At 68.6% G+C, this 55,903-nt stretch carries 54 protein-coding genes and 1 pseudogene (1 of these 55 cut by a window edge); 29 read left to right on the top strand and 26 right to left on the bottom strand.

From position 1 onward, the window contains the following. The 5 genes from M1L36_RS10020 to pyrH form a co-directional block, all read right to left on the bottom strand. Positions 1-935: the 5' portion of a heme-binding protein gene (locus tag M1L36_RS10020; protein WP_250873603.1), read on the bottom strand. Its footprint begins 802 nt before the window's first position; only the first 935 of its 1,737 coding nucleotides appear in the window; it begins with the start codon at positions 933-935; its stop codon lies beyond the left edge, outside the window. Between the two features lie 84 nt (positions 936-1,019). Continuing rightward, complete coding sequence (locus tag M1L36_RS10015; RefSeq protein ID WP_250873602.1) at positions 1,020-1,847, bottom strand: formate/nitrite transporter family protein; 828 nt, start codon at positions 1,845-1,847, stop codon at positions 1,020-1,022. Positions 1,848-1,921: 74 nt separating this feature from the next. Beyond that, entirely contained in the window at positions 1,922-3,709 is a 1,788-nt protein-coding gene (locus M1L36_RS10010) for a site-2 protease family protein (RefSeq protein ID WP_250873601.1), read from the bottom strand. Between the two features lie 206 nt (positions 3,710-3,915). After that, positions 3,916-5,514 carry a lysine--tRNA ligase gene (gene lysS / locus M1L36_RS10005; protein WP_250874047.1) on the bottom strand — a complete coding sequence of 533 codons (1,599 nt, stop codon included), beginning with the start codon at positions 5,512-5,514 and terminating at the stop codon, positions 3,916-3,918. A gap of 101 nt (positions 5,515-5,615) precedes the next feature. Beyond that, positions 5,616-6,296: a UMP kinase gene (gene pyrH / locus M1L36_RS10000; protein ID WP_250873600.1), complete on the bottom strand. Its 681-nt coding sequence runs from the start codon at positions 6,294-6,296 to the stop codon at positions 5,616-5,618. Between the two features lie 141 nt (positions 6,297-6,437). Here pyrH and M1L36_RS09995 point away from each other — a divergent pair, with 141 nt between their 5' ends. From M1L36_RS09995 to M1L36_RS09985, 3 genes are all read left to right on the top strand, one after another. Further along, the gene (locus M1L36_RS09995) at positions 6,438-7,247 is read left to right on the top strand and encodes a molybdopterin synthase (RefSeq protein ID WP_250873599.1); all 810 of its coding nucleotides are present in this window, start codon (positions 6,438-6,440) and stop codon (positions 7,245-7,247) included. 272 nt (positions 7,248-7,519) lie between these two features. Then, the gene (locus tag M1L36_RS09990; RefSeq protein WP_250873598.1) at positions 7,520-7,762 is read left to right on the top strand and encodes a DUF7123 family protein; all 243 of its coding nucleotides are present in this window, start codon (positions 7,520-7,522) and stop codon (positions 7,760-7,762) included. A gap of 173 nt (positions 7,763-7,935) precedes the next feature. Further along, positions 7,936-9,039, top strand: a complete 1,104-nt coding sequence (locus M1L36_RS09985) for a site-2 protease family protein (RefSeq protein ID WP_250873597.1) — start codon at positions 7,936-7,938, stop codon at positions 9,037-9,039. 37 nt (positions 9,040-9,076) lie between these two features. Here M1L36_RS09985 and thiL read toward each other — a convergent pair whose 3' ends face one another. Next, a complete protein-coding gene (thiL, locus tag M1L36_RS09980; protein WP_250873596.1) occupies positions 9,077-9,937 on the bottom strand; it encodes a thiamine-phosphate kinase in 861 nt (286 codons plus the stop codon). A gap of 114 nt (positions 9,938-10,051) precedes the next feature. On the opposite strand from thiL, the gene M1L36_RS09975 reads away from it, so the two are divergent. The 6 genes from M1L36_RS09975 (at position 10,052) to truA (ending at position 15,193) form a co-directional block, all read left to right on the top strand. Further along, on the top strand, positions 10,052-11,068 hold the full coding sequence (locus M1L36_RS09975) for a lysylphosphatidylglycerol synthase transmembrane domain-containing protein (RefSeq protein WP_250873595.1): 1,017 nt from the start codon (positions 10,052-10,054) through the stop codon (positions 11,066-11,068). Positions 11,069-11,109: 41 nt separating this feature from the next. Then, complete coding sequence (locus M1L36_RS09970) at positions 11,110-11,778, top strand: LysE family translocator (protein WP_250873594.1); 669 nt, start codon at positions 11,110-11,112, stop codon at positions 11,776-11,778. A gap of 116 nt (positions 11,779-11,894) precedes the next feature. Next, positions 11,895-12,344, top strand: coding sequence for a 30S ribosomal protein S19e (locus M1L36_RS09965; RefSeq protein WP_250873593.1), 450 nt, complete (start codon positions 11,895-11,897; stop codon positions 12,342-12,344). Positions 12,345-12,489: 145 nt separating this feature from the next. After that, positions 12,490-12,834: a DNA-binding protein gene (locus tag M1L36_RS09960; protein ID WP_250873592.1), complete on the top strand. Its 345-nt coding sequence runs from the start codon at positions 12,490-12,492 to the stop codon at positions 12,832-12,834. A 217-nt stretch (positions 12,835-13,051) separates the two neighbouring features. Further along, a complete protein-coding gene (gene hisS, locus M1L36_RS09955) occupies positions 13,052-14,356 on the top strand; it encodes a histidine--tRNA ligase (RefSeq protein ID WP_250873591.1) in 1,305 nt (434 codons plus the stop codon). A gap of 15 nt (positions 14,357-14,371) precedes the next feature. Continuing rightward, positions 14,372-15,193: a tRNA pseudouridine(38-40) synthase TruA gene (gene truA, locus M1L36_RS09950; protein ID WP_250873590.1), complete on the top strand. Its 822-nt coding sequence runs from the start codon at positions 14,372-14,374 to the stop codon at positions 15,191-15,193. Positions 15,194-15,202: 9 nt separating this feature from the next. Here the strand turns inward: truA and M1L36_RS09945 are convergent, their stop codons facing one another. Further along, a complete protein-coding gene (locus tag M1L36_RS09945) occupies positions 15,203-16,555 on the bottom strand; it encodes a M28 family metallopeptidase (protein ID WP_250873589.1) in 1,353 nt (450 codons plus the stop codon). A 138-nt stretch (positions 16,556-16,693) separates the two neighbouring features. On the opposite strand from M1L36_RS09945, the gene pepF reads away from it, so the two are divergent. The 4 genes from pepF (at position 16,694) to M1L36_RS09925 (ending at position 20,878) form a co-directional block, all read left to right on the top strand. Further along, positions 16,694-18,490, top strand: a complete 1,797-nt coding sequence (gene pepF / locus M1L36_RS09940) for an oligoendopeptidase F (protein ID WP_250873588.1) — start codon at positions 16,694-16,696, stop codon at positions 18,488-18,490. 81 nt (positions 18,491-18,571) lie between these two features. Continuing rightward, positions 18,572-19,795 carry a proteasome-activating nucleotidase Pan2 gene (gene pan2, locus M1L36_RS09935; protein WP_250873587.1) on the top strand — a complete coding sequence of 408 codons (1,224 nt, stop codon included), beginning with the start codon at positions 18,572-18,574 and terminating at the stop codon, positions 19,793-19,795. A gap of 224 nt (positions 19,796-20,019) precedes the next feature. Next, a complete protein-coding gene (locus M1L36_RS09930; RefSeq protein WP_250873586.1) occupies positions 20,020-20,487 on the top strand; it encodes a pyruvoyl-dependent arginine decarboxylase in 468 nt (155 codons plus the stop codon). Between the two features lie 52 nt (positions 20,488-20,539). Continuing rightward, the gene (locus tag M1L36_RS09925) at positions 20,540-20,878 is read left to right on the top strand and encodes a DUF5811 family protein (protein ID WP_250873585.1); all 339 of its coding nucleotides are present in this window, start codon (positions 20,540-20,542) and stop codon (positions 20,876-20,878) included. 91 nt (positions 20,879-20,969) lie between these two features. Here the strand turns inward: M1L36_RS09925 and M1L36_RS09920 are convergent, their stop codons facing one another. From M1L36_RS09920 to M1L36_RS09905, 4 genes are all read right to left on the bottom strand, one after another. After that, entirely contained in the window at positions 20,970-21,914 is a 945-nt protein-coding gene (locus M1L36_RS09920; RefSeq protein WP_250873584.1) for an AEC family transporter, read from the bottom strand. Positions 21,915-22,097: 183 nt separating this feature from the next. After that, complete coding sequence (locus M1L36_RS09915) at positions 22,098-22,328, bottom strand: DUF8015 family protein (RefSeq protein ID WP_250873583.1); 231 nt, start codon at positions 22,326-22,328, stop codon at positions 22,098-22,100. A 102-nt stretch (positions 22,329-22,430) separates the two neighbouring features. Then, positions 22,431-24,236 carry a translation initiation factor IF-2 gene (gene infB, locus M1L36_RS09910; protein WP_250873582.1) on the bottom strand — a complete coding sequence of 602 codons (1,806 nt, stop codon included), beginning with the start codon at positions 24,234-24,236 and terminating at the stop codon, positions 22,431-22,433. Between the two features lie 130 nt (positions 24,237-24,366). Next, on the bottom strand, positions 24,367-24,978 hold the full coding sequence (locus M1L36_RS09905) for a plastocyanin/azurin family copper-binding protein (RefSeq protein WP_250873581.1): 612 nt from the start codon (positions 24,976-24,978) through the stop codon (positions 24,367-24,369). Positions 24,979-25,105: 127 nt separating this feature from the next. On the opposite strand from M1L36_RS09905, the gene M1L36_RS09900 reads away from it, so the two are divergent. Further along, on the top strand, positions 25,106-25,345 hold the full coding sequence (locus M1L36_RS09900; RefSeq protein WP_250873580.1) for a PRC-barrel domain-containing protein: 240 nt from the start codon (positions 25,106-25,108) through the stop codon (positions 25,343-25,345). Further along, positions 25,346-25,798 (top strand): NOB1 family endonuclease, encoded by a 453-nt coding sequence (locus M1L36_RS09895; protein ID WP_250873579.1) that lies wholly within the window; start codon positions 25,346-25,348, stop codon positions 25,796-25,798. Here the strand turns inward: M1L36_RS09895 and M1L36_RS09890 are convergent. The 3 genes from M1L36_RS09890 to M1L36_RS09880 form a co-directional block, all read right to left on the bottom strand. Next, positions 25,795-25,935 carry a CopG family transcriptional regulator gene (locus tag M1L36_RS09890; RefSeq protein ID WP_250873578.1) on the bottom strand — a complete coding sequence of 47 codons (141 nt, stop codon included), beginning with the start codon at positions 25,933-25,935 and terminating at the stop codon, positions 25,795-25,797. The genes M1L36_RS09895 and M1L36_RS09890 overlap by 4 nt on opposite strands. Before the next feature lie 112 nt (positions 25,936-26,047). Further along, a complete protein-coding gene (locus M1L36_RS21575) occupies positions 26,048-26,812 on the bottom strand; it encodes a CPBP family intramembrane glutamic endopeptidase (protein WP_250873577.1) in 765 nt (254 codons plus the stop codon). A gap of 106 nt (positions 26,813-26,918) precedes the next feature. Beyond that, the gene (locus M1L36_RS09880; RefSeq protein ID WP_250873576.1) at positions 26,919-28,220 is read right to left on the bottom strand and encodes a phosphoglucose isomerase-related protein; all 1,302 of its coding nucleotides are present in this window, start codon (positions 28,218-28,220) and stop codon (positions 26,919-26,921) included. A gap of 68 nt (positions 28,221-28,288) precedes the next feature. Here M1L36_RS09880 and M1L36_RS09875 point away from each other — a divergent pair, with 68 nt between their 5' ends. Together M1L36_RS09875 and M1L36_RS09870 are read left to right on the top strand one after the other, a co-directional pair. Further along, positions 28,289-28,855: a DUF8056 family protein gene (locus M1L36_RS09875; RefSeq protein ID WP_250873575.1), complete on the top strand. Its 567-nt coding sequence runs from the start codon at positions 28,289-28,291 to the stop codon at positions 28,853-28,855. A 72-nt stretch (positions 28,856-28,927) separates the two neighbouring features. Beyond that, a complete protein-coding gene (locus M1L36_RS09870; RefSeq protein WP_250873574.1) occupies positions 28,928-29,410 on the top strand; it encodes a DUF5812 family protein in 483 nt (160 codons plus the stop codon). A 183-nt stretch (positions 29,411-29,593) separates the two neighbouring features. Here the strand turns inward: M1L36_RS09870 and M1L36_RS09865 are convergent, their stop codons facing one another. Further along, positions 29,594-30,595: a hypothetical protein gene (locus tag M1L36_RS09865; protein ID WP_250873573.1), complete on the bottom strand. Its 1,002-nt coding sequence runs from the start codon at positions 30,593-30,595 to the stop codon at positions 29,594-29,596. 181 nt (positions 30,596-30,776) lie between these two features. Between M1L36_RS09865 and M1L36_RS09860 the strand changes: the two genes are divergently transcribed. The 4 genes from M1L36_RS09860 to M1L36_RS09845 all read left to right on the top strand — a co-directional run bounded on the left by M1L36_RS09860 (position 30,777) and on the right by M1L36_RS09845 (position 36,663). Further along, on the top strand, positions 30,777-33,659 hold the full coding sequence (locus M1L36_RS09860; RefSeq protein ID WP_250873572.1) for a bacterio-opsin activator domain-containing protein: 2,883 nt from the start codon (positions 30,777-30,779) through the stop codon (positions 33,657-33,659). A gap of 84 nt (positions 33,660-33,743) precedes the next feature. Continuing rightward, complete coding sequence (ddfA, locus tag M1L36_RS09855) at positions 33,744-34,016, top strand: DdfA family disk-determining factor (protein WP_250873571.1); 273 nt, start codon at positions 33,744-33,746, stop codon at positions 34,014-34,016. A 39-nt stretch (positions 34,017-34,055) separates the two neighbouring features. Next, positions 34,056-34,940, top strand: coding sequence for a protein translocase subunit SecF (secF, locus tag M1L36_RS09850; RefSeq protein WP_250873570.1), 885 nt, complete (start codon positions 34,056-34,058; stop codon positions 34,938-34,940). A gap of 61 nt (positions 34,941-35,001) precedes the next feature. After that, positions 35,002-36,663, top strand: coding sequence for a preprotein translocase subunit SecD family protein (locus M1L36_RS09845; RefSeq protein ID WP_250873569.1), 1,662 nt, complete (start codon positions 35,002-35,004; stop codon positions 36,661-36,663). Positions 36,664-36,825: 162 nt separating this feature from the next. On the opposite strand, the gene M1L36_RS09840 is transcribed toward M1L36_RS09845, so the two are convergent. Next, the gene (locus M1L36_RS09840) at positions 36,826-37,734 is read right to left on the bottom strand and encodes an ArsR/SmtB family transcription factor (RefSeq protein WP_250873568.1); all 909 of its coding nucleotides are present in this window, start codon (positions 37,732-37,734) and stop codon (positions 36,826-36,828) included. Next, entirely contained in the window at positions 37,731-38,597 is an 867-nt protein-coding gene (locus M1L36_RS09835; RefSeq protein WP_250873567.1) for a winged helix-turn-helix domain-containing protein, read from the bottom strand. Before M1L36_RS09835 ends, M1L36_RS09840 begins: the two co-directional genes overlap by 4 nt. Before the next feature lie 91 nt (positions 38,598-38,688). Between M1L36_RS09835 and M1L36_RS09830 the strand changes: the two genes are divergently transcribed. After that, the gene (locus tag M1L36_RS09830) at positions 38,689-39,102 is read left to right on the top strand and encodes a GNAT family N-acetyltransferase (RefSeq protein ID WP_250873566.1); all 414 of its coding nucleotides are present in this window, start codon (positions 38,689-38,691) and stop codon (positions 39,100-39,102) included. 295 nt (positions 39,103-39,397) lie between these two features. Here the strand turns inward: M1L36_RS09830 and rnhB are convergent, their stop codons facing one another. Beyond that, positions 39,398-40,027: a ribonuclease HII gene (rnhB, locus tag M1L36_RS09825; RefSeq protein ID WP_250873565.1), complete on the bottom strand. Its 630-nt coding sequence runs from the start codon at positions 40,025-40,027 to the stop codon at positions 39,398-39,400. Between the two features lie 194 nt (positions 40,028-40,221). Between rnhB and M1L36_RS09820 the strand changes: the two genes are divergently transcribed. Then, positions 40,222-40,932, top strand: a complete 711-nt coding sequence (locus M1L36_RS09820) for a helix-turn-helix domain-containing protein (RefSeq protein ID WP_250873564.1) — start codon at positions 40,222-40,224, stop codon at positions 40,930-40,932. 60 nt (positions 40,933-40,992) lie between these two features. Here the strand turns inward: M1L36_RS09820 and M1L36_RS09815 are convergent, their stop codons facing one another. Then, entirely contained in the window at positions 40,993-42,357 is a 1,365-nt protein-coding gene (locus tag M1L36_RS09815) for a cytochrome P450 (RefSeq protein ID WP_250873563.1), read from the bottom strand. Between the two features lie 84 nt (positions 42,358-42,441). On the opposite strand from M1L36_RS09815, the gene M1L36_RS21570 reads away from it, so the two are divergent. After that, entirely contained in the window at positions 42,442-43,089 is a 648-nt protein-coding gene (locus M1L36_RS21570; RefSeq protein ID WP_250873562.1) for a helix-turn-helix domain-containing protein, read from the top strand. Here M1L36_RS21570 and M1L36_RS21365 read toward each other — a convergent pair. The 3 genes from M1L36_RS21365 to M1L36_RS09800 all read right to left on the bottom strand — a co-directional run bounded on the left by M1L36_RS21365 (position 43,086) and on the right by M1L36_RS09800 (position 45,537). Next, positions 43,086-43,220: a hypothetical protein gene (locus tag M1L36_RS21365; RefSeq protein ID WP_305794457.1), complete on the bottom strand. Its 135-nt coding sequence runs from the start codon at positions 43,218-43,220 to the stop codon at positions 43,086-43,088. The two genes, M1L36_RS21570 and M1L36_RS21365, sit on opposite strands and share 4 nt — an antisense overlap. A gap of 141 nt (positions 43,221-43,361) precedes the next feature. Next, entirely contained in the window at positions 43,362-44,669 is a 1,308-nt protein-coding gene (locus tag M1L36_RS09805; protein ID WP_250873561.1) for a tRNA pseudouridine(54/55) synthase Pus10, read from the bottom strand. 37 nt (positions 44,670-44,706) lie between these two features. Then, entirely contained in the window at positions 44,707-45,537 is an 831-nt protein-coding gene (locus M1L36_RS09800) for a hypothetical protein (protein ID WP_250873560.1), read from the bottom strand. Positions 45,538-45,689: 152 nt separating this feature from the next. Between M1L36_RS09800 and M1L36_RS09795 the strand changes: the two genes are divergently transcribed. Continuing rightward, complete coding sequence (locus M1L36_RS09795) at positions 45,690-47,018, top strand: DUF389 domain-containing protein (RefSeq protein WP_250873559.1); 1,329 nt, start codon at positions 45,690-45,692, stop codon at positions 47,016-47,018. Between the two features lie 16 nt (positions 47,019-47,034). On the opposite strand, the gene M1L36_RS09790 is transcribed toward M1L36_RS09795, so the two are convergent. Next, entirely contained in the window at positions 47,035-47,229 is a 195-nt protein-coding gene (locus tag M1L36_RS09790; protein WP_250873558.1) for a DUF1328 family protein, read from the bottom strand. A gap of 212 nt (positions 47,230-47,441) precedes the next feature. On the opposite strand from M1L36_RS09790, the pseudogene M1L36_RS09785 reads away from it, so the two are divergent. Beyond that, a pseudogene (locus tag M1L36_RS09785) lies at positions 47,442-48,272 on the top strand (formate/nitrite transporter family protein). A 16-nt stretch (positions 48,273-48,288) separates the two neighbouring features. On the opposite strand, the gene M1L36_RS09775 reads toward M1L36_RS09785, so the two are convergent. Both M1L36_RS09775 and M1L36_RS09770 read right to left on the bottom strand, forming a co-directional pair. After that, positions 48,289-49,812 (bottom strand): carotenoid oxygenase family protein, encoded by a 1,524-nt coding sequence (locus M1L36_RS09775; RefSeq protein ID WP_250873555.1) that lies wholly within the window; start codon positions 49,810-49,812, stop codon positions 48,289-48,291. 344 nt (positions 49,813-50,156) lie between these two features. Beyond that, entirely contained in the window at positions 50,157-50,795 is a 639-nt protein-coding gene (locus M1L36_RS09770) for a hypothetical protein (RefSeq protein WP_250873554.1), read from the bottom strand. A gap of 309 nt (positions 50,796-51,104) precedes the next feature. Between M1L36_RS09770 and M1L36_RS09765 the strand changes: the two genes are divergently transcribed. The 3 genes from M1L36_RS09765 to M1L36_RS09755 all read left to right on the top strand — a co-directional run bounded on the left by M1L36_RS09765 (position 51,105) and on the right by M1L36_RS09755 (position 55,042). Beyond that, entirely contained in the window at positions 51,105-52,292 is a 1,188-nt protein-coding gene (locus M1L36_RS09765) for a sugar phosphate nucleotidyltransferase (RefSeq protein WP_250873553.1), read from the top strand. Continuing rightward, positions 52,292-54,070: a glutamine--fructose-6-phosphate transaminase (isomerizing) gene (gene glmS / locus M1L36_RS09760; RefSeq protein ID WP_250873552.1), complete on the top strand. Its 1,779-nt coding sequence runs from the start codon at positions 52,292-52,294 to the stop codon at positions 54,068-54,070. Before M1L36_RS09765 ends, glmS begins: the two co-directional genes overlap by 1 nt. A 132-nt stretch (positions 54,071-54,202) precedes the next feature. Further along, the gene (locus tag M1L36_RS09755) at positions 54,203-55,042 is read left to right on the top strand and encodes a VOC family protein (protein WP_250873551.1); all 840 of its coding nucleotides are present in this window, start codon (positions 54,203-54,205) and stop codon (positions 55,040-55,042) included. Between the two features lie 24 nt (positions 55,043-55,066). Here the strand turns inward: M1L36_RS09755 and M1L36_RS09750 are convergent. Beyond that, on the bottom strand, positions 55,067-55,903 hold an 837-nt coding region (locus tag M1L36_RS09750), incomplete at its 5' end, for a site-2 protease family protein (protein ID WP_250873550.1).

Raw genomic sequence — 55,903 nt, 5'->3', positions numbered from 1 at the left:
AGGCCGTCGACGGCGTCCGTCACCGCCTCGGCCTCGCCCTCGGAACGGACGATGACGCCGTGTGCACCGGACGGGGCCTCGACGTCGACGCCGAGCGCTTCGATGTCCTCGCGGAGACCGCTCTCGGTGGCCGCCTCGCCGCCGGTGGACTCGTCGCCGGTCGGAATCGCCTCGCCCGCGAGCAGTGCGGGGAGGTCGCTGGCGGGGAACCGCCGGCCGAAGTAGAACTCGCCGAAGTCGGCGTACCGCGAGGAGGAGTGGTCGAACCGCATCTCGTAGAGGAGGTCTTTGATGTCGGTCGGGTCGTCGGCGAACAGCGTCACGCCCCACTCGTAGTCGTCCATCCCGAGACTCCCCGAGATGATCTGTTTGACCTTCCCCGCGTACCCCCGGCCGATGTCGCCGTGGCCGGCCATCAGGTCGGCGCGCTCCTCGAACGAGAGGTCGTACCAGTTGTACTCGGGGTCGCGGCGCTTGTCCATCGGGTAGAAACAGACGTGCTCGGCGTCGGGGAGGTCGGGGTAGATGCGCGACTCGATGTAGCGTTTCAGCCCCTCGTTCTCGACCTCGCCCTCCTCGAAGTAGTCCCGTGCGGACTCGGAGTACGCCGACGCTTCGGTCACCGAGACGTACGACGAACTCTGAGTCGCGTAGTCGGCGAGCGTCGTCTGCTGGAACTGCCGTTCGAGCGTGTCCAACTCCTGGGTCGTCGGCCGGAGGTGGAGCACCATGAAGTCGGCCTTGTGGCCCAGCACGGAGAAGACGGCCGTCCAGCCCTCGCCGTCGTGGGCCTCGTTGGCCGTGAGGTACTCGATTCCTTCCGCCAGGGCGCGCTGGCGTTTCTCCTCGGGGGCCGCACGCCACGCCGCCCAGTTGACCCGGCGGAAGTCGTGGAGTACGTACCAACCCTCGTCGGTCTGCGGTGGTTCGGGCATACGTGGGTTTGGGACGGGCCGCTCAAGGGGTTTGTGAGTCCGCGGCGGGTGGCGGCCGGTGTCGAGGGACGACCGACCGCGGCGTCAGTCCTCGGTCGGGTTGATGTCGACGCTCTGGTCGCCGGCGGTCCGGACCGTGTGGCCGTACATGAACAGCGCGACGAAGACGACGCCGCCGACGATGTTCCCGAGGATGGCGAGCACCTCGAAGACGAGGAAGTCCGCGACGGTGTAGTCCGCCCCGGCGAGCAGGCCGGTCAGCACCTCGATGTTCCCCGCGACGCAGTGGGGCAGGTGGGCGAACCCGATGGTGAACGTCACGATGAAGATGGTGAACATCCGGCTGATGGTGTCCTGAGCGGAGGTGAGAATCCACGACAGCAGCCCCATCAGCCAGCCGGCGAACACCGCGCCGGTGAACGTCGCCAGCGGCGTCAGTTCGACGAACGTCTTCCCGATGTCGACGAACGCCTTCGGTTCGATGACGCCGAGCGCCGGCCCGGCGTAGACGGCCACGACGGAGAACAGCGCGCCGCCGATGAGGTTCGCGACCAGCACGACGACCCACAGCGAGCCGAGTTCGTTCAGCGACGACCGGTCGGTCAACACCGGCAACACCGCGAGCGTCGTGTGCTCGGTGAACAGTTCGAGTCGTCCGAGGATGACGAAGATGAACCCGAACGTGTAGACGCTCGACGTGATGAACTTCATCGTCGGCTCGTCGTAGTAGCCGGTGACGGCCGTGTGAACGGCGTACAGCATGAACATCCCGATACCGAGGTCGAGGCCACACGAGAGCGCCGAGAGGAACTGGCCGCTCACGGGCCGCCGGAGCGCCATCAACCCCTCCTCGACCTGCTGTTCGAGGATGGTCGTGTAGTCCCGTTGCGTGTCGGGGGTCTGGTTGGTCATGGAGGCGTGTGTCGTTCCGTGCTACGACCGACCCTGAGATACCTGTTGTGCCCGTCCGTGCCGGACCGGCGAGCCTACGCCAACAGCTGCGGACCGAACACCATCAGGAAGACGCTGGCGAGCATCGTGATGCTCACGACCGTTGTGATGGTGTTGGTGAGCCGTCGCCCACCGGAGATGGGGAGTCGCGAGACGACCGCCTCCGTCGACGTCCGGAGGATGTGCCCGCCGTCGAGCGGGAACGCCGGGATGCAGTTGAAGAACGCGAGGTTGACGTTTATCCACCCGGTCCAGAACAGCGCGTTGGCGAGCAGGAACACACCACCACCGAGCGCCGCCAGCGGCCCCTCCACGACGAAGAAGTTGGTGTAGGGAGTGACGAACCCGGCGAAGTTGAACGGCAGTTGGCCGACGGTCCCCGCCAGCGGGAGGAACAGCGCGGCCCCGATGCGGTAGAAGAACGCCTGGATGCCACCGCCCGAGGCTCCGAGGATGTTCAGGTACTGCTGGGCCGGGTAGGTGGTGACGCCGAAGTCGTCGACCGCTAAGCCGCCCGCACCGGTGCGCGGCACGCTGACGCCGATGAGACCGGCGTCGCTGTTGGCGTCCTCACCGAGCGTCACCTGCAGATCGTGGGGCTGGCCGTCGACGTACACCTGTACGTCGACCGTCTGACCGGCGCTGGTCCCCTCACGCGCCTCCTGAAGCTGTTCGGTCGTCACGGTCCGCTGGCCGTCGAACTCGGTGACGACGACCGGACCGTCCGTCGAGACACCGGCGTCCTCCAGCGCGGCTTCCAGGCCGCCGCCGTCGGTCACCTGCACGTAGTACGCGCCACCGACGATCTCGGTCGACCCTTTGTCGGTCTGGACGGTCGCGACGGGGTTCTCCGCGAGCACGCCGTAGAACTGGGCACTGGAGGAGACGTTCTCCCCGGCGACGGTCTGGATACGCGGCGGGTCACCGCTCGTGTTCAACCCGCCGAGGACGCTCTCGGTCGCCCGCGTCACGATGAGTTCGCGCTCGACGGTCACCTGCCGTTCTCCCGACCCGTTGTCGACGGTGACGGTGATGGCTCGGTCGGGCGTGTCCGCGAGGACGCCGTCCAACTGCTCGGCGTCGGCTATCTGCTGCCCGGCGACGCTCACGATGCGGTCGCCGCTCTCGATACCCGCGTTCGCGGCGGGGGAGTCGGGGACGACGGTTCCGACGGGTGCGCCCGCCGCGACGCCGATAGCGCCGACGACGGGACCGAACAACAGCGCGAACGCGACGACCGTCACCGCGAAGTTGTTCGTCACCCCCGCGGCGAACATCCGGGTCTGGTCGCCCCGGTTGGCCTTCGCCCGGTCCTCCTCGTCGGGTTCGACGAACGCGCCGATGGGGAGGAGTGCGAGCAACGCGACGCCCATCGAGGCGATCTTGATGTCGCCGACGCGGCAGAACAGCCCGTGGCCGCCCTCGTGGACGACGAGACCGATGAGCAGTCCGAGGACGATCTCCGGAGCCACCGACAGCGGGAGGAACTCGTTGACGCCGGGGATGACGAGCACGTTCTGCGGTTCGGTGACGGCGCTCGGCTGGGGGTTCGTGAGCGAACTGTACCCCGAGAACAGCACGGCGAAGAAGACGCCGAACATCACGACGAGGACGAGACCGATGCCGAAGTTCCCCCACGCCCGCCAGAACCGTTTGGGACGGGCGAGCTTGTCGAGCAGGACCTTCCCGCGCATCGTCCGGATGGTCATGATCGGTCCGGAGACGTTGACGGAGTCGGGGAGGAGGCCGCGGGCGGACGCGGCCATCGCGAGGAGGGTGTAGAGGCCGATGCCCGCCAGCACCAGCCAGAGCGTATCCACCATTAGCGTATCCGAAGCGGGTGACGGCTATGAGGCTTGTCCCTCGCGGCTAGGAGACCGTGTGTGTTCAGCCCCGGCGAAACTGACGACCCCCGAAAGCCCGAGGCGCACGACTCGCCCCACTCAGTCCACTCGCGTCGATTGCTAAGCGACCAGTGTGGGACGAGCGTTCGAGGAGGGCCGGTGGCGGTTCGAACGACTATGCTGAGTCAGCCTTCCCGGCGAAGCCGTTCGACCACGAACGTCCGGTCGAGCGCGGCGAGGAACGGGCCGAGTCGCGGTCCCTGGTCCTCGTCCAGGAACAGGCGATAGCCGAGGGTGAAGAAGTCGCCCACCTCGACGTCGTTGGAACGGGCGGACTCGTACACCTGCTCCTGGACGGCCTCCTCGTCGGGTCGTTCGGACTCGACGAAGTCGGCGAGCGCGTCCAGCGCGGCGGCTTCGTCGGCGGTCACCTCGACGTCCGGCAGGTCCTCGGCGAGGCGGTAGTTGTACTCGTTGTCCGTCTCGACGGCCCACGTCCGGGCCTTCTCGACGCGAGCGAGTGCCTGTTCGACGGCCCACGCGGGCGCGTCGTCGGTGAGATGCCCGCTTCGGCGAGCCATCGTCTCGCGCAGGTCCTCGTCGTCGGTCATCCCGAGGACGGCGGCGAAGGTGTAGGGGATACGCTCGACACCCTCCCGAGTGTCGTCCACACACATCGGGTACGCCCGCTGGGCGAGCGCTCGTTCGCGTTCCTCGACGCTCACGTCGCCGAAGTAGACACCCTCGAAGCGGTCGAACTCGTCGACGAGCTGGTCGAGCCGGGAGACGTCGAAGTCGCGGGCGCGCTTTGGCTGTTTGGTGAAGAAGTAGCGGAACACCTCGACTTCGAGCATCGAGAGCACGTCGTCGACGGTGATGACGTGGCCCGACGACGAGGAGAGCGCCTCGCCGTTGTAGGTGAACCACTCGTAGACCATCGGGACGGGCGGTTCGGCCTCGAACACCTCGCGGACGACGTGCTCGCTGGAGGGCCACGACCCCTCGGCGTGGTCCTTCCCGAACGGCTCGAAGTCCACGTCGAGCACCTGCCACTGGGCGGGCCACTCCAGTCGCCAGGGGAGCTTCCCCTCGCGGAACGTCGCGGTCCCCTCGTGGTTGCAGCCCTCGATGGTGCGGTTGCCGGCCTCGATGTCGGAACAGCGGTAGTCGACGGTGCCGGCGTCGAGGTCGACTCCCGTGACGTCCTCGGTTATCTTCCCACACTCCGCACAGACGGGGTTGAACGGGACGTACTCCGAGTCGACCTTGTCCTGGTACTCCGCGAGCACCTCGCGGACGGTGTCGGCCTTCGAGAGCACGGTCCGGACGGCGTCGTCGAACGCGCCCTCCTCGTACAGTTCGGTGTTCGATTTGACCTCGATGGGGACGCCCATCGCCTCGGCCATCTGTTCCAGCAAGCGCGTCTGGTGGGCACCGAACGAGTCACAGCAGCCGAACGGGTCGGGGACGTTCGTCAGCGGGTGGCCGAGGTTCTTCCCGAGCGCGCCGGGGTTCTCGGTGTCGCCGAGACCGACGACCTCCCAGTCGAGCGTCGCGAGCGTGCGCGGGACCTTCCGGAGCGGGTCCTTGTCGTCGGAGGTGAACACCTGGCGGACCTCGTGGCCGCGGTCCCGGAGCGCCTCGGCGACGAAGTAGCCGCGCATGATCTCGTTGAGGTGGCCGATGTGGGGGACGCCCGACGGCGAGACGCCGCCCTTGACGATGATGGGGTCCGTGGGGTCGCGCGCCTCGACCTCGTCGGCGACGGCGTCCGCCCAGAACACGCGGTGGCCCTCGCTCGGCTCCTCGCGCTCGTCGCGCCCCGAGGTGAGCGGGTCGGCGTCGAACGCGTCGGCCTGCTCTGCTGACTCGTCGGCCCCGGAGCTCACGGCACGACCTCCGTCCCGTCGTGCTCGCCCTCGGCGATAGCGCGGTAGACGGTCCGGGGGTCCTCGCCGTCGAGGACGAGCGTGCGGGTGTTCGAGCGCTGGACGATCTTCGCGCCGAGCAGGTCGATGGGCGCGTTCGACCCGGCGGTCATCTCGATGTCGCCGATGATGTCGACCAGTTCCTCGGTCGCGATTTCGTCGTACTTCTCGGCGTCGGGGTTCTCGCTGGGGTCCGCGGAGTAGACGCCGTCGACGCTGGTCGCGAACACGAGCAGGTCCGCCCCGACCGTCTCGGCGAGTGCGGCGCTGACCGCGTCGGTCGTCTGGCCCGGAATCATCCCGCCCATGACGGGGACGTCGCCGCGGTGGAACGCGACGTGGGCGTCCTCGTACGCCTCGGGGGGCGTCGGGGCGGCCTGCTCACCGAGCGCGGCGATGAGGAGACGCGCGTTCAGTCGCGTGACGCCGATACCCAGTTGGTCGAGCGCCATCTCGTTGGCCCCGAGTTCGCGGGCCGTCTCGATGTAGTCGCGGGCGACACCGCCGCCGCCGACGACGAGTCCCAGTTCGACCCCTTCGTCGAGGAGCGATTCGATGACGTCCGCGTACGCCGCGACCCGCCCGCTGTCGAGCCCCGGCGCGAGGACGCTCCCGCCCACAGAAACCACTGCTCTCATTGACTCCGGGTAACTCTGTGCGGCGTTTAAGAGTTGCCAAGGGCGGACGGACGAGTGGGTCGGTGACACGTCGCTGCACTTCGCGGTGCTCCGCGGCGCTCCGCAGCAAACCTCATACCGACGCGCGAGCGTGTTCAAACCATGTACGCTATCTCCGTCGTCGGGCCCGACTCGACGGCGCTCGTCGAACGACTCGTCGGTCGCCTCGCCGTCGAGGGTCGCGTCGCCACCGTCTCGAACCTCCCGCTCGCACCCGCCCCCGGGTTCGAGGAGAGCGTCACGTTCGGCGGTGAAGGTGCGGACGTCACCTACGGCCTCGGCGACGGGTGGACCGCCCTCGGCCACGAACGCACGCTGGGGGAGGTGGTCGACGACTGCGCACCCGACTACGACTACCTGCTGGCAGACGGCTTCCCGGACGCCCGACTCCCGACCGTCGTCGCGGGAGACGCCCCTGCGACGACCGACCGCGTGGTGGCGACCGTCGACGCCGAGACGGCCGACCTCGACGACCTCGCCGCTGCCGTCGACGCGACCGAACCCCACGAGACCCTGGCGTCGCTCGTCGCGGCGGTCAAACGCTCGCCCGACGCCGACCGGTCGGGGGCAATCGCGACGTTCACCGGTCGCGTCCGGGCGAAAGACGCCGCCGACGACGCGCGCACCGAACTGCTGGAGTTCGAGATGTACGAGGGCGTCGCCGAAGAACGGATGGCGACCATCTCCCGCGAACTGGAGGAGCGAGACGGCGTCCTCGAGGTCCGGATGCACCACCGCTCGGGCGTCATCCCCGACGGGGAGGACATCGTCTTCGTGGTCGTGCTCGCGGGCCACCGAGGGGAGGCGTTCCGCACGGTGTCGGACGGCATCGACCGCCTCAAGGCCGAAGTGCCCATCTTCAAGAAGGAGGTCACCACCGACGAGGAGTTCTGGGTCCACGACCGGTCCTGATGGAGATTCGGTCGATTATCGGCGAAAATAACCGGTCCATTACGGCGACAAGCGGCAATTAACGCCTCGGGACGGTCGATAGCCGACCCAATAATTCCTATACCCAAGATAAGAAAAGAAAATCTTGGAGAGCCTTTTAAAACGTCTAAGACTCTTTCAGGCACTCGTGAAAGGTCTTCGAATCACGTTTTAGGCGCAAAATGAAGTGAATACGTGCTAAGGTTCTCGCCGTTATATGCTCCCTGCAGAGCAAGCGATGGGTGAGGTCAGACATGAGCGCAACAGCACCCTCCCCCCAGACCGAAAGCAAAGAAGACCGACTCCGCTCGTACCTGCGTGCACAGGCCGAGCAAGGAGAGATGTACTTCAAAGGGAAGTTCATCTCCGAGGACGTCGGTCTCTCGCCGAAGGAGATCGGCGCGCTGATGGTCAAACTCCGTGACAGCGCGACGGACCTCGAGATCGAGAAGTGGTCGTACACGAGCGCGACGACGTGGCGCGTCGCCGTCGCGTGAGCGACTGACTCCGTCCCCCTCCCCTCACAGGTTCCGGTTCCGACACGTCCCCCCTGGACGACGGCCCCCTGGTCCCCGCTCGCCCTCCTCGCACACGCTCGACGACACCGTCGACCCCCGATTTTCGCGGGCGGCAGGAAGTTTATCCCGACAGCCACCGTTAGTGACCAGCGATGGAGGAGCACCAGGGACCACCGGACGGTCCCCCCGTCTACGCACTCCGGTCGGTCTTTCGGGTCTACGAGATGCGTCGCGAAGGCGACCGCCTCCTCTACTTCGGCGACCCCATCGTCTCCCCGGACGTCCTCGAACGGCACGTCTGGCCGCTGTTCCGCGAAGCGGGCTACGAGGTCACCCTCGAAGTGCGGACCGGCGAGCACGTGCTGGTCGCCGAACCTCACACGACGGGCGTCGACGGTATTCCGTGGACGAACGTCGTCTTCGCCCTGCTGACGGTGCTGACGACGCTGTTCGCGGGTATCGAGTGGTACGGCGCGACGGTGAGCCTCGACGACCCGCTCTCGTTGCTCCAGACCTGGCCGTTCGCCGCCGCCGTTCTGGGCGTGCTCGGCATCCACGAACTCGGTCACTACGTGATGAGCCGCTACCACGACGTGAACGCGACGCTACCGTACTTCATCCCCGTCCCGACCATCTTCGGGACGATGGGCGCGGTCATCAAGATGAAAGGCCGTATCCCCGACCGCAAGGCGCTGTTCGACATCGGCGTCGCCGGTCCGCTCGCGGGGTTGCTCGCCGCGATGGTCGTCACGGCCGTCGGTCTGCAGCTCGAACCGGTCGCCGCCGGACCGGTGTACTCGATAGAGACGCTGAACTACCCGCCGCTCATCCAGTTCATCGCGGCGCTGACGGGCGCGGACCTGAACCCCCCCGGCGCGCGCGTCAACCCCGTCGTCGTCGGTGGCTGGGTCGGGATGTTCGTGACGTTCCTCAACCTGCTGCCCGTCGGACAGCTCGACGGCGGCCACCTCGTCCGGGCGATGCTGGGCGAACGCCAGGAGACCGTCGGCGCGCTCGTCCCGGCGGGACTGTTCGGTCTCGGTGGCTACCTGTTCTTCGTCCAGGAGGAAGCGCTCCAGGCCATCACGCTCTGGTTCTTCTGGGGGATGGTCGCCATCGCGCTCGCGTACGCCGGCCCGGCGTCGCCGGTCGTCGACGACGAACTCGGACGCGGGCGGATGCTCGTCGGCGTGTTCACGTTCGTCCTCGGTCTGCTCTGTTTCACCCCCGTACCGTTCACGTTCGTCGCGATGTGACTCGCTGGACCGTCGCTCGCGGACGTCGGTAACCGACTCAGTGGGTGTAGCCGCGGTCGGCGAGCGGTTCGCCGTCCATCTCCACGCCCGACTCCGTCACCTCGCCGAGCACCGTCACGGGCGTGGGGGAGGCAGCACGGGCGGCCGCGGGGTCGTCCGTGGTGAACACGAGTTCGAAGTCCTCGCCGTAGTGGACGGCGAGTTCGCGACGGTCGGCGGCGTCCGCGGCGACGTCGTCGACGGCGACGTCGACGGGGAGGGTCTCGGCGTCGACGGCGAACCCGCAGTCGCTCGCCTCGGCCAGTTGGTGGAGCGAGCGCGCGAGACCGTCGCTGGAGTCCATCATCGCGCCCGCGTGGGCCGCGAGTGCACGCCCGGCGGCGACGCGTGGTTCGAACCGGAACAGGTCGTTCGCACGGTCGGGGGCCTCGGGGAACAGGCGGACGGCGGCCGCGGAGCGACCGAGCGTCCCCGTCACGCAGACCGCCTCGCCGGGGGTCGCCCCCGAGCGCGGCACGGGGTCGTCGGTGCGGCCGATGGCCGTCGTCGCGACGGTGAACTCCTCGTGGTCGTCGAGGTCGCCACCGACGTACTCCGCGCCGACGGTCTCACAGACTTCGCGCGCACCGTCGAGGAACGCCCGGAGGTCGGCTTCTTCGAAGCGCGGCGCGGCGTACACCGCGACCGCACAGCGTGCGTCCGCGCCCATCGCGGCCACGTCCGACAGCGACGCCCCGACCGCGCGCCACCCGGCGGTACGGCGGGTCGTTCCGTCGGGGAAGTCGGTCGTCTCGTGGAGCATGTCCGTCGTCACGACGAGGTCGTCCACGACGGCGGCGTCGTCGCCCGCCGTGGGGAGTGACCCACCGATGAGCGCGAGCGCGGCCCGTTCGTCCATACCCCCGTGTCGGCCAGTGGGTGAAAACCGGTTGTGGTTCGATACGGCTCCGCGCAGTCGGGCGTTTCGACTCGCTTCGGTGGTTTGATGCTATCCACGCTCACGAACCGAGGTATGGACGTCAACGTACGCGCCACGGTCGCCGGCTTCCTCGCGGCGCTGGGCGTCCTCGCCGTCCTCCTGGTCTTCGTCGGCGTCGACGAGACGCTCGCCGCCGTCCAGATGGCGGACCCGGCCATCCTCGCCTTGCTCCCCGTGGTCTCGCTGGCTTGGCTGACGGCGTGGGGACTGTCGCTACGGGTCGTCCTCGGCGTCATCGGGATACCCATCTCGACGCTGAAGGCCATCTCCATCTACACCACGGCCGTCTTCGCGAACAACGTCACCCCGTTCGGGCAGGCCGGCGGCGAACCGATAACCGCCTTTCTCATCTCCGATGCGACCGAGAGTCGCTACGAGACGGGCCTGGCGGCCATCGCCAGCGTCGACGCGCTCAACCTGTTCCCCTCGCTGTCGCTCGCTGCGGTCGGCCTGGGGTACTACGCCGCGACCGCGACGCTCGGCCGGCAGTTACAGGTCGCGGGGGTGGCCGTCGCCGCGCTCGCCGTCCTCATCCCACTGGTCGGCTACGCCGTCTGGCGGCGTCGAGACGTCGTCGAAGACACGCTCGCACGGTCGCTCACGACGCTCGCCAGCGGCGTCTATCGTCTCCTCCCGAACCGACAGGCCCCAACCGAGCAGTCGATTCGCGTGCGCGTCGACGGGTTCTTCCACGCTATCGAGCGCGTCGCGACCGACCGTCGCCAACTCGTGCTCGCGCTGGGGTTCGCCACCATCGGGTGGCTGGCGCTGTCGACGTCGCTCTGGCTGTCGCTGTACGCCCTCGACGCCCGCGTCCCGCTGGCCGCGGCGTTGCTCATCGTCCCCATCGCCTCTATCGCGTCGGTGACGCCACTTCCGGGCGGTCTGGGCGGTATCGAGGCCGTCCTCATCACGCTGCTCGTCCCGACGACGAGCGTCACCGCGCCGACGGCCGCCGCCGCCGTCATCATCCACCGTTCGGTCACCTACTGGCTGCCCACGGTGCTCGGAGGGGTGGGAGCCATCGCCTTCGGGCTGAACCGCAAGTGACCCCCGAGCGTTTTTGACCGTTCCCTGCCGACTCGTGGTCGATGGTCGCCGTCGAGACGCTCGTCGCGTTCGTGCCGGCCGCGCTCGCACTGATACTCGCGCCGGGCCCCGACACGGTCTACGTCCTCTCCCGTGGCGTCGGCGACGGTCGCGCGACGGGGTTCCGGGCCGCCTGCGGAGTCGCGACGGGCGTCCTCGTCCACACGGCGGTCGTGGTCCTCGGTCTCGCGGCGCTGTTGCGGACCGTCCCGACGGCGTACCTGGTGGTGAAGTACCTCGGCGCGGCCTACCTGCTCGTCCTCGGCGTGCGTGCGCTGACGGGCGGCGACGACGGTGGGTTCGGTGCGGCCACCGACGCCACCGACTCGACCGACACGTCCGGCGCGACCGACTCGACCGCCACGGGAGGCTACGGTCGCGGTCTGCTCGTCAACGTCCTCAACCCGAAGGTTGCGCTGTTCTTCCTGGCGTTCCTCCCGCAGTTCGTCCCGAGCGGCGACCCGGTCGGACTGGCCGCGCTCGGGGGGACCTACGCGCTGCTCACGGTGGTGTATCTCGGCGTGGTCGCCGTCGGCGCGGACTCGGTTGCCGACCGACTCGTCGGCCACGAACGAGCGCTCGAACGCGCCAGTGGGGTCGTTCTCGTCGCGTTCGGTCTGCTGACGCTGTCCGAGGACGCGTTGGGCGGGTCCTCGACGCCACCGAACTGAGTCACGGGCACCGGGCCACACCGGAACGTCCACCTCGTGGCACCCTCCACGCCATCGTCTACCACGCCCGCGAACCATCGATGCCCTTAAACGGCGCGCGAGGGAGTGTTGGGGTAATGACGACGTTCTACGACGTCCCGGTCGACGCCCTCATCGAGGCCGTCGCCGCGGAACTCGACCTGGAGGAGCCGGAATGGGCCGCGTACTCGAAGACTGGCGTCTCGCGAGAGCTTCCCCCCGAGCAGGAGGACTTCTGGAACGTTCGCGCCGCGAGCGTCCTCCGAACCATCGCCAAGGACCAGCCCGTCGGCGTCGAGCGCCTCCGCACCCGCTACGGCGGCTCGAAGAAGGGGTCGACGCGCTACCGCGTCCGCCCGGACCGGAAGACCGACGCCTCGGGGAAGATCATCCGCACCATCCTCCAGCAGCTCGAGGACGCGGGCTACGTCGAGGTCGCCGAGGGCGAGGGCCGTCGTGTCTCCGGCGAGGGTCGTGCACTGCTCGACAGCACCGCGAGCGAGGTCCTCGAGGACCTCGACCGTCCGGAACTCGAACGCTACGCGTAAGCGTTCCACTCCACGACATCCTTCGATTTTCGCCGCCGCCCAGCGACCGCGCCGCCCTCGACTCGCCACGTCCGGGTCGCGGACGCCCCCGTGAACCGTCCGGGATGGCGTCACGGTTTTGTTTCGGACTCCCCAACGGGTGGGTATGCCCGACGAGGAAGACCTGGAGGAGCTTCGACGCAAGAAGATGGAACAGCTCAAAGAGCAACAGGGCGGCGGCGAGGCCGACGAGGAGGCCATGCAGGCCCAGCGCGAGCAGGCCGAGGCTCAGAAGAAGGCCGTCCTGCGCCAGTACCTCACCGACGGGGCGCGCAAACGGCTCAACACAGTGAAGATGTCGAAACCCGAACGCGGCGAGCAGATCGAACAGCAACTCGTCGCGCTCGCCCAGTCCGGCCGCGTCCAGAACCAGATCGACGAGGAGCAGATGAAGGAGCTGCTCCGCGAGATGACGCCCGACAAGCAGAGCTTCAACATCTCGCGGCGCTGAACGAGCGCACTCGTTCTCTCTCGTCTCTCGACCTCCGACTCGACACCACCCACGACGACCGTGAGGTCAGTGCCTCACGGGTCGCGGTGCCCCCCGCGTCTCCGTGGTTCTCACTCGCTATCGCTCGTTCGAACCACGCATTCGAACCACACACTCTGACCACGCACACGAACCACGCTATCAGTCCCTTCAAGTACGTCTCGCCTGAGATGCGAGTATGTACGAGCGCATCAAGGGGTTCCGTGACTTCTACCCCGCCGAGATGTCGCCACACCGCGAGACCATCGACACGGTCGAGTCGGTGGCCGCGCGCTACGGCTTTCGCGAGATAGCGACGCCGGCACTCGAACACGCCGAGCTGTGGACCGACAAGAGCGGCGACGACATCGTCGACGAACTGTACGCCTTCGAGGACAAGGGCGGCCGCCACGTCACGATGACCCCCGAGTTGACGCCGACGGTCGCTCGGATGGTCGTCGCGAAGGGTCAGGAGCTGTCGAAACCCATCAAGTGGCGCTCGACGCGCCCGTTCTGGCGCTACGAGCAGGTCCAGCAGGGCCGATTCCGCGAGTTCTACCAGACGAACGTCGACGTCTTCGGCTCCTCGGCCCCCGAAGCCGACGCCGAGGTGCTGGCGTTCGCCGCCGACGCGCTCGTCGAACTCGGGCTCACGAGCGAGGACTTCGACTTCAAGGTCTCCCACCGCGACATCCTCGGCGGCCTCCTGGAGTCGTTCGACCGCGACGTCGACACCGAGGCCGCCATCCGAGCGGTCGACAAACGCGAGAAGGTCGAACCGGCGGAGTACTACGGACTCCTGGAGGACGCCGGCCTGACCTACGACGAGGCCCGGCAGTTCGACGACCTGCTCGACGCCGACGACAGGCAAGAACTCGTCGAGTTCGCGGGCACCGACCGCGTCCGCGAGGCCGTCGGGAACCTCGACGCGGTCCTGGAGGCGGCCGAGGACTTCGGCGCGCGCGAGTACTGCACCGTCGCGCTCGACACCGCGCGCGGCCTGGACTACTACACGGGTGTCGTCTTCGAGTGCTTCGACACGACCGGCGAGGTCGGCCGGTCTGTGTTCGGCGGCGGGCGCTACGACGACCTCATCGAGGACTTCGGCGGGCAGCCGACGCCCGCCGTCGGCGTCGCCCTCGGCGTCATGAACTCGACGCTCCCGCTCTTGCTCCAGCGTGCGGGCGTCTGGCCCGAGGAGGCGCTGTCGACGGACTACTACGTCCTGACGGTCGGCGACACCCGCAGCGAGGCCGGGACGGTCGTTCGCGAACTCCGCTCGCGTGGGTACGTCGTGGAGACGGACGTCGCCGACCGCGGGTTCGGCTCGCAGTTGGGCTACGCCGACGGCGTCAACGCCGAGACGGTTATCGTCGTCGGCGAGCGCGACCTGGAGAACGGCGAGGTGACGGTCAAGGAGATGGACAGCGGCGAGGAGACGACCGCCCCCTTCGACTCGTTCCTCGACGCGGCCGACCGCCCGACCTACGACGACTTCGCCTGAGTCGCCTCGTCAGCGATGAAACGCGCCTTCCGACTCGCCTACGACGGCACCGCGTTCTACGGCTTCCAGCGTCAGCCGACCGCACCGACCGTGGAGGGGACGCTGTTCGACGCGCTGGCGCGCCTCGACGTCTACGACCGCGACCGCTGGCGACCGGAGGGGTACGCCGCCGCCGGGCGGACCGACCGCGGCGTCTCGGCGCTCGCCCAGACCGTCGCCCTCGACTGTCCCGACTGGCTCACGCCGCGGGCGCTCAACAGCGAACTCCCGGCGGACGTACGGGCGTGGGCGAGCGCGCCCGTTCCCGACGCGTTCCACGCGACCCACGACGCCGTCGCCCGCGAGTACACCTACCACCTCTACGCTCCCGACGCGGACGCCGACCACGCACGCGAAGCGCTCGGCACGCTCGCCGGGAGTCACGACTTCCACAACCTCACGCCGGACACCGACGGCACCGAACGGACGCTCGACGCCTCGCTGGCAGTCGACGGCCCGTTCCTCGTCGTCACCGCACGTTCCGACGGGTTCCCTCGGTCGTTCGTCAGGCGACTGGCGACGCTCCTGGGCGAACTGGCACGGGGCGACCGGGACCTCGCGTTCGTCGAGCGCGTCCTCTCCACCGAAGAACTGGGCGGCGGCGATGGCATCGGCGCGGCCGCTCCCGAACCGCTGGTTCTGACCGACGTCGAGTACCCTGACGTCACATTCGAGCGCGACGACCGGGCCGCCGAGAGCGCACGCGAGGTGTTCGAGACGAGACGCGTCGAGCGCGAGACGAGCGCACGGGTCGCGCGGTCGGTTCGTGACGGCGTCGGGGACAGCGATTCGGACTGATCGCGCGCGTCAGTCCCAGTCTGCGGGCCACAGCTCCGCGGCGCGCATCCCGCGTTCGAAGTCCGCGTCTCTGAGTTGGTCGGCCAGCGTCTCGGGAGCGATGCGCTCCAGCGGGTCGCTGGCGGCGAGGTCCGTCACCAGCAACGCGGTCAGCATCGCGTGTTCGCGGACGTCTCTCACCTCCACCTTGTCGCGCGTGTCGGCGTGGGTGTGGCCCCACCCGCGACCGCGTTCCGCACCCTCGGGTGGTTGGCTGTGGAGTTGCAGTGCGGGGACGCCCGACCGGACGAACGGCCAGTGGTCGCTGTAGGGGTGCGGTTCGTCGGTCACGGCGAGCGGTTGGCCCGCCTCCTCCTCGACGACGCGTCGAGCGAGCGCTCGAATCCCGTCGTGGCCGTGGACGTACGCCCTGAGGTTCCGGGCGCGGCCCGCGCCGTCGACGTTGACGACGGCCTTCACCCGGTCGAGGTCGAGCGAGTCCGCGAGCGCCTCCGCGCCCATCAACCCGAGTTCCTCACAGCCCACGCCGGCGAGTCGGACCCGGCAGTCGAGCTCCATATCGGCCATCAGACGAGCGGCCGTGACCACCGCCGTGATGCCACAGCCGTTGTCCGTCGCGCCCTCGGCGATGTCGTGGGCGTCGAGGTGGGCGACCACTACGACCTCCTCGTCGGTGTCGGGACCGAGCGTCCCGACGACGTTGTGGCTCTCGGCCCGGTCGGTCTCGGCACTGACGCGGACGGTCGCCTCCGCGCCCATCGCGGCGTACTCCCGAAGCCAGTCGCCGGTCTCCGTCGAGACGCCGACGCCGGGCATCGCGGCCTGGGCGTCGAATCTGAGGGAACCGGTCGGCGGGAGCTGTCCGGGGACGTGGTTGGCGAAGACGAACGCCTGTGCGCCCGCAGCGGCGGCGTGGCCGAACTTCTCCATCCGGTGGACGAACCGACCCTTCTCCGGGGGCGTGTCGGTGCTCGCGAGCGCGATACCACCGGCCAACTCCTCGCCCACGTCGTCTATCTCGTCGGGGGTGCCGTAGCCCACGTCGACGAGCGGTCCCGTCACGTCGCCGGCAGCCGAGTACGGTAGCGCGATGGTCTCGAACGACCGCTCGACGGGGTCGCCGTCGCGTTCGGTTCGAATCGCGAGTTCGGCGTCGCCGCGCGTCCACCGGGTCATCTCGAACGATTCGATAGCGGGGTCTGCACCGACGGTCTCGAACGCCTCGGCGACGAGGTCCGCGGCCCGACGCTCGCCGGTGTGGCCGCCCATCCGGTCGCCGAGTTCGGTGAGTCTGGTGAGGAACTGCCAGGGGGTGTCGTCGCGCCACGCCCGTCCGAGCGCGGCGGCGGTGTCGTCGTCCATGGCTCGCGTTCACGGGTGGAGGAGAAAACTCTGTGCGCCCGCGTCGAGCGGAGCGCGGTGTCCTCCCAGGACGGTCGAAAAGCGAGTGACAGCGCGGTGAACCGACGGCGTTAACACCCGTGCCAGCAAGCCTCAGCCATGAGTTCGGTTCCCGAACGGGGAGATATCGAGGAGGAGTACAAGTGGAACCTCGCGGACCTCTACGACGACGACGAGTCCTGGGAGGCCGCCTACGAAGCCGCCGAGGAGGAGGTCGAGGCGCTCGCGGCCTACGAAGGGGAGGCGACGGCGGACGCGGCGACGCTGCTCGCGACGCTCGAACAGTACGAAGAGACGATGCGACTCGTCTCGAACGTCTACTCCTACGCCAGCATGCGGAGCGACGAGGACACGCGCGACCAGGAGTACCAGGCGTTCCAGGCGCGCGCCCAGTCGCTGTACGCCAGTGCGTCTTCGGCGGGCAGTTTCCTCGAACCGGAACTCCAGAGCGTCTCGCGTGACACCATCGACGAGTTCGTCGCCGAGGAGTCCGCGCTGGAGAAGTACGACCACTACTTCGACGACGTGCTACGGATGAAACCCCACACGCGCTCGGCGGAGGTCGAGAACCTACTCGCCGAACTGAGCGAGGTCACGGGGGCGGCCGGCGAAGTGTACTCGATGCTGTCGAACGCCGACATGGAGTTCCCGAGCGTCGAGGGACCGGACGGCGAGGAGGTCGAGGTCACCCAGTCGAACTTCACGAAGCACCTGAAGAGCCAGGACCGCGAGTTCCGCCAGCGCGTCCACGAGTCGTTCTACGAGGAGTGGGCGTCGGTGCGCAACGCGGTCGGGTCGTCGTTCAAGAACAGCGTCAAAGCCGACATCAAACTCGCCGAGGCGCGGAACTACGAGACCGCCCGCGAGGCGGCGCTCGACGGCCCGAACATCCCCGTCGAGGTGTACGACACGCTCGTCGACACGGTCAACGAGAACCTCGACGTGCTCCACGACCACGCCGAGTTGAAGCGCGAGGCGCTGGGCGTCGACGAACTGCAGATGTGGGACCTCTACGCGCCCATCGTCGAGAGCGAGAGCCCCGACGTGAGCTACGAGGAGGCCAAGGAGTACATCGTCGAGGCCGTCGCGCCGCTGGGCGAGGAGTACCAGCGTCGCCTCGAAGAGGGTCTCGAATCGCGCTGGGTCGACGTCTACGAGAACACCGGCAAGCGCGCCGGGGCGTACTCGGGTGGCACCTACGACAGCCAGCCGTTCATCCTGATGAACTACCAGGACGACATCGCCTCGATGTTCACGCTGGCCCACGAACTCGGTCACTCGCTGCACTCCGACCGCTCCAGTGACGAACAGCCCTACATCTACTCCAGCTACGAGATATTCGTGGCGGAGGTCGCCAGCACGGTCAACGAGACGCTGTTGACCCACCACCTACTGGAGACCGTCGAGGACGAGCAGTTCCGCCGCCACGTCCTCGACGAGTACCTCGAACGGTTCCGCTCGACGCTGTTCCGCCAGACGATGTTCGCCGAGTTCGAACACCGCGCCCACGAGATGGCGGAGGAGGGGCAGGCGCTCACGCCGGACGTGCTCGACGAACTGTACGGTGACCTCAAGGAGACGTACTACGAACCCGCCGAGGTCGACGACGCCATCGCCCGCGAGTGGATGCGTATCCCGCACTTCTACCGCGCGTTCTACGTCTACCAGTACTCGACGGGTATCTCCGCGGCCGTCGCCGTCGTCGACCGCATCCGCGAGGACGGGGAGGTCGCCGCCGAGGAGTACCGCAACTTCCTCGCTTCGGGGTCCCGCGAGTACCCCCTCGACCTGCTCCGCATCGCGGGGGTCGACATGGCGACGCCCCACCCCGTCGAGTCCGCCATCGACACCTACCGCGAGTTCGTCGACGAGATGCGAGACCTCGTGCTCGACTGATAGCTCTCGGCGCGGCTGACGGCTGAAACCGTCGGCTACCCAAAGTCACTTTTAGCTCAGACTCGTATCGTGGGTACCCACATGTCACGCAGCCCCTCGTTGCCGGATCGGCCAACGCTCGAACTCGATCCGGAGATGTCGCCGTCCGAGCGGCTGGACGCGCTGCGCGAACACTACGCTCGCCTCGTCGACGTCAACGAGAAACTCACCGATCAGATCGACGCCGCCCGCGCGAAACAGGAGTCCCTCGGCGAGGACGTCGACTCGCTCCAGCGCGAGAACGAGACGCTGAAGAGCGCCGCTCGGTACATCGCGACGGTCGAGGAGGTCACCGACGACGAGGTCGTCCTCAAACAGCACGGCAACAACCAGGAGGTCCTCACCGAGACCGTCCCGCGCATCCAGGAGGAGGTCGAAGCCGGCGACCGCGTCGCCATCAACGACTCCTTCGCCATCCAGTCGGTGCTCAGCACGGAGACCGACGCCCGCGCCCAGGCGATGGAGGTCGACGCCAGCCCCGAGGTGACCTACGAGGACATCGGTGGTCTCGACGAGCAGATCCTCGAGGTCCGTGAGGCCGTCGAACAACCGCTGCTCGACCCCGAGCAGTTCGAGACCGTCGGCGTCGAACCGCCCGCGGGCGTCCTGCTGTACGGGCCGCCCGGCACGGGGAAGACGATGCTCGCGAAGGCCGTCGCCAACGAGACCGACGCGACGTTCATCAAGATGGCCGGCTCCGAACTCGTCCAGAAGTTCATCGGCGAGGGCGCACGCCTCGTCCGCGACCTGTTCGAACTCGCGAGCGAGCGCGAACCCGCCGTCATCTTCATCGACGAGATCGACGCCATCGCCTCGAAGCGCACGGACTCGAAGACCTCCGGCGACGCCGAGGTCCAGCGCACCATGATGCAGCTCCTCTCGGAGATGGACGGCTTCGACGAGCGCGGCGAGATTCGAATCATCGCCGCCACCAACCGCTTCGACATGCTCGACCGCGCCATCCTCCGGCCCGGTCGTTTCGACCGTCTCATCGAGGTGCCCGTCCCCGAACTGGAGGGGCGCAAGCGCATCCTCGACATCCACACCGAGTCGATGCCACTGGCGGACGACCTCGACCTCGAAGCCGTCGCCGAGTTGGCCGACGGGTTCAGCGGCGCGGAGATCGCCAGTCTGGCGACCGAAGCCGGGATGTTCGCCATCCGCGACGACCGCACGACCGTCGAGATGGCGGACTTCGAGGCCGCCCACGAGAAGATCGACGTCGGTGGCGACGACGGGAGCGGCCCCTCTATCGCGTTCCAATAGCACCCACCGTTTTCCGCCTCGGGCGCGCTTCGCGCACCGTTCGACGCAAAACCCTGGACGAAAAAGGCCGCTCGCTCTCTCGCTACGCTCAGTCGCTCGCGGTACAGTGTACTGTCTTCTTCCGCACCGCACAGCGACGGCTCCACTCCCGCCAACCGTGTGCCTCAATCGCGTAGCTCTCGCGATGCGAAAGGCGTTACCTCGCGCTCGCGCTAGCACGGCCGATGGGAACGATTCGGGTCGTCTGGGGCACCGCGAGCGCACCGACGGAGATGTCGTCGTACGACGCGGCGCTCGCCGACGCTGGCGTCGAGAACTACAACCTCGTGTCGGTGTCGTCGGTCATCCCGAGCGACGCACACGTCGAGCGCGTCGGGACCGCCCCCGACCTCGGCCCGGTCGGCGAGCGTCTCACCGTCGTCGAGGGCCGGGCGACGGTCGAAGAGGGGCCGGCGGCGGCGGGACTCGCGTGGGCGACGACGGCCGACGGCAAGGGCCTGTTCTACGAGGCGTCGGGTCGCGACCGAGACGCGGTCCGCGAGGAGGTCCGGGCGGGACTGCACACCGGCATGGAGCTTCGGGACTGGGCGTTCGTCGACGAGGGCTGTGAGGTCGTCGGGGCGGCCCCCGAGTCGGGACACACGACGGCGCTCGTGTTGGCGGTGTACGGTCGGAGTTCGCCGTTGCTCTGAGCGGACCCAACCCCACACGCTTTAATACCCCGCTCCGCGTCTTCCCTTGCGAATGTACGGAAACGCACCGTACGCGAACCAGCAGCCAGACACAGCGGACGCGCCGGACCCGGAGACCATCGAGCGACTCCGGACGGAGACCGAAGGGGTGGCCGCCCGGACCCGCGCGCTCCTCACCGACGAGTTCGTCGTCGGGTCGAACCTCCAGGCCGGTCTCGAAGGCCCGCAAGGGACCGTCTCCGTCCAACCGCCCATCGGCGACCCGATTCGAGCGGGCATCGCCGCCGACGCGACGGACGAGGAACGCGACGGTCTCGCGACCGAACTCGCGGCGGGTGCCGCGATGCAGGTGAAACTGGCCGTCAACGACGTCTCCCCGACCGCCGGCTGACTCGCGCACACACCACCCGACCGACTCGACTCGTCCCGTCGTGACTCGTCCCAACTCGACCCGTTCCGACGTCGACCGCACAGCACCGTCTTCAGAGTACGACGCCGTTCTGCAGCAGCGAGACGAGGACGGTCACCGTCACGACGCTCAGTAGCGTCGAGACGAGGACGACCGAACTGGCGAACTCCCCCGCGACGTCGGCGTCGACGTCACCGAACTCCACGAGCAAGATGAGCGGCGTCACCGCCGCCGGGGTCGCACACTCCAGGACGAACACCGCGCCGACGGTACCCGAGACGCCGAGTGCCAGCGCGATGCCGAGAGCGACCAGTGGCGCGACGAGCAGTTTCAACCCCGTCGCCAGCGACAGCACGCCGAGCGCCCCCCGGACGTCCGTCCCGACGAGTTCACTCCCCAGGATGACGAGCATCAGCGGGATGGCGGCGCTCCCGACGAGGTCGAGCGTCTGCAGGAGCGTCCCACCCTCGGGCGGGCCGACCCCGAGTGCGCGGACGAGGAGTGCCAGGACGACGGCGTACACCAGCGGGATGGTGAACACGCGTTCGAGCGCGCCTCGCCCCGCGTTGCCGCCGCTGCGTGCGGCGACGTAGACGCCGTGCGTGTAGACGAGGACGCTCTGGACGGCGAGGTAGAGCACCGCCGTCGACTGTCCGACGCCGCCGAAGGCGAACGTCGACAGCGGGATGCCGTAGTTTCCGGAGTTGGGGTAGACCCCCGTCAGCACCGTCGCGCTCGCGAGCGGTTCGTCGACGCCGCCCGCGCGAACCGCGAGCTCCGCGAGGACGGTCATCACGCCGACGAACGCGACGACGGCGAGTCCGAGACGGGCGACCGTCTCGGGGTCGATGTCGGCGGTGAGCAGGCTGTGGAAGACGAGTGCGGGCGCGAACACGTAGACGACGACGGTGTTCAGCGCGCCGACGTCCAACCCCCGAGTCCGCCCGAGTAGGTAGCCGACGGCCGCGATGGCGACGACCGGGGCGATGGCCGACACGAAGATCGACACCAGCGACACGACTCACCCGACGGGGGTCTGCGTTAGAAACGTTCCGTCATCCGCGTCGGGACCCGGCTACGTCCCTCGCGGGCGTCGGGAGTCGCCGTCGCTCGCCGGGTGAGTACGGGAGGCACCGTGTCGGCGCGCTCCCTGCGGGTCGCGTCGTCGCTCGCTCGCGGGCGTGTGACGGACTGTGGTTCGTCACCGGTCGCCAGCAGTGTCGCCGACTGCGGGCGACTCCGACGCCCCTCCCTCGGGCGGGTCGACGAACAGCGCGTACCCGACCATCCCGCTCGCCGGCAGTCCGCCGCCGGCGAGACCGAAGATAAGCGACAACGACGTGGCGACCGCTGCGCCCGCCCCGAGGACGAGCATCAGTGGAATCGCTGTGAGCACGAGATCGTGCCGCATCGACGCTTCGCTCTCTGGCATGGTGTGTCCGCGCTACACCGGCCACCTAATTAAGAGTAATTACCGGCAGTGGCAAGCCGGTGGGGTGGCCACCGTCGGGAAACCGGTGCTCGTCGCCGGGAGCTACTTGCCCCAGAAGGGGTCGACCTTCCGGCGCTTGTCGAGGTACATCGACAGCGCCTCGCGTTCGTCGCCGGGGATGTCCTCTTTCAGTTCCTGTTCGAGAATCTTCGCGTGTTTCTCGGGGAGTTCGGTCCACAGTTCGTCGCCTTCGTCTATCTGCCGGCCGACCGTCGGGCCGTCGATGGAGACGGAGACGCGTTCGCCGGCTCGGGCCTCGTCGACGTCCTCGCCCTGACTCTGGATGGCTTTGAGGTTCCCGACGCGCTTCGGGTCGTTGCCCTGGAACTTCACGATGGGCGTGTTCCGCCGCAGTGTTCCCGAGGCCACTTCGACGCCGACGACGGCGGGACTCGACTGGCGGAAGACGTGGTCTTCGAGGATACGGAACCGGCAGGGGCGACGGATGTTGTCCATGATGGCCGACTGCTGTTCGCGCTCTATCTCGTCGACGAACTCCTCGTACTCGTCGATGAGCTGATAGATGACGTCGTCCTCGAACAGGCGGATGTTCCGGTCGCCGGCCTCCTGGCGGGCGTCCGGGAGCACGTCGACGTTGAACGCCAGGATGACCTCCTCGGTCACCTCCTCGGCGGTCGAGGCGACGGCGACGTCGCGCGGGGCGACGTCCCCGACCTCGGCGCGGACGATGGGAATCTCGGCTTCCTCCAGCGCGTTGGCGATGGCTTCGAGCGACCCGAGCGTGTCGGCCTTGACCACGACGCCGTTCTCGGCGGTGTCGACCGAGATGTCCGCGAGTTCCTGTCTGACCTCCTCGACGACCTCCTCTTCGGGGCGGTCGCGGACGACCCGGACCGGCGCGCCCGCGAGCGCCTCGTCGAGGTCGGGGGCGGCGATCTTCACCCCGGCCGCGGCCGTCACCTCGTCGACCTTCTCGAAGCGCTTCTCGGTGCGGATCTCCTCGAGCGGCCGCGGTTGGAGCAGCGCTCGAACGTCGGTGACGATGGGGTCGTTCTTCCCACCGACGACGATGGTGTCGTCGGTGCGAATCGACCCGTCGTACAGCACGACGTCCAGCGTCGTCCCGAACCCGCGCTCCTCTTTCACTTCGAGGACCGTCCCGGCACCCGCACCCGCCGTGTCGATGGACATGTCCTCTTTCATGTAGCGCTGGGAGAGACCCATCAACACGGCGAGCAGGTCGGGGACGCCCTCGCCGGTCTCTGCGGAGACGGGGACGACGCCGATGTTACCCCGGAAGTTCTGGACGCGCCAGTACATGTCCGCGGAGAAGCCGTTGTCCGACAGTTCGCCGATGATCTCGTAGAGGCTCTCGTTGAGACGCTGTTCGGCGCGGTCGGACTGCTCGGCGAGCGTCTGCTGGACGGGCGTGTCGGGGTTGGGGTTCCACCCCGGCGTCGTGTCGATCTTGTTCGCGGCGACGATGAACGGCGTCTGCGTGCGTTTCAGGATGTCGATGGCCTCGAGCGTCTGGGGCTGGAACCCGTCGTTGACGTCGACGACGAGGACGGCGATGTCCGCGAGCGCGCCACCGCGAGAGCGGAGCGTGGAGAACGAGTGGTGGCCCGGCGTGTCGATGAACAGCAGTCCCGGCAGGTCGAAGTCGTCGGGGTCGACGAGTCGCCCGGCGATGTCCGAGATGGTCTCCAGCGGGACGGCGGTCGCCCCGATGTGCTGTGTGATGGCTCCGGCCTCCCCCGAGGTGACCGCGGAGCCACGTACCTTGTCCAGGAGACTGGTCTTCCCGTGGTCGACGTGTCCGAGGACGGCGACGATGGGGGTCCGCAACCCGCCACCCGCGTCCATGGTGGTGTCCGAATCTGACATGGCGAAGAACTCTTAGTGGAAAACTGCCGGTCGTTCCGGTTAAGTCTTTCAGAAGCGAGGTGGGCCGCGTCCACACGGGACACACCCGAACGAGGCCGTCCGTGGGGTCGGCGACACCGACCCGGGACGGTCACTCGACGGTGAACGACCCGACCATCCCGAACTCCTCGTGGACGCTACAGACGTACTCGTACTCGCCGGCGGTGTCGAACGTCTCCTCGTGGCTGTAGTCCGGGCCGTAGGTCTCCGACTCGCCGCCGGGTGTGCCCTCGAACGACGCCCCGCTGGGCTGGCTGTCGGGGACGACGTTGTGTCCGGGCTGGTTCCACTCCCAGGTGACCGTCCCGCCCTGTGCGAGCGTGAACGTCTCGGGGCCGAAGCGGGACCTCCCGTCGACGCCGACGGCGACGGTCACCGACTCCTGGGGTTCGCTCTCGGTGGGTGCGGTCGTCGCCTCGTCGGTCTGCTCCGCGGTCGGTTCCGCCGTCGCTTCCGAGGTCTCGGTTCCGTCGTCCATCGACTCGGTCGCGGTCCCGTCGGTCGTCGGTTCGGTCGTCCCGGTTCCTTCGGTCCCCATCTCGCTCGTCGTGGTGGGGTCGTCCATCGTCCCGTCGCCCTCGGTCGTCCCTTGGGCTCCGCCGTCGCCGGGGGTGTCGGTCGTCTCGTCGTCGTCGCTCGCACAGCCGGCGAGACCGACCGCGCCGAGCACCGCCGCGCGTCGGAGGAACACTCGTCTGTCCATACGCCTCCGACTCCCGGCTCTCGTTTCAACGTTCGCCCAAATCCGACCAGAAACGGGCCACTGGACGGCGGACGCTCGTCGGACGACGACACGACCGTTTATGTGGGGGCGCTTCGGAAGGGGTGGTATGGCCGAGCTACTCGCCGAGAACCTCTCCGGGAAGGACGTCATCGGCTCGGACGGTGCCACGCTGGGACAGCTCTACAACATCACGATGGACCTGAAGACGGGCGAACTCCACGACCTCGTCGTCGACCCCGAGGAGGGCGTCCGGGACGTGAACTTCACGACCAACGAGTTCGGGCGCTACCTCGTCCCGGTCAGCAACGTCCAGGCCGTCAAGGACCACATCGTCATCCGCCGGTAGATGCGCGTCCTCGATTCGTCGGCGTTCATCCGGAGCCACGACGTCGAGGGGCCGACCGCCTCGGTCCCCCGCGTCCGCGAGGAACTGAACGAGGAGTCGAGCCTCCGGTTCGACGCCGAGGAGGGTGCCGGGATGGCGGTCCACGCGCCGAGTCCCGAGTCCGTCCGGACCGTCACGAACGCCGCCGAACAGTCCGGCGACGCACGGGAACTCTCCGAGACCGACACCCACCTCGTCGCCGCCGCGTTCGAACTGGACGCGACGCTCGTCACCGACGACTACGCGATGCAGAACGTCGCGAGTCGTCTCGACGTGCCGACAGAGACCGTCGGCCGCGACGGCATCAGCGAAGAATGCGAGTGGCGCTGGCAGTGTGTCGGCTGTGGTCGGACGTTCGACGACGACCGCGACCGCTGCCCGGTGTGTGGCAGCGAACTGACACGGAAGCGTTAGTCCAACCCGTCGAGACTGTCGAGTCCGGCGCTCACCAGTTGGCGGAGGACGGCCTCCTGTGTCAGCCCGTACTCGCGGGCGAGACGGTCGATGTCTCTCGCCAGGCCGTCTTCACAGAGGAGGGTGTACTCCTGCATATGCTATCATTCGACACACTCTCTCATAAAGACTGGTCAGACGACTGTCGGTCACGGGTCGGACCTGGTCGACCCTCTGTCGGAGGCGAGTGCCGGCACCGAGCGGTGAGGTTCAGGCCCCGCCGGTCGCCTGGACGTACGCCAGAGCGAACTGGGTCGCGTTGTACAACCCGTGGACGAGCGCGGGGACGACGAGGTTCCCGGTGTACTCGTACAGCGCACCGAGGTACAGCGCGAGGAAGCCGATGATGGCGAGCGTCGCGAGGACCGCGAGTCCCGACGAGCCGACCAGGCCGGGGACGTGGATGGAGGCGAACAGGACGCTCGCCGCCACGATGGCACCGACCGGACCGAACGACTCGCGGAGCCAGCCCTGGACGACCCCTCGGTAGAACAGTTCCTCGCCGGGACCGACCAGCAGCACCGACAGCGGGATGAGGACCAACAGGAGCGTCGGGTTCTCGCGACCGGCGGCGATGACGCCGCTCTCGGCGAGCGAGACGTCGAAGTAGCCGTAGACGACGGTGAACGCGTAGAACGACCCCATCAGGAGGAGGTAGCCGACGACGACGAGACCGAGGTCGCGCGCCGACGGCACCCGGACCCTGAGGAGGTCCCAGCGCTCGGCGGCCGCGAGGAACGCCAGCGACCCGCCGAGGAAGGCGACCCCCTGGATGGCGATGGTGCCGACGATCTGGGCACGGAGCGGGTTGCCGAACACGGAGACGCCGACGGCCTCGACCAGGCTGGCGATGAGGATGAGCGCGAGGTTCCCCATCGCGTACCCCCCGAACGCGAGGGCGGCGGCGGCGACCAGCGTGTCGAGGGTCGCACGCGTCCCGCCCGCCGAGCGTTCGTTGGCCGACCGCTCGCTCACCGTATCGCCCCTGACGGTGCTCCGAACATGCCCGATAGTTCGGCGACCGGCCGGTTAGGTGTTGCGCGACCGGTCCCCCCGCCGGTCGGCCGCCCGATGACCGTCGTCACTCGACGAGGAGTCGCTCCTTCTCGGCGACGGCGTCGGCCTCCTCGAACTCGCCGCCACCGAGCAGGCCGCGGGCCGCGCGTTTGCCCCACTCGACGGCCGGTTGGGTGAACGTCTCGACGCCCATCAGTTCGCCGACGAGGACGCACGCGGCTTCGAACCCGTACAACAGTTCGCCGACGCTCTCGGCGTCGAGCGCGTCGAGTTCGACCCGGACGTTCGGGAGTCCGGCGGCGGCGAGACTCGCCTCGGTCGCCTCGAACTCCGCGTCGAGCAGGTCGCCCAGCGACGAGCCACCGAGGTACGACAGCCCCTCGACGTCGGTGTCGGGGATGGGGACGTCCGGCCGGTCGCGCGGGCGGACGAAGGTGACCTGCTTGTCGTGGCGGCCGGCGCGGTACAGTTGGAGTTGGGAGTGCTGGTCGGTCGCGCCGAGCGCCCGGACGGGCGTCTGGCCGAGACCGTCCTTCCCGAGGGACTCGGCCCACAGTTGGGCGAACCACTCCGCGAAGTACTCCAGGTCCTCGGCGTAGGGCATACACACCTGCTGGGTCGCGCCGCGCTGTTCGAGCGCGTACGAGACCGCGCCGTAGGCGTACGCGGGACAGTCGAACAGGCTCCCGGCGAGCGATTCGCGACCGGCCCGACCCCCGGCGAGGAGCCCCGCGACGTCGTGGCCCTGGATGGCCGCCGGGACGAGACCGACCGTCGAGAGCGCCGAGAACCGGCCGGGGACGCCCTCGGGCACGTCGAGCGCCGGGAGGCCCTCCTGTTCGGAGAGCGCGCGCAGCGGCCCGTCGGGACCGGTCGTGACGACGGTGCGCTCGGTCCAGTCGACGCCCTCCCGTTCGTAGGCCTCGCGGACGACGAGGAAGTTCGAGAGCGTCTCCGCCGTGGTCCCCGACCGGGAGACGACGTGGACGGCGGTGTCGGCCAGCGGCAGGTCGTCGAGCAGACGGGCGGTCCGCTGCGGGTCGACGTTGTCGAGGTGGAACGTGCCGGCGCGACCGGGACCGAGCGCGCCCGAGACGGTGGCCGCGCCCAGTGCGCTCCCCCCGATACCGACCGTGAGGACGGCGTCGACGTCGAGTTCGACGAGCGGTTCGACCGCCGACTCGATGGCGTCGGCGTCGGTGTCCTCCGGGAGCGCGAGCGCGGCGTAGCCGAACTCGCGGTCCTCGATGCCTCGCTCGATGCGCTCGTGGGCCGCGGCGACCCGCTCGTCCAGTCGCTCCAGCGACGCGCGCGAGACGCCCGGTGTCGCGACGGACGACAGCGCGTTCCCGATGTCGACGTACATGGGTTGAGCGTCACCGGCCCGGCATATAAATCCGGCATCGTTAATCGCGGGCCGCTCGTCGGTCCCGTATGAGCGAGACGGCGCGAGAGCAGTCCGACGACGGCGAGGCGGCGACGTACTCGGGGCTGCTGAGTGCGTTCCCTTACGCCTATCGGCAGAGCGAGTCGCGACTGTTCCGCGTCTACGTCGTCGTCGGGGGACTGTTGGCGCTCCTCCTCGGCGTCTTCTTCGGTCTGGCGGTCGTCACTCTCGTCGGCCGAACCGCGGGTGCGGGGGCGGGGACGTTCTCGTTCTCCCGCTCGCTGTTCGTGCTCGTCGGCTTCTTCGCCGTCGCGCCACTGGTCGCACCCGTCCTGTTCGTCGCGCGCCAGCACCGCCACGGGAAGGGTGACGTCCGGTACGACCGGACGATGGCGATGCTCGGCGTCATCTTCGTCCTCTCGCTGTACGTCGCGTCGGTCGTCTCAATCCCCGAGACGTTCGAACTCGACGGCGAGACGGTCCAACGCGAGGAGCCGACCGGACCGCTCGCTCCCGTCGTGAGCGTCCTCTACGCCCTGCCGGGCGTCGCGAGTCCCGTCCCACCGGCGCTCGTCGCGCTGTCGATGTACCTCGCCCACCGACGACTGCGCTGACGCGGCCGCCGCGGCGACCGCCCACGAGACCGGAACGACACGACGAAAAGGTACGAGGCGCTATCCGACGCCATGAGCGACCGTGACGCCGACGAGAAGACCGGGCGATTCCTCGTCACTCACGCCGAGGACGACAGCGCGGTGTTGAAGAACGTCGACGACGGGCAGGTCCACACACTGGGCGAGAACCCCGGTGTCGAACCCGGCGACGTGCTCGATGCGCGACTCGCGCCCGAACCACCGATGGAACTGACGTGGGTCGTCGTCGAGGTCGAGTCGCGACGTTCACTCAGCGTCGAACGCAGCACGGAACCTCCGACCGCTCGGGAACGCGACATCGGCGAGACACAGGACGAAGGTGAGATCACTCGCGAGGAGCGCGCCGGCAAGGGCGAGATTCACGTCATCACCGTCCCCGACGACCGGACAGACGAGGCAGTGGACGACGTCCTCGACGACGAGGGGACGCTGGTGCGGGCGGCCCGGATGGACGAGGTCGTCCGGGTCGAAGTCCGGGCAGAGTCGGGTGTCGTCGCCGTCCGCTACCTCCCGTAGCGGGTTGTAAGCTCACCTTTACAGGCGGTTTCTCCGAACGCTGTCCGCACAGGTGGTCGGGAGACGGTGAGGACCCGCGCTCGACGAACGAGTCCGTCGGCCGACGCGACCGGCGAGCGAGACGCGCCGCTCGGCGGCGTGAAGACACAGAACTGGTGGTGAGTCGTCGTCCGGCGCGCCGCGCTACTTCATGCCGCGACTGGCGAGGTGGTACTCCATGACGGTCTCCATCCCGCCGATGTACGCGCCGACGTCGACGCTCTCGATGTCGTACTCACGTTCGCAGACGCGTTTGTGGCGCTGGCACCACTCGTCGAGGAACGCCTCCTCGACGCCGCACTCCTTGATTCGCTCGGCGACGTCCTCGAGGTCGCCCGCCGGGTCGAGTTCGTCGGCGGCGACGATGTCGTCCTGGATGGCCTGGACGATGACGCCCGCGGAGTAGTCGCCCTCGGTGAGTTCGCGCTCCCAGGTCGTCACCCAGTTGCCGATGCGTGCCATCTTCTGGAGGTCCCACGTGAGGTCGCGGAGGTCCGAGAGGTCCTCGAGGGCGAACCCGGTCGAGAACATGAGGTCGATGTCGGTGTACGGGAACAGCACCATGTTGTGCGCGTCGTACGTTCGCGCACCGGTCGCGTTGGCGATGTGGGCGTTGTCGCTGACGAGTCGGGTGTACTCCATCGCGTTGAACCCCTGTCGGAGGTCGTACTCGAAGATGTCCTTGAACTCGCCGTATCGGGGGGACGAACGGAGACGCTCGTCGATGTGCGTCCAGAGGTCGTCGATGAACTCGATGACCTCGGTGTTGACACCGTCGCGCGAGGCGTCTACCGTCTCTGGGTCCCGGACCACACGCCGTGCCTCGTCGAACGTCTCCTGGTCGTCGTGGGACTCGATGAGGTCGTCCAGCGAGGTGATGAACACCGTAAAGAGCGTCTTAATCTCCTTGACGTCGTGAACGTCTCGGTCGTCGACCGACGAGAGCGTGAACGCGTCGAACAGACTGTGGATCCACTTCCAGAGGAAGGTGTCGCGGTCGGTGAACACCTCCTCGTACTGCGCGACGAACTCGCGGACGGTCTCTGGGAGCTCCACGGCCGTCACCTCGCCGATGAGGTCGGTCTGTTCGGGCTCGATGGGGAGGGAAGGTTGTTGCGGGGTAAGTTCGACCAGTTCGTGTGCCATGTCCAGCCCCAACTCTGGAAGCACCCCACGTAAATGTTTGCATTAAACGGTCTTAGTATGGAAACATTCTCGAAATGATGAACTAAACACTCTCCGAATCATGAATTACGACGGGAAAAGAATCAAGAATGTAAAGAATGGGCCGAACGATTTATCCACTAGTAGATGTGCTGATTAAGCGATGATTACGGGTCGGGTGCGAAACGACACGAACGACACTCCTCTGCGCGTGCTCCACGTGAGCGGTGTTAACGAGGACGAAACGACCGCCAACGGGCTCGCAGTGACCGTCGCGACCACGCCCGAGGCGCTCGACCGCGTCTCGGCCGACGCGCGCGTCGACTGCCTATTGGTCGAATACGACCTGCCTAACACGACGGGCCCGGAGGTAATCGACCGCATTCGCGCCGTCGACCCGGACGTTCCGGTCGTCGCGCGCGTGCCCGACGACGTGGCGACTGCCGACGTCCTCGCCGCGGGCGCGACCGACGTGGTCGACGTCGATGCTCCCTCCGAACTCCTCCACCGCCGAGTCCGGAACGCCGTCGGCACACCGGACGCCGTCGACCGCGCGACCAGACAGGAGGCGCTCGCCGACCTCCGACAGTCCGCGCTCGAAGGTCAGAACCTCCCGCGCCTGTTCGAGGAGGCGACCGCGCTCATCCAGGCGTCGCTCGGCATCGACCGCTGTGGCCTGTTCGAGTACCGCGCCGACAGCGACGACCTGGGGCTGGTCGCCGAGACCGGGTGGCGCGGTCCCGAGACGCTATCGGACGACCACTCGCTCGCGCGCGCCGCCCTCGACGCCGAGGGTGCCGTCAGCGCCGACGCGTCCGTCGGGGACGTCGCCGGCGGCATCGCGCTGGGTCTCGACCTCCCGGACGGACCGTGGGGGGTGCTCGCAGCCTACACCAGTAACGCGCGTGAGTTCGGGTCGGCCGAACGCCAACTGCTCCACCGCGTCGCCTCGGTGCTCGAACCCGTCATCGAGCGCCAGCGTCGCCAGGGCGAACTCGAACGCTACGAGACCATCCTGGAGACCGTCGACGACGCCGTCTACTCGCTCGACCCGAACTTCCGGATGGAGTGGGTCAACGACGCGACGACCGAGATGACCGGCTTCGGGCGCGAGGAGCTCATCGGCGAGCACTCCGCGAAGCTCGCGGACGACGACGTGTTCGAGATGGTCGAGGAGCTCTCCGCGCAGATGCTCGAGTCCGGCGAGGACGTGGCGAGCGTCGACACGAACCTCGCGACGAGCGAGGGCGGGTCGGTCCCCATCGAGACGCGCTTCTCGATGCTGTCGCGACGCGACGGCAGCCAGGGGTTCGTCGGCGTCGCTCGTGACATCACCGACCGCAAACGCTACGAACAGACGCTCACGGCACTCCACACTTCGACCCGGGAGCTGTTGACCGCCGAGCACCGCCAGGACGTCAGCGACCTCATCGCCGAGACCGCCTCGGACGTGCTCGACCTCCAGGGCGTCGGGGTCTACCTGTTCGACGGCGACCACGGCCGCCTCGAACCCGCTTCGTGGTCCCCCGAGATGACCGACCTCGTCGGCGACCTGCCGACGGTCGGCCCCGCGGACCCGGCGCTCGTCTGGCGCTCGTTCGTCGCCGGCGACCTACTCAGCTACGACGACGTGCGCGAGGCCGACTCGGTGTTCAACGAGGACACCCCGTTCCGCTCGGGGCTGTACGTCCCGCTTGGCGAACACGGCGTCCTGTTCGCCGAGTCGACCGATACGGCTGCCTTCGACGACCAGACCAGCGAACTGGTCGACCTGCTCGCCGCGAGCGCGGAGGCCGCCCTCGACCGCGTCGAACGCGAGGACGACCTGCGCGAACGCGACGAGGAACTGCGCGAACAGAACGCCCGACTGACCGGCCTGAAACAGACCAACGACATCATCCGGTCGGTCGACGCCGCACTCGTCGGCGCGAACACGCGCGAGGAGATCGAGGCCGCGGTCTGTGAGGAACTCGTCACGGCCGACGAGTTCGGCTTCGCGTGGACCGCCGCCGTCGAGGACGGCGAACTCGTCTCGCGTGCGACCGCCGGCGACGCCCGCGGCTACCTCGACAGTGTAGACCTCACCCTCGGCGAGGAGTTCGCCGAACCCGCCGCCCGCGCCGCCGCGACCCGCGAACAGGTCGTCGTCAGCGAGGTGGCGAGTGGGTTCCAGGACGAACCGTGGCGACGCACAGCGCTCTCGAACGACTACCTCTCGGTGCTCGCCGTCCCGCTACTCCACGGCGACGTGCTGTACGGCGTGCTCGCGGTGTACGCGACCGAACAGGACGCGTTCGACCAGATGCGTCGGGACGTGCTCAACGAGTTCGGCGGCACCGTCGCCAACGCCATCAACAACGTCGAGACCCGGCGGACGATGCTCGCCGACCGCGTGACGGAACTCGAACTGAAGATCGAGGACGACGACCTGCCGCTGCGCGCACTGGCGACCGCCGCCGACTGCCGCTTCGAGGTCGACGACATCGTCCACGAGTCCGGCAACAGTTCGCTCGTGTTCTGTAGCGCTCACGACACCGACCCCGACACCATCCGCTCGCTCGAAGAGGAGTTCGTCGGCGTCGAACACGTGGGCATCATCGCCGAGGACGACGACGCCGTGCGCTGTGAACTCCGGATGAGCAGCGACATCGTCGCCGTCCACCTCGCCGACTGCGGGGCGGTGACCCGCTCCATCAGCGTCGACGACTCGGGCACCCGGGTCGTCGTCGAACTCCCCCAGGACGCCGACGTCCGGGAGTTCGTCGAGGCCGTCCAGCACCGCTACGCCGACACCGACCTGCTGGCCCGTCGCAACCGCTCGTCGTCGGCCCAGACCCGTCGCGACGTGCGCGCGGGCATCTCCGAACGGCTGACCGACCGTCAACACGAGGTGTTACGGACGGCGTTCGCCAGCGGCTTCTTCGAGTGGCCCCGAGACCGGACCGGCCAGGAGGTCGCGGACTCGCTGGACATCTCCCAGCCGACGTTCAACAAGCACCTCCGGGCGGCCGAGCGCAAACTGTTCTCGATGCTGCTCGAAGGCTAGACTCGTAGCCCCCGACCCTTCTCGCGGTTCACACCGTAGCGACCAGCCGGACTGCCCGGATAGTCGTACGGTCGGCCACAAGAGATGAGTCAGAAGCGCGACGACAACCTCCCGATGGAACCGGACGAGTCGCTCTCTTACGCCGTCGTCAGCGCAGTCGCGGCCGAGAAGGGCGTCAGCCCGGACGCCCTCGAACCGGTCCTCTACGACGTCGTCGAACCCGACGCCCTCGACGCGCTGTTCGCCCCACGACGCGACGGGGCCGCCCGCACGACGGGGACGGCGACGTTCGAACTCGCGGAGTACGAGGTGACCGTCGACGCCGACGGGAGCGTTTCGCTCGCGACGAATAGCTGAAAAGGAACGCTTAACCGCGGCCGATTCGCACCGTCGGCCATGTCCCGATTCGAGGTGCAGACTATCGACTACACCCGCTACAGCAACCGACAGCTGGTAGCGATTCCGCTGCTCGTGTTGGCGGTCGCCCTCGCCGTCATCGTCGGGTGGTACGCCCTGACCGGCGCTCCCGTGAGTCCCGGCATCGCGTTCACCGGCGGCACCGAACTCCAGGTGTCGACCACGGCGTCGAGCGGGGAGATCACCCAGGCGTTCGAGTCACGGACGCCCTACGAGGTGGAGTCCGTCCAGCAAGCCGGTAGCGGTAACTCCTGGCTGGTCACCTTCCAGGCCACCGAGAACAGCGAAGTCAGGCAGATAACGAGCGCCGCGGAGGACGCGGGCTACACCATCGAGTCCGTCAGTTCGCGCTCGGCGTCGTTCTCCGGCGAGTCCCAGCGCCAGGCGCTTCTCGGCATCGGCGCGGCGTTCGTCGGGATGAGCCTCCTCGTGTTCGTGCTGTTCCGGACGTTCGTCCCCTCCATCGCCGTCGTCGCCAGCGCGTTCTCCGACATAGTCATCCCCATCGCGCTGATGAACATCTTCGGTATCAAACTCACTCTCGGCACCGTCGCCGCCCTCCTGATGCTCATCGGGTACTCCGTGGACTCGGACCTCCTGCTCAACAACCACGTGTTGCGGCGCTCGGGGAGTTTCTACGAGTCGACGTACCGCGCGATGCGGACCGGTGTGACGATGACCGTCACCTCCATCGCCGCGATGAGCGTGATGACGCTCGTCTCCTCGCGGTTCGTCTTCGGCATCCCGCTGCTCCCCGAGGTCGGAATCGTGCTCGTGTTCGGTCTCACCGCCGACCTGATGAACACCTATCTGCTCAACGTGAGCCTGCTTCGCTACTACAAGTACGAGGGTATCGCCAAATGAACCACAGTCGCTCTCAGACCGGTCACTCCCGGATTCACGCTCGCCACCGGAGGTGTCTCGCGTGAACCTCCGAGAGAACTGGCGGGTCGTCCTGCTGGTCGTGTTCGTCGTCCTCGCCAGCGTGGCGCTGTTCGCGCCGACGGGGAGTTCCGACGCCCCGACCAACCAGGTGCCGGCACAGTCCACCCAGTCCGCACAGAACGGTACGAACGGAACCAACGCGAGCGGTAACAACACCACCGTCACGGTCCAGGCCAACACCACCGACGGGCCGACGAACCTGAAGTTCGGCCTCGAACTCTCGGGTGGGACACGCATCCGTGCGCCGCTGGTCGGTCTCACCGCCGAGGGCGTCGAGGTGCCCGCCGACAACGCGACGACGCTCGAACAGGACCTCGCGACGCGACTCAACGTCTCGACGCTCGACCTCCGGGTCGACTCGCAGGGCCGGACCGTCGAGGTGTTCACCGAGAACGTCACCGAGGAACAGTTCGCGAGCGCGTTGCAGGCGTCGGGCTACGACGTCCAGCAGAACGAGATTCGCGACGGCGTCACCGAGCAGACCCTGGAGACCGCCGTCGGCGTCCTCGACCGCAAGATTCGCGGTGCGGGGTCGCTGTCGGGCGGTGACGCCGCCATCGTCCGCTCGGGCGGCGAGGCGTTCGTCCTCATCGAGGTCCCCGGCGCGACCCGAGCGGAGGTGCTCGAACTCATCGGCGACCGCGGTCAGGTCGTCGTCGTCGCGCACTTCCCCGACGGCAACGGGTCGTACCGCAACGTCCCGCTGTTCTCGCAGGACGGAATCGCGAACGTCAACCCGGTACAGATACAGCAGACCCAACAGGGTGGCGAACAGCCGGTCGTCCCGACGACGCTCACGCAGACCGCCGCCGAGAACTTCTCGGACGCGATGCAGAAGTTCGGGTTCACCCAGCAGGGCGTCAGCGCCTGCCGGACGAACATGCCCAACGACGAGGACGGCTACTGTCTCTACACCGTCCGCGGTGACGGCGTCGTCGACGGCGAGATTCGGGGCGACGTCGTCTACAAGGCGGCGATGGGGCCCGACCTCGCCAACATCATCAACAACGAGGACTTCGTCAAGGACCCCTCGTTCGTGACGAGCGCCCCCAACCGCTCGGCCGCCCAGCGTCTCCAACTCGACCTGCAAGCAGGGGCGTTGCCCGCCGAACTGGACCTCGACAGCGGAACGTCGTACTACCTCCAGCCGAGTCTCGCCAGCGAGTTCAAGTCGTTCTCGGTCGTGACGGGTCTGGTCGCGATGCTCGCCGTCGCGGGTGTCGTGTTCTTCCGGTACCGTGAAGCGGGCGTCGCGCTGCCGATGGTGCTGACCGCGGCCGCCGAGGTGTACATCCTCCTCGGGTTCGCCGCCGCGGTCGGGTTGGCGCTCGACCTCTCTCACATCGCCGGGTTCATCGCCGTCATCGGGACGGGGGTGGACGACCTGGTCATCATCGCCGACGAGATCCTCCAGAGCGGCGACGTGAAGACCGGCCGGGTGTTCGCCTCCCGGTTCCGCAAGGCGTTCTGGGTCATCGGCGCTGCCGCCGCGACGACCATCATCGCGCTGAGTCCGCTCGCGGTGCTGTCGCTCGGCGACCTGCAAGGGTTCGCCATCGTCACCATCGTCGGCGTGCTGGTCGGCGTGCTGGTGACGCGGCCGGCCTACGGTGACATCCTCAGGAGCGTCGTGCTGGACTGAGAGAGAACGGTCTTTTCGAAGCGGTCAGCGGGACCAAGAGGCATCCGTGGGCACACACCGATGCTGTCAGAGGCACGGGAATGGTGCGCGCCCACTGTCTCAGCCGAAGGAAGACGACGGTAAAGGCGTTTGGAGCAGCCAGCTACTCATAGCGGGCTGACATCACTCCAGCACCGCCCACTCGACGACGTCGAGGGCGCCGTCGACGACGAGACGGAGCGTGTCGCCGGTCCCGAGCGTGGCGTCCCGACCGACCGGCGAGGTCCCCTCGGCACCGTCGAGGTCGATGGTCACCTCGACTCGCCAGGGGTCCGTCGAGGGCACCGTCGTGGTCCACTCGCCGGGGACGACCGGGTCGAGGTAGTGCTCGGGGACGCCGCGGCGTTCGAAGAACACGACGGTCACGGGGTGGTGGAACGCGACCATCTCGACGGAGAGGTGGTTGAACCAGCCACAGACGCGACACGTCAGGTGCGCGAACACGTCTCGCTCCTCGACCCCGGCGTCGACCCGGTCGTCAGTCGAGAGGTCGTGGTCGACGGTCCCGGAGCAGTACGGACAGATACCGTCGACCATCGACGAGAAGTCGAGGTGTATCCGGGTGTTCGCGGTCCGGACCAGGTCCTCGACGTCGTCGGGGTCGAACGAGTTCGGCGACACCGGGTACCGGTGCAACATGATGTCACAGTCCGAACAGTGGACGAAGAACCGCCCGTCCTCGTACGACGCGAGGAGTGGTGCGCCACACTCGTCGCAGTCGGCGTCGAGTTCGGTGGGCGGAACGGTGGGGCGGTCGCCGTCGAACTGTCCCGACGAGATGGCCTGGTACACGCGGATACCCGGAACGGTCAGCCGATAGCCGTCGTCGGTCCGTTCGACGAACCGGGCTTTGAGCTTTCGGAGGTGGTAGTTGAGGTTGCCGGCGTCGTGGTCGCCCAGCGCCGCCTGGATGGCCGAGTACGGGAGGCTGACGTACTCGCCGTCGCCACTGGCGTCGCCGATGGCTTCGACGATGCCGAGCCGCGTCTCGTCGGCCAGCAGCGAGAATGGGTTCTCCACCTCGTCGTTCACGCCTCCAGCACCTCCCACTCCAGGACGTCCAGGCTCCCGTCGACGAGGAAGCGAATGGTCTCGCCCTCGTAGGTCAGGTCGACGCGGACGCGCCAGGGGTCCGTCGAGAGCACCGTCGACCCCCACGGGCCGGGAATCTCGACACGCGCGTGTGGGTTCTCGACCCCGCGTTGCTCGAAGAACACCGTCGCGGCGGGGTGGCGAAACGCCACCATCATCACCGGTGGGTGGACGAACCAGCCACAGCGCTCGCACGTCAGGTGGGCGAACACGTCCCACTCGTCGTTGTTCGTGTCGCCCCGGTCGTCCGCCGAGAGACCCCGTTCGACGGTCCCGGAGCAGTACGGACAGACGCCCGCCAGCATCGACCGCGAGTCGACGTGGCTCTTGGTCATCGCGGTGGTGACCAGCCCCGCCGTGTCGTCCACGTCGAACGCGTTCGGCGAGAGCGGATAGCGGTGGTAGAGGACGTCACAGCCGTCACAGCGGACGATGAACCGGTCGCGTTCGTAGCTGACGACGACGGTCCCGTCGCACATGTCGCAGTCGGCGTCGAGTTCGGTGGGCGGAACGGTGGGGCGGTCGCCGTCGAACTGTCCCGACGAGACGGCCTGGTACACGCGGATGCCGGGGACGGTCAGCCGATAGCCGTCGTCGGTCCGTTCGACGAACCGGGCTTTGAGCTTTCGGAGGTGGTAGTTGAGGTTGCCGGCGTCGTGGTCACCCAGTGCCGTCTGGATGGCCGAGTACGACAGACACGCGTACTCGCCGTCGCCACTGGCGTCGCCGATGGCTTCGACGATGCCGAGCCGCGTCTCGTTCGCGAGCAGCGAGAACGGGTTCGACGAGTCGCGGCCGTCCATACCCGGGTGTCGACTCCCTGTGGTTTCTTCCTTACGACCGTCGGTGGCCACGGACCGAAACGGTCCTCACACTGCCGGCCGGTCACTCGCCATGGACGCGACGTACACCGTCGTCGACCGCCTCCCGACGGCGGCGACGCTGGCGCGACTCCGCGAACTGAACGACATGGGGCCGCGGTCGATACAGGGGCTTCGCCGTGGGCTACCCAACTCGGTGTTCGGCGTCGTCGCCGTCACCGACGCGGAGACGGTGGTCGGCACCGGCCGTATCGTCGGCGACGACGCCTCGATCTACCAGCTCTGTGACCTGGTCGTCCACCCGGACCACCAGGGGCGAGGGCTCGGCACCCGGCTGATGGACGCGCTGATGGCGTACGTCGAGGAGACCGCGCCGCCGAACGCGTACGTCAACCTGTTCGCCGACGTCGAGGGGTACTACGAGCGCTGGGGGTTCGAACACACCGCCCCCGCCTCGCGAGGGATGTTCCTCCGGACCGACGACTGAGGCGTCCCGTCGGTCGGTCGTGGGTGGCCGCTGGTGGCGGTCGCTCGGCGCGTCGGTCGAAAGCGAGAACGGGAGGTGTCGGTCGCACGCGGGGACCGTGCGCGTCCACACCGCGTCAGCGAGGGGGGACAGAGGCGATGGTCGTGCCGTCTCCGGTGGCCCGACGAGCCACCTGTCGAACCTGTCGGGCGACCGGAGCGACCACGCGGGTGACGGTCCGAGGAGGTGGGAGGTCGGTCTGGTGGCTACGAGGCTAGCCGGTCGTCCGTTCGGGGGTACGTGTGTAGCCCGGTGTTCAGAACCCATCGAGGCGTGACTGTTCGGCCGCCGCCAGCACGTCGCGACTCGTCTTCCACGACGCACGCGCACACGGGGGGAGTTCGCCGTTCTCGCGGACGTACGCGCGAAGGAACGAGCGAGTCGTCGGGTCGCTCGGGTAGCCGCTCCCGACGTCGCGGTCGGTGTCGACGGCGGCGACGGCCGCGTCGCGTTCGACCTTCGCGACGATGCTCGCCGCGCCGACGAGCGGGACGGACTCGTCGGCCCCGTGTTCGGCACCGACATCGACGTCGTCGTCGAGGCGGGCGGCGACGCGCCGTGCGAACCGCGCCGCGTCCACGTCGCAGGCGTCGAGCAGGCCGCTCCCGCTCGCCCTGGCGACGACGATGGCGTCGGCGTGGGCGACGACGGTGAGCGTGTTCATGTCCTCCTCACCGTCGATGCGCCGGGGCGTGATTCGGGCGACGCCGACGTCGAACGCCGGGTCTTCGCGGAGTGTGGCCGCGAGTTCCCGGCGACGCTCGGGAGCGACGCGTTTCGAGTCGTCGACTCCCTCGGGGAGCGCGTCGGCCGGCCCGACGACGCAGGCCGCGACCATCGGTCCGAGAACCGGTCCCTTCCCCGCCTCGTCGACGCCGAACTGCATGGCCGGGGCGAGGGCGGGGGCCGTCCTAAACCCGTCGGCACGCGTTCACCGACTCTGATAGGTGGCCGACAGGTAGATACGTCGGCGGGCGAACTCCACTGACACGAGACGGGCGGTGTCGTCGGCGCGAGGGGTCGGTCTCGAACCGGCCTCGCGGTGGGGACCGCGCCGTCGGACCGACCCGTCGCTTCTCCATGAGACCGAACACGACCGGTGACCGGAGCGCAGAACCGTCACCGACCACGACCGAGGCGTCACACGGGGCGGCCGAGAGTCGGACGGTCGCGGAGCTACGGTTCGAGGCGACAGACCTCGCCCTCGGACCGTCGTTCGAGCGCCACGCCGACCTTCGAGTGCGCGTCGAACGCGTCGCGGCGAGTCGCCCCGGCGCACCGCTCACGTTCGCGTGGGTCGGTGGCGTCGCCGACCCGACCGAGGCGCTGTCGGCCGACCCGACGGTCTCGCTCCGGTCGGTGCTCGCCGACCGCTCCGACGAGTCGCTGTGTGAACTCGGCTACGGCGACCACGTCTCGCTCGTCGTCGACGTCGTCGCCAGTCGCTCGGGGACGGTGCTCGCCGCGATGGCGCGGAACGGCGAGTGGTCCCTGCGGGTCCGGTACCCCTCGCGCGAGCGACTCGCCGACAGCGTCGAGACGCTCGCACGGTTCGACGTCGAGGCCGAACTCGCCCAGATCGGCGGTCGGAGCGGGTCGCCGGTCGGCGACCTGACCGACAAGCAACGCGAGACGGTCGCGACCGCCTACGAACGGGGCTACTTCGAGATTCCCCGGCGCGTCTCGCTTGAGGAACTCGCCGAAGAACTCGACGTCACCCACCAGGCGCTCTCCGAGCGCCTGCGCCGCGCCGAGCAGGTGTTGTTGCGCGACGAGTTCGGCGACCGCTGAGGCGGGGGTCGCCCCCGACGGCCACCTCGTTGCGCATACGGCACGTGAGCGACGGACCGGTCAGCGAGCGTGGAGTCGCAGTTCGACCGGGTCGGTCGGGGTGGTGTTGGCGGCCGCGTCGAGGTCGAGCGGACGGTCGGTGAGCGACTCGACGCGCCACTCGCGCAGGAGCGTCCCGAGGACGAGCCGTATCTCCAGTTCCGCGAAGCGCATCCCGATGCAGTGGCGGGGCCCGCCGCTGAACGGGAAGTAGGCGTACTCGGGACCGTCCCAGTCGACCCACCGCTCGGGGGCGAACGCTAGCGGGTCGTCGTACCAGCGCTCGTCGCGGTGGACGAGCCACTGGGGCAGTGAGACGACCGACCCCTCAGGAATCAGGTAGTCACCGACGGTGACGTCCCGGACGGGTTCGCGGAAGTGGGTGTAGACGGGTGGGTAGAGACGCATCGCCTCCCGGACCGCCCGGTCGAGGTGGGGCAGGTCGTCGACGTCGTCGGCGGTCGGCGGGGCGTCGAGAGCGTCGAGGTCGGCGTGGACCCGCGCCTGCGCTTCGGGGTGGTGGCCGAGACAGAACAGCGCGTAGGTCACCGCGAGCGCGGAGGTCTCGTGGCCGGCGAACAGGAACGTGAGCATGTTGTCCCGGAGCGTGGCGTCGTCCATCCCGCCGGCGTCGGCCGCCGCGACGAGCATCGTCAGCAGGTCGTCGCCGCCCGCGAACCGCGAGACCGCCTCGTCGGCGCTGGTCGCGGTGGCCTCCTCGCGCTCTGCCCGCCGCTGAGCGATGAGGTCGTCGACGAGGTCCCGAGCGTCCTCGATGGCTCGTCTGTACGCCCGGACGGACGGCGCGGGCACCCAGTCGGGGAGGAACGCGGTGAGGCTGGAGGGGTCGGTGCGCGTCCGCAACGCCTCGGCGGTGTCCCGGACGACCGACTCGCGCCCACGGATGTCGAGACCGAACAGCGTCCGGCCGAGGATGCGCAGGGTGAGCTCGCTCATCGCGGGGCGGACGTCCACCACCGCGCCGTCGGTCCAGCCCTCGGCCACGTCCCCGGCGAAGGCGGTCATCGTCTCGCCGTAGGCCGCGACGCGTTCGCGGTAGAACGCCGGCTGTGCGGTGGTTCGCTGCCCGCGCCAGTCGTCGCCCTCGGCGAGTAACATCCCCTCGCCGAGCGCACTCGACAGCGTGCGCTGGAGCAGGTCGCCCTTGACGAACGCCGCGTCGTCGGTGACGAGCACCTGTTCGACGAGGTCCGGGTGGGCGACGATGTACCCCTCGTCGCCGTTGACCTCGTAGCGCACCACGTCGCCGTAGTCGGCGTGGAGTCGCTCGTAGAAGCCGAACACGTCTCTGGAGAGTTGGAGGGTGTGCCCGACCAGTGGGAGGCCGTCCGGACCGGGTGGCACCCGCGCTCGATTGGTCGCCATGAGAGGCGGTCGGCCACCCGTGCGGTTCCCGGTTCGCACGAGTGGATGTGCGTCTTTAAGTGCAGTCTCGCGCACGTCTCGCTCGTGAAGTACGTTCGCCTCACCCTCACGTTCCCGCGGGCGTGGCGACACCCGATGCACGCCTACCTCGACGAGGACCCGACGGCCGAGCACTCGAAGATGCTGTCCGTGAGCACGACCCACGAGTCGTTGACGTTCGGGCTGTTCCACGTCGTCGCCGAGCGCGACCCGTACGTCGAGCGTCTCGCGAGCGTCGAATCGGTGCTCGACTTCGACGTGACCCCCGCGTCGGACCGCGGGTTCTACGTCTTCGTTCGCGAGGAGACCCGCGAGCAGGTCCGCACCTTCGAGCGAGCGTTCGCCCACGAGGGGTTGCTCGTGGTCCACCCCATGACGTACCTCCCACGGGGGAAGATGCAGTTCACCGTCGTCGGCCCGCCGGCGGGCCTCCGGTCGGTCGTCGAGGGGTTCCCCGAGGAGTTGGCGGCGACCGTCGACGAACTCGGCGAGTACGACCACGGCGGCGTCGGCCGCAGGCTCACCGCCCGCCAGCGCGAGGCGCTGGACGCGGCGCTCGACGTCGGCTACTACGACGTCCCCCGGACCGACGGCGTCGCCGCCGTCGCCGAGCGACTGGACTGTGCGCCGAGTACGGCGTCGACACACCTCAGGAAGGCCGAAGCGAACCTCGTCCGCGAGGCGCTCGACTAGTCGTCGGCGTTCCGGACGACTCGGGTCGGTTCGCCGTCGACCCGCACGTCGTTCCCCTCCTCGTCGCCATGCTCCTCTCGCTCGCCGAGGACGTAGTACGCGTACTCCTCGGTCGTGTTCCGGTGGCACATTGTGTTACTACCTACCACGGCATTACGAATCGTTAAGGATAAAGCTGGCGGCCACCCGCCGGAAGGAAAGACTGTCTCTCCAGCGTGGACCACGTCCCCCGTCCCGTGGGGTGGGGTCGCCGGCGCTCACTCCTGGAGCGCTCAGGCCGTCGCGTCCCGGAAGAACTCGGGGCGCTCGAACGGTTCGTCCTCGCCCTCGACGGCCAGCACGTCGAGGTCGGTCACGACCGCCTCGACGTCGAGGAGGCCGGCCAGCGAGGGGTCGGTCCGGCCCTCGTCGCTGCTGATGAGTTCCTTGATGTAGAGGCCGCCCGCACCGTGTATCTCGACGACGGCGTGGCGGTCGTCCTCCAACTCGGCGTCGACGTCGTACACCGACCGGGTCCGGACGATGTCGGCCCGTCGGTGGTCGACGCGCTGAGGGGTGCGCTGTTCGACCGTCGCGCCCCGCAACTCCTCGACGGCCGCCGCGAGCGCGTCCGCCTCGACGGGAGCGTCGAACTCGACGAACGCCCGGTAGGTCTTCGAGGCGTCGAGTCCCTTCACGCGCTCGACCATCTCGTGGGTCGCGAGTCGGAGGCCCTCGACCTCCGCGCGGCCGTCGGCGAACTCGTTGACCGCCCGCTCCAGTTCCTCGACGTCGACGTCGCGCGTGCGTGGCTCTTTGACCTCGATGACGAACGGCCGGCCGGTGTCGAGCATCAGCGCGTCGACGTCCTCGCGACCCGCGCCGTGGAACGTCGCCTCGCTGCCGTCCATCGCCTCGACGACCGGCGGCGCGGTCAGTTGCTCGACGCTCGTCCCGTAGCGATAGCCCGTGCCCTCGCAGGCTTCACACTCCTCGCCGCGCTTGAGGCCGGTCTGGTTGCAGTCCGAACACGGCCACTTCGTCTGGGGGATGTCGCGTTCGAGTTTGCGGTACCGGCCGTAGACGAACGCGGAGTTGACCTGCACCTCCAGTTCGTCGGTCGAGAGGTCGATGAGCACCAGCACGTCGGGGCGTTCGAGGTCGACGTCGGTGCCCGTCGCCGCACCGATGCGTTTGCCGACCTCTCGGTTGAACTCGTTGTTGAGCGTCTCGACGCCCCCTTCGCGTTCGCCCTCCTCCTCGACCACGCCCGCGTCCTCCCGGAGGAACTGCTCGTTCTCCTCCAGCAGCGGCGAGACGCGGGTGCCGACCTGGTAGGTCTCGAACGCCCACGGTTCGAGCGCGGCGACCGCACGCTCGGCGAACGTCTCGAACCGTTCGCACTCGCCCTCACAGACCCAACACGGCTCGTCGGGACGTTCGTACGGTTCGTCGACGGCCAGCGCGTGTGCCGTCCGCATCGCCTCGCCACGCTCGGCGTTCGTCAACCCGAACGACCGGCCGGCGACGAGACGCCCGAGACACGAATCACAGAGCGGCCCCGTCGCCAGCGCCCGCCCCGTCACCTCGATGAGGTCCATGGCGAGCGAACGCCACGGCACGCCTTTGGCCTTCGGATTACGGTCGAGTGGACGTGTTGACCCCGCTGCCCGTGACGCTCGGGTCACCGCTCCCGTTCGGCCCATCGATTTCGTCGAGTGCGGTGAGCGTCGCCGCCGCGAACGCCAGACACAGCGGCGCGGTGAGTGTCGCCCCGGCGAGGAGGCCGAGGACACCGAGGTTCACCGAGACGAGCGTGATCGGAATCGAACAGAGCGCCCCGACGCCGAGGTAGCCGAGGAAGAACGAGAAGTAGCCCCCACCCCGGAGTGCGAGGTGGTAACTCCGTCCGAAGGCGTCACCGAGCGTCAGGTCGTCGGTCACGACGAGAAACGGCGTCGCGTAGAAAAGGTAGCCCGCCACGATGGACCCGGGGAACGCGAGCAGGAAGAGCGGGGGAACGAGTGCCGTGACGGCGAAGACGGCGGTGCCGGCGAGCGCGACGCACCCCGCGAACAGCGTCTGTCGGAGTCCGTACCGGGTGACGCTCTCGCCGAACCCCTCTTTTCGCCCCGTCGTCGACGCGTGAAGTGCACCGAGGAACCCCGCGGTCAGGAGTCCCCCGACGAGTGTGCTGAAGAGGAGGTTCGCGACGACGAGTGAGGGCGCGTCCATCGAGGGCGGCGTCCCGACGACGACTCCCGGTTGGGGCGCTCGTGCGAACGTCCACATCGTGGGCAACGCCGCGGGGGTCGGAAACCGGACTCCGACACTGAACCCCTGCAGGCCGAGAACGCTCGCGACGGCGTGGAACTGAGCGAACGACCAGACGAACGGGACGACGACGAGCCAGCGCGCCGACTCGGTTCGAGACCAGCTATCACGGACGAGCGCTCGGAACGAGGTCATCGGCGGGGCCTCGTCCGTCGGACGGTTCTGAGGCGTTCGGTACGATACGGAGGGACCATACGTCGACCTGACTGTCGAGGAGCATAATACTGTGTGCGAGACCGTCCCCGTGGCGACAACGGTTTTCACCCCGGGACGAGTCGGTGGTCGCGATGCGATTACTCCAGGTGCTCGTACCGACGTCGAAGCGCGCCCGCGTCGAGGACGTGCTCGAAGACGTCGGTGCGGAGTACCTCGTCGTCGACGAGGTCCGCCGAACCGAGGCGGTCGTGTTCTACGTCCCGGTTCCGACGGGGGCCGTCGAACGGATGCGCGAACGACTCCGGGACGCCGGTCTCGGCGACGACACCTACGTCGTCGTCACAGACGCCCAGTCGGTGTCGGGGGTCGACACCGCCGACCTCGAAGCGCTCGTCGAGGGACCGAAGGGCGAGCGTGGGGTCTCCCACACCGAACTCCGTGAGCGCGCCGAGAACCTCTGGCCCGACGGGGCGACGTACGTCGCCCTCTCGTTTCTGGCGGCGCTCGTCGCCGTCTCGGGGCTGCTCATCGACTCGGCCATCGTCATCGTCGGTGCGATGGTCATCGCGCCGTTCGCCGGGTCGACGCTCTCGGCGAGCGCCGGGGCGGTCATCGGCGACTACGACATGGTCGTCCGGAGCACGCGCGCTCAGCTCATCGGACTCAGCGTCGGCCTCCTGGGGGCGCTGACCGCCGCCTTCACCATCCAGCAACTCGGGTTCGTCCCCGAGCAGTTGCAGATATCCCAGGCCGAACAGGTCGGCTTCTTCCTCACTCCGAGTCTGCTCGCGCTCGCCATCGCCATCTGCGCGGGGGCGGCCGGCGCACTCGCGCTGGCGACGGACCTCCCGGCCGCCATCACCGGGGTCGCCGTCGCCGCGGCCATCATCCCCGCGGTGGCGACGTCGGCCATCGGCGTCGTCTGGAACCAGCCGTTGATGGCCGCCGGGTCCATCGTGCTCCTCCTCATGAACATCGTCTTCCTCAACATCACCGCGTACGTCGCGCTCGTCGCGCTTGGCTACCGGTCGTCGGTGATCAGCTCCGCGCTCTCGGGCTCGACGATATCGGCTCGAACGGGGGCGTACGCCCTGTTGGTGGGCGTCTTCCTCGTCGTCGCCGGTATCACCGTCGGGGCGTCGGCCCAGCACATCGCGTTCGAACACGGTGCGGTCACCGCCACCTCGGACACGCTCGAGGACGACCTGTACGGCGGCCTCGAACTCCACGACGTCGCCGTCAGCTACGACGACGCGGGGCTGTTCGGCGACCCGGAGACGGTGACGGTGACGCTCGGGCGGACCACCGACGAGGACTACGCGCAGTTAGCGCAGTCGCTCAGGGACAGTATCGACGCACAGACCGGTAACGACGTCACTGTTCGAATCCAGTTCGTCGACTACCAGTCGGCGTCTGCAGAAACAGACGTGCGTGAGCACGTCCGCGTTCACGCGGCCTGAAGGGCCGCGTTCGCGGCTATACCAGGAACGCGATCACCGCGAGGACGATGAAGATGAGCACGAGGAGTCGTGCTGCCCCCATCGTTAACCCCGCGATGCCGCGGAATCCCGCCATTCCGGCGACGACCGCCAGAACGACGAACACGACGGCCAACCAGAGCAACCCACCGCCTTGCAGTGGGAGCGCTGAGACTGCCGCGAGCGCGTTCATGCGGACTCACCACCGAGTACCGCGACACCATGACGACCGTTGAAGTGGCACATGGTACTTTTCTCGAACACGACCTCGCCTGATAACTGTTGGGCCTGCAAGAACACGGTTTCTGACACGTCTCGGGCAGGTTCACGTCCGTCCGGCCGCACTCGGGCGGTTCTGACCTCGCAAGTCGATTTCCTATCCGTTCGGGTCGGCTACGAGGGGCGATGAGTCTCGTCTCCTCGGGCGGCGGCCGTGCGGGTGAGCAACCGAAGAGCCAGGAGGACATCCTCTCCGAGCAGATTCGCAGCGGTCTCTCGGAACTGCGACGGCCGACCGACGGCCTGTTCCTGTCGGGGCTGTCGGCGGGGCTGGACATCGGGTTCGGGCCCGCGTTGATGGCCATCGTGTTGACGCTCGCGGACTTCTCGTTCGCCAGCGAGCTGAACAAGGAGCTCCTGATGGCGTTCGCGTACTCCGTCGGGTTCGTGCTGGTCGTGCTCGGGCGCTCGGAACTGTTCACCGAGCACACGACGCTCGCGGTGTTGCCGGTGCTCGACCGACAGGCGTCGGTCCGCGAACTCGGGCGGCTCTGGAGCGTCGTCTACGCCGGGAACCTCGTCGGCGCGACGCTGTTCGCGGGCTTCTTCGTCCTCGTCGGCCCCGCGGTGGGCGTCGTCGAACCGCAGGCGTTCGCCGAACTGTCGACGAGCCTCGTCGAACACGAGTGGTTCGTCGTCGTCGGTGCGGGGGTGCTCGCCGGCTGGCTGATGGGGCTGTTGTCGTGGCTCGTCGCGGCCGCATAGGAGTCCATCGCGCGCGTGCTGTTCGTCGTCGTCACGACGAGCGCCATCGCGTTGCTCCACGCGCCACACTGCATCGCGGGCACCGTCGAGGTGGGGTTCGGCCTGTTCGCCGGGGCGCTCGGCCTCGGGAACGTGGGCTACTTCCTGCTGTTCTCGACGCTCGGGAACGTCATCGGCGGGACGGTGTTCGTCGCGCTGTTGAAGTACGGCCACGTCGTCCGGAGCGGTCCCGCGCCGACGCCGACGGAGTGACCGCAGCCGACGTCACTCACAGCTCCGGGAACCACCGGCCGTGAAAGTCGAACGGGACGGCGTGGGGAATCGCCGCTCGCGCCCGCTCCTCGAACGTCGGCCCGTCGAGACAGACCAGCCAGGAGTGACCCGCCTCCCGGTCGAGTTCGACCGCGAGCACGACGCCGTCGTCCTCGCTGTGGTCCCGAGCACGCTCGCCACTCTCACCGCTCTCGCCACTCTCACCCGTCACACGCGGGACGAAAATCGGTTCGCTCACGTGCCCTGCCTCGACACTGTGCGTCCAGTAGTCGCCGGTCTCGACGTCGACCTTGACGAGTCGACTCGGCCACGCCGTCACCGGTTGGTCGGTGTCCTGCGCGTAGGCGTAGCGGTAGGGCCGACAGCGGACCGCGGGCGAGGCCGTCGGGAGCGCGGTGCCGTCGTGGACACGTTCGCGACGAACCGTCGCGCCGTCCGCCCGAAGCGAGACGACGAACCGGTCGAGCGACCCGCCGAACACGTCGAGGTCGCCCCGCCGTAAGCGGTCGAGCGAGAGTGCGGCCAGGGAGGCGGCGTCGGGAACCGTCTCGCAGTCGACGACGAGTTCCGCGCCGGGGCGAGGCCGGCCGTCGGTCGTCTCGCCGTATTCGGTGTGGGCCACCTCGCCGACTCCGCCGGACTCGCCGGGTCGACCCTGCACGTCGCGCTCGTAGGCGTTGACGTGGTGGAAGCCGAACACCGCTTCCGTCGTCGGGGTAGCGACGACGCCCCCCGAACGGCGGTCGAGGACGACGAACCGGGTCCCGCGCTCGGGTTCCCAGCGGAAGGCGTCGACGAACGCGCCGTCGCCGACCAGCATCGCGAGCGGATCGACGACGAACGGGAACTCCGTGAGGACGACGTAGTTCGGCGTCAGCGCGAAACTGTGCATGTACGCCGGTTCCTCGACGGGAACCGACCCGACGTGTCGGCGGGTCGTGAAGTCACGCGTCTCGAAGACGTGGTAGCGCGAGGGTCGGCCGAACTCGGTCTCGAAGGTGACGAACCGGTCGGTCCACGGGTCACGCTGGAGGTGGGCACACGCGAGGTGACCGCTGGGTTCGTCGCCGGTGTACCGGACGTGTCCGTCGGTCGCCAGCGTCTCGGGGTCGAAGGCGACGCCGCCGGGCGTCTCCGTCAGCGCGAGGTAGCGGTCGTCGAACCGTTCGGCGACGATGTTCGTGTTGTCGTAACGGGCCCCGGCCACCAGCGAGCGCAGCGTGTCGAGCAGCGAGGAACTGCCGGTGGCGAAACCCGTCGGGACGTCGCCGCGACGGACACGTTCGTAGCTCTCGGTACGGAGGAAGCGGTTGCGGTAGTGGACCTCGTCGTCGGCGAAGGAGAACCGATGGAGCATGGCGAGGCCGTCGAACCAGTGGTCGACGCCGTCGCCGTCGGCCTCGAACAGTGCGGGGCCGTTCCGAATCAGACTGCCGTCGAGCCACGACGGGAGGCTCCCGTCGACGCGCAACTCGGTGTCCTGCTCCGAATCGAGCGTGTGGAACCCCAGTCCGTCCATGGCGGGCCAACGCCCGCCGTCGCTAAAACCCGGTGGGTCGAGGGGTCGCCCCGGCCCCTCGTTCGGTTCAGACGACCGCGTCGTGCTCCTTGCGGGCGTGCTCGCGTAACTCCTCGGCGTCCTCGAACGTCGCACCACAGGAACAGCGGTGGACCCCCTTCGCCTCGCTCTTCTCGGTAGCCATACGGACGGTTCGGCGCGGGGTACGTTATACGTTGTGTCGTCACACGGCGACCTCCACGACCGAGGACCAGTTCACCGTCGCGAGCGCGCATCGACACCGCGAACGAACGACGAGACCACGGAGGGGGTCGTCTCGTGACCGGTGTGTGGGCGAGGCCGACTCAGCCCATCGCCCGGTGGAGCGGGTCGCGCCACGGTTCGGTCTCGTCGTGGGTCGCGAGCGTCTCACTGACGCGTTCGCCGAGCAGGCGTTCGGCGAACGCCTCCTGTTCGGTCGTCGTGTCGAGTCGCCCGAGTGCGTCGGTGAGTTCCCGCCCGTCGTCGATGGCGTCGTCGGCCCCGTCGCGGGTCGGCGCGGGGACGTAAGGGACGCTCGCGGCGAGCGTCTGGGCGTTCTCGTCGTACTCGCCGCTCTGGATGACCTCGAACGCGCTGTCGAACTGCGAGGCGGACTGGCGGACGAACCACTCGACGGCGCTCTCGGGGTAGCCGAGCGCCCGCCCGTACTCGGCCTCGGTGCGGTCGTTGGGGTGGGTCCCGGTCTGGGAGAGGAACTCCCGGAGCGTCGTCCCGTCGGCTCCCAGCAGCAACTCGTACCAGGTGAACGCCTGCCCGTCCTCCCGGACGGTCTCGACGGGCGTGAACGTCCACTCGAAGCCCGCGTCGTTGAGTCGGGGACCGAGCGCCGACCGCGGCATCGCCGGGTCGGTCTCGACGGCGTCCCACGCCGGGTCGCCAGCTTCCGTGTAGCACGTCGCCAGCCCCGCCATCGGTTTGACGCCGATTCCGACGGCCATCATGTCGATGATGTCTCCTGACGGAGCCGCTGCCCCGAGGTCTCGCCCGAGCGAAACGAGTCGCTCAGCGCCTGTGCTGTCGAGGTTCATAGAGGGGGACCGGCCCCGGTGTCGGGGTGCGAGTCGGTCAGGTCGGCCGAGACGAGTATGCCAGTGAGCTTCATGGCCGTATCGCAGGACTGCCCACGTTTGAATGTGATGCCTGCGGTACCTCCCGCCCGTCGGCGGGCGACGTGACTGTCGAGCCGCGTGGGGCCGGCCCGCGGCCGTCGGTAGCAGAACGTTCACGACCCTGCACGTGTACCGGTAGGTATGACAATCGACACCGCCGTCGTCCTCGCGGCGGGTGAGGGCAACCGATTGCGCCCGCTGACGCACAATCGACCGAAACCGATGCTCCCGGCGGCCAATCGGCCCATCCTGGAGTACGTCCTCGACGCGCTGGTCGACGCCGGCATCTCGAAGCTCTGCCTCGTCGTCGGCTACAAGCGCGACCGGGTGCAGGACCACTTCGGCCCGACCTACCGCGACGTCCCCATCGACTACGTCGTCCAGAAGAAGCAACTCGGAAGCGGCCACGCCCTCCAGCAGGCCGCCGGCGCGGTCGACGACTCGTTCGTCGTCGTCAACGGCGACCGGGTCATCCAGTCGAAGATGGTGTCGGCGGTCGTCGACGCCCACGAGGACGCCTCCGCCGTCCTCGCCGTCCTCGAACACGGCAACGCCCAGCGCTACGGTGCGGTCGACGTCGAGAACGACACCATCACCGCGTTCGTCGAGAAACCGGACCGCCGCGCGTTCCGCCTCATCAACGCCGGCGTCTACGCGTTCGACCGCAGCATCTTCGACGCGCTGGCACGGGCCGACCGCATCGATGGCACCCTCCCGCTGACGACCGCCGTCGAGTCGCTGGTCGCCGAACGCAAGGTGCAGGCGGTCCGCACGAACGGGCTGTGGGTCGACGCGACCTACCCCTGGGACCTGCTGGAGGTCGCCCGCGAGGTGCTGCGCCACGGCCTCGTCGAGGCCCCCGAACGGGACCGTGACGTGTGGGTCGCCGACAGTGCGCGTATCGACCCCGAAGCGACCCTCCAGGGGCCGGTCGTCGTCGGCCCGGACACCGAAGTCGCCGCGGGGGCCGTCGTCGGGCCGAACGTCGCGCTCGGTCGGAACGCGACCGTCGGTGCGAACGCCACCGTCGAGGGAGCGGTCCTCGACACCGACACTCGCGTCGGCGCGGGGAGCGTCCTCGTCGACTGCGTGACGGGTCACGACGTCCACCTCGGCCCGGCGACGGTCGTGCCGGGCGGCCCCGCCGACGTCCAGGTCGGTGACGCCATCCACCGCGGCGAGCGACTCGGCGCGGTGTTCGGCGACCGCGTCCGCGCCGAGGGTGGTGTGAGCTGTGCGCCGGGGACGCTCGTCGGGACGAGCGCCCGCCTGCGAACGGGCGTCGTCGTCGCCGGACAGGTGAAGACGGACACGGAGGTGGTGCGCTGATGTGTGGCATCGTCGGCTGTGTCGGTCGCGGCGAAGAGACGCTCTCGACGCTCGTCCACGGCCTCTCGAAACTGGAGTACCGCGGCTACGACTCGGCGGGCGTCGCCCTCGCCGACGGCGACCTCGACGTCGTCAAGCGTGCGGGCGAACTCGACGACCTGCGCGCTGCGCTCGACGGGGACAGCCTCTCGGGTCGCGTCGGCATCGGCCACACCCGCTGGTCGACCCACGGGCCGCCGACCGACGCCAACGCCCACCCGCACCGCGACTGCACCGAACGGGTGGCGGTCGTCCACAACGGCATCATCGAGAACTACGAGGACCTCAAGGCCGACCTCCTGGAGGCGGGCCACGAGTTCCGCAGCGACACCGACACCGAGGTCGTCCCTCACCTCGTCGAAGACCGTCTCGCGGCTGGCGACGACCCAGAAGCGGCGGTCCGGGCGGCCGTCTCGCGACTGGAGGGGAGCTACGCCATCGCCGTCGTCGTCGCCGGCGACGACCGGGTGTTCGCCGCCCGCGAGGACTCGCCGCTCGTGCTCGGCCTCGGCGACGACGCCTACTACCTCGCCAGCGACGTCCCCGCCTTCCGGGAGTTCACCGACCGCGTCGTCTACCTCGAAGACGGGGAGTTCGCCGTCATCTCGGCCGACGAGTGGCGCGTCACCGACGACGAGGGGCGACGCATCGACAGGGACGTCGACACCGTCGAGTGGTCCCCCGAGGAGACCGGGAAGTCCGGCTACGACCACTTCATGCTCAAGGAGATACACGAACAGCCACGCTCGCTCCGGCAGTGTCTCCGCGAGCGAGTCTCGGAGCTCGCGGGGTCGGTCAGCCTCGACGTGGACGTCGACCCCGACGGCGTCCAGTTCGTCGCCTGCGGGACATCCTACCACGCTGCGCTCTGTGGCGTCCACCTGTTCCAGCAGGCGGGCATCCCCGCCCAGGCGTTCCTCGCCAGCGAGTACGCCACCTCGCCGCCGCCGGTCGACGGCGACCTCGTCGTCGGCGTCACCCAGTCCGGCGAGACCGCCGACACTCTGAGCGCGCTCCGGGAGGCCAAACGCCGCGGCGCGGAGACGCTCGCGGTGACGAACGTCGTCGGCTCCTCCGTCTCGCGCGAGTGCGACCAGACGCTCTACATCCGCGCCGGCCCCGAAATCGGGGTCGCCGCGACCAAGACGTTCTCCTCGCAGGTCGTGGCGCTCGCCCTGCTCGTCCTCTCGCTGACCGGCGCGTCCCGACACGACATCGCAGCGCTGCGTGACCTGCCGGGCAACGTCCAGCAGGTGCTCGACGAGTCCGACGCCGAGGAGATCGCCCGCGCCTACGAGGGGTCGGACGCGTACTTCTTCATCGGCCGGGGCCTGCAGTTCCCCGTCTCACTGGAGGGGGCGCTGAAGTTCAAGGAGATATCCTACGAGCACGCCGAGGGGTTCGCCGCCGGCGAGTTGAAACACGGCCCGCTCGCGCTCGTCACCGAGAACACGCCGGTGTTCGCGCTCGTCACCGGCGACGGCGAGCAGGCCCGGAAGACCATCGGGAACGTCAAGGAGGTCGAGGCGCGCGGCGCGCCGGTCGTCGCCGTCACCGACGGGAAGAGCGACGTCCACCGCTACGCCGACCACGTGCTCGATATTCCCGCCAGCGACCAGCGAACGGCTGCCATCCTCGCGAACGTCCAACTCCAGTTGGTGTCGTACCACGCCGCCGCGTTGCTCGGGCGCTCCATCGACAAACCGCGCAACCTCGCGAAGTCCGTCACCGTCGAGTAGGCGACGCCGGCCGTTCCTCGACGACGCTCTCCGCCCCTCGACACCGCTCCCGTAGCACAGACGGACGGTCGAGCGTCCACTGTGCACGGTCGCGGTACGCACGTCTATCCCCTCGCGCGTTCTCTCACGTCCATGCACGACACCGCACTCCCTCCAGAGAGCCGTATCGGTCGCGTCGCCCTGCGCGTCGGCGACCTGGACCGCGTCGCGGCGTTCTACGAGTCCGTCGTCGGTCTCGACCGACTCGACGCGACCGACGAGCGAGCGACCCTCGGCGTCGAGGAGACGCCGCTGCTCGAACTCCACGCCCACGAGGGACTCCCCGAGCGCACGCCGGCGGAGACCGGCCTGTTCCACACGGCGTTCCTGTTCCCCGACCGCGCGGCCCTCGGTGACGCCCTCGCCCGCGTCGACGACGCGTGGCGACTCACCGGCGCGTCCGACCACCGCGTCAGCGAGGCGCTCTACCTCCGAGACCCCGAAGGGAACGGCGTCGAGTTGTACCGCGACCGCCCCCGCGAGGAGTGGCCCGTCGCCGACGGACGGGTCCAGATGGACACGCTCCCGCTCGACCTCGACGCGCTCCGCGAGGACGCCGCGGGTGACTCGACCGCGGGCGCACCGGCGGAGACGACCGTCGGACACGTCCACCTCGAAGTGTCCTCGACGCCCGACTCGCGGTCGTTCTACGTCGACGGTCTCGGGATGGCTCTCAGACAGGACTGGTCGGGAGCGGCGTTCGTAGCGGCGGGCGACTACCACCACCACGTCGGCCTGAACACGTGGAACGGGCGGACGACGCCGGGGACGGGGCTGGGCCTCGACTGGTTCGAGGTGCTGGTCCCCGACGAGGCGGCACTGGAGGGGGTCGCCGAGCGACTCGTCGACCGCGACGTGGCGGTCGAGTGGACCGACGACGGGGTGACGTTCGCCGACCCCGACGGCATCGCGCTCCGCGTTCGCGTCGAGTGAATCGGCGGGACACCGCCGACCGGCTCAGAGCGCCGGGGCGACGAGCATCGTCGTCACCGCCCCCAGCATCGCCAGCGTGACGAACGCGGTGACGGCACTCGCGGTCGACTCCGGCGCACCAACGCGCTCGCTCACCGCGCCGACGCCGGTGTGGAGTATCTTCCCGCCGTCGAGCGGGAACGCCGGGATGGCGTTGAAGACGGCCAACTGGAGGTTCACCCACCCCGTCCAGAACAGGACGTTGGCGAGGACGAGGACGCCACCGTCGAGCGCCCCCGGCACCGCCGGGACGGTGTAGAACCCGGCGACGTCCCCCTCGAAGCCGGCGAAGTTGTACGGCGCGAACCCGACCGTGGCGGCCAGCGGCAGGAGGACGACGACGAGCAACACCCCGAACACGCCGAAGGGGACCGACTCGCCGCCCGCTCCGCGGAACAGACCGAGCATCTCGGCAGCAGGGTACGTCCGGAGACCGGTGTCGACGAGCGCCATCCCGCCGACGCCGGGTCGGGGCGTGACGCCGAGGTAGCCCGTCTCCCGGTCGCCGTCGCCGCCGAGCGTAACACCGAACGCGCGGCGTTCGGCGCTCTCTCCGTCGCCCGCGAAGCCGACGACGCGCACCCGCTGTCCCGGTGTGGTCCCGGCGAGCGCATCGTAGAGGTCGTCCGTCGAGGCGACGCGCTCGCCGTCGAATCGGGTGACGGTGAACCTCTCCGACGAGAGACCTGCGGACGCTAGCGGGCCGCCCTCGACGGGGACGACGTGCGCGCCGACCGCCAGCGTCCGGGTGTCGCCCGCCTCGGTCGTGACGCGGACGCGCTCGCGGTCGGCGACCGCCCACTCGAAGCCCGCGAGCGGACA

The sequence above is a fragment of the Halomarina rubra genome, from assembly GCF_023699475.1.
Classification (GTDB): Archaea; Halobacteriota; Halobacteria; order Halobacteriales; family Haloarculaceae; genus Halomarina; species Halomarina rubra.
Note: the sequence above shows the minus strand (reverse complement) of the source record. Positions and strands in the feature narration are given on the sequence as shown.

What these genes read in the sequence shown, in the direction of transcription:
- M1L36_RS09995 (WP_250873599.1), top strand. Translation starts at nt 6,438, where the DNA reads ATGTACGCTATCTCCGTCGTCGGGCCCGACTCGACGGCGCTCGTCGAA.
- M1L36_RS09915 (WP_250873583.1), bottom strand. Translation starts at nt 22,328, where the DNA reads ATGCCAGAGAGCGAAGCGTCGATGCGGCACGATCTCGTGCTCACAGCG.
- M1L36_RS10010 (WP_250873601.1), bottom strand. Translation starts at nt 3,709, where the DNA reads ATGGTGGATACGCTCTGGCTGGTGCTGGCGGGCATCGGCCTCTACACC.
- M1L36_RS10015 (WP_250873602.1), bottom strand. Translation starts at nt 1,847, where the DNA reads ATGACCAACCAGACCCCCGACACGCAACGGGACTACACGACCATCCTC.
- M1L36_RS09975 (WP_250873595.1), top strand. Translation starts at nt 10,052, where the DNA reads ATGGACGTCAACGTACGCGCCACGGTCGCCGGCTTCCTCGCGGCGCTG.
- ddfA (WP_250873571.1), top strand. Translation starts at nt 33,744, where the DNA reads ATGAGTCAGAAGCGCGACGACAACCTCCCGATGGAACCGGACGAGTCG.
- M1L36_RS09900 (WP_250873580.1), top strand. Translation starts at nt 25,106, where the DNA reads ATGGCCGAGCTACTCGCCGAGAACCTCTCCGGGAAGGACGTCATCGGC.
- M1L36_RS09970 (WP_250873594.1), top strand. Translation starts at nt 11,110, where the DNA reads ATGGTCGCCGTCGAGACGCTCGTCGCGTTCGTGCCGGCCGCGCTCGCA.
- M1L36_RS09965 (WP_250873593.1), top strand. Translation starts at nt 11,895, where the DNA reads ATGACGACGTTCTACGACGTCCCGGTCGACGCCCTCATCGAGGCCGTC.
- M1L36_RS09755 (WP_250873551.1), top strand. Translation starts at nt 54,203, where the DNA reads ATGCACGACACCGCACTCCCTCCAGAGAGCCGTATCGGTCGCGTCGCC.
- M1L36_RS09875 (WP_250873575.1), top strand. Translation starts at nt 28,289, where the DNA reads ATGAGCGAGACGGCGCGAGAGCAGTCCGACGACGGCGAGGCGGCGACG.
- M1L36_RS09770 (WP_250873554.1), bottom strand. Translation starts at nt 50,795, where the DNA reads ATGATGGCCGTCGGAATCGGCGTCAAACCGATGGCGGGGCTGGCGACG.
- M1L36_RS09795 (WP_250873559.1), top strand. Translation starts at nt 45,690, where the DNA reads ATGCGATTACTCCAGGTGCTCGTACCGACGTCGAAGCGCGCCCGCGTC.
- M1L36_RS09890 (WP_250873578.1), bottom strand. Translation starts at nt 25,935, where the DNA reads ATGCAGGAGTACACCCTCCTCTGTGAAGACGGCCTGGCGAGAGACATC.
- M1L36_RS09805 (WP_250873561.1), bottom strand. Translation starts at nt 44,669, where the DNA reads ATGGACCTCATCGAGGTGACGGGGCGGGCGCTGGCGACGGGGCCGCTC.
- M1L36_RS09985 (WP_250873597.1), top strand. Translation starts at nt 7,936, where the DNA reads ATGGAGGAGCACCAGGGACCACCGGACGGTCCCCCCGTCTACGCACTC.
- M1L36_RS09905 (WP_250873581.1), bottom strand. Translation starts at nt 24,978, where the DNA reads ATGGACAGACGAGTGTTCCTCCGACGCGCGGCGGTGCTCGGCGCGGTC.
- M1L36_RS09815 (WP_250873563.1), bottom strand. Translation starts at nt 42,357, where the DNA reads ATGGCGACCAATCGAGCGCGGGTGCCACCCGGTCCGGACGGCCTCCCA.
- M1L36_RS09880 (WP_250873576.1), bottom strand. Translation starts at nt 28,220, where the DNA reads ATGTACGTCGACATCGGGAACGCGCTGTCGTCCGTCGCGACACCGGGC.
- rnhB (WP_250873565.1), bottom strand. Translation starts at nt 40,027, where the DNA reads ATGCAGTTCGGCGTCGACGAGGCGGGGAAGGGACCGGTTCTCGGACCG.
- glmS (WP_250873552.1), top strand. Translation starts at nt 52,292, where the DNA reads ATGTGTGGCATCGTCGGCTGTGTCGGTCGCGGCGAAGAGACGCTCTCG.
- thiL (WP_250873596.1), bottom strand. Translation starts at nt 9,937, where the DNA reads ATGGACGAACGGGCCGCGCTCGCGCTCATCGGTGGGTCACTCCCCACG.
- M1L36_RS09820 (WP_250873564.1), top strand. Translation starts at nt 40,222, where the DNA reads ATGAGACCGAACACGACCGGTGACCGGAGCGCAGAACCGTCACCGACC.
- M1L36_RS09765 (WP_250873553.1), top strand. Translation starts at nt 51,105, where the DNA reads ATGACAATCGACACCGCCGTCGTCCTCGCGGCGGGTGAGGGCAACCGA.
- M1L36_RS09925 (WP_250873585.1), top strand. Translation starts at nt 20,540, where the DNA reads ATGTACGGAAACGCACCGTACGCGAACCAGCAGCCAGACACAGCGGAC.
- M1L36_RS09830 (WP_250873566.1), top strand. Translation starts at nt 38,689, where the DNA reads ATGGACGCGACGTACACCGTCGTCGACCGCCTCCCGACGGCGGCGACG.
- M1L36_RS09790 (WP_250873558.1), bottom strand. Translation starts at nt 47,229, where the DNA reads ATGAACGCGCTCGCGGCAGTCTCAGCGCTCCCACTGCAAGGCGGTGGG.
- M1L36_RS09930 (WP_250873586.1), top strand. Translation starts at nt 20,020, where the DNA reads ATGGGAACGATTCGGGTCGTCTGGGGCACCGCGAGCGCACCGACGGAG.
- secF (WP_250873570.1), top strand. Translation starts at nt 34,056, where the DNA reads ATGTCCCGATTCGAGGTGCAGACTATCGACTACACCCGCTACAGCAAC.
- M1L36_RS21365 (WP_305794457.1), bottom strand. Translation starts at nt 43,220, where the DNA reads ATGTGCCACCGGAACACGACCGAGGAGTACGCGTACTACGTCCTCGGC.
- M1L36_RS09945 (WP_250873589.1), bottom strand. Translation starts at nt 16,555, where the DNA reads ATGGACGACGACACCGCCGCCGCGCTCGGACGGGCGTGGCGCGACGAC.
- pyrH (WP_250873600.1), bottom strand. Translation starts at nt 6,296, where the DNA reads ATGAGAGCAGTGGTTTCTGTGGGCGGGAGCGTCCTCGCGCCGGGGCTC.
- pan2 (WP_250873587.1), top strand. Translation starts at nt 18,572, where the DNA reads ATGTCACGCAGCCCCTCGTTGCCGGATCGGCCAACGCTCGAACTCGAT.
- M1L36_RS09835 (WP_250873567.1), bottom strand. Translation starts at nt 38,597, where the DNA reads ATGGACGGCCGCGACTCGTCGAACCCGTTCTCGCTGCTCGCGAACGAG.
- M1L36_RS09775 (WP_250873555.1), bottom strand. Translation starts at nt 49,812, where the DNA reads ATGGACGGACTGGGGTTCCACACGCTCGATTCGGAGCAGGACACCGAG.
- infB (WP_250873582.1), bottom strand. Translation starts at nt 24,236, where the DNA reads ATGTCAGATTCGGACACCACCATGGACGCGGGTGGCGGGTTGCGGACC.
- M1L36_RS09895 (WP_250873579.1), top strand. Translation starts at nt 25,346, where the DNA reads ATGCGCGTCCTCGATTCGTCGGCGTTCATCCGGAGCCACGACGTCGAG.
- hisS (WP_250873591.1), top strand. Translation starts at nt 13,052, where the DNA reads ATGTACGAGCGCATCAAGGGGTTCCGTGACTTCTACCCCGCCGAGATG.
- M1L36_RS09860 (WP_250873572.1), top strand. Translation starts at nt 30,777, where the DNA reads ATGATTACGGGTCGGGTGCGAAACGACACGAACGACACTCCTCTGCGC.
- M1L36_RS09800 (WP_250873560.1), bottom strand. Translation starts at nt 45,537, where the DNA reads ATGACCTCGTTCCGAGCGCTCGTCCGTGATAGCTGGTCTCGAACCGAG.
- pepF (WP_250873588.1), top strand. Translation starts at nt 16,694, where the DNA reads ATGAGTTCGGTTCCCGAACGGGGAGATATCGAGGAGGAGTACAAGTGG.
- truA (WP_250873590.1), top strand. Translation starts at nt 14,372, where the DNA reads ATGAAACGCGCCTTCCGACTCGCCTACGACGGCACCGCGTTCTACGGC.
- M1L36_RS09960 (WP_250873592.1), top strand. Translation starts at nt 12,490, where the DNA reads ATGCCCGACGAGGAAGACCTGGAGGAGCTTCGACGCAAGAAGATGGAA.
- M1L36_RS09865 (WP_250873573.1), bottom strand. Translation starts at nt 30,595, where the DNA reads ATGGCACACGAACTGGTCGAACTTACCCCGCAACAACCTTCCCTCCCC.
- M1L36_RS09990 (WP_250873598.1), top strand. Translation starts at nt 7,520, where the DNA reads ATGAGCGCAACAGCACCCTCCCCCCAGACCGAAAGCAAAGAAGACCGA.
- M1L36_RS09870 (WP_250873574.1), top strand. Translation starts at nt 28,928, where the DNA reads ATGAGCGACCGTGACGCCGACGAGAAGACCGGGCGATTCCTCGTCACT.